Genomic DNA, 46,316 nt, shown 5'->3' on the forward strand with positions numbered 1-46,316 from the left:
GCCTTCGAGGTTGGCACGCACCGTTTCGGCCTGCTCATTATGCGGCTGACCATTTTATTGGTACTGTTCGTGTTGCTGGTTAATGCCTTCATGCACAAACCGTGGCTGGATTCCTTCCTGTTTGCGGTGGCACTGGCGGTCGGGCTAACACCGGAACTGCTGCCGATGGTGGTGTCGGTCACTTTGTCACGGGGTGCTTTGCACATGGCCAAGAAACGGGTGATCGTCAAGCGCTTGGCTTCCATCCAAAACCTGGGTTCGATGGATGTGTTATGCACGGACAAAACTGGCACGCTGACTGAAGCCAAAATTCGGCTGGAACAGCATGTCGACCCACAAGGCAAACCGAGCGAACGGGTGCTGGAACTGGCTTATCTCAACAGTTTTTTTGAGACTGGCCTTAAAAGCCCGCTCGACGATGCGATCCTCGCGCATGAACATATCGATGTCAGCGCCTGGAAGAAAATCGACGAAGTGCCATTTGATTTTGAGCGGCGGCGGGTGTCGGTGTTGCTGGATAAGGGCAATGGCCGGATACTGGTGGTAAAAGGCGCATCCGAGGAGATTATTGGTCTGTGTACTCACTATGAAGAACAGGGCAATGCAGCCCAGCTTACACTCGACAAAGCCAGTCGGGATCGGATACACAACGAACACATTGCGCTGGAAAAAGAAGGTTTTCGGGTATTGGGCATTGCCTGGCGCACTGTGCCACAAGACCACTCCGATGCCGTTATCGGCGACGAAACAGATTTGGTGTTTGCAGGGTTTGCAGGTTTCCTCGATCCACCCAAAGCCAGTGCGGGTACGGCGCTTGCCGCGCTCAAAGACTGGGGCGTAACGGTTAAGATTGTCACCGGCGATAGCGAGCTGGTCACCCAGCATGTCTGCGCCGAATTGAATATTCCGGTCACCGGCATACTGACTGGCAAGGACATTGCCCAGATGGATGATTACGCATTACGCGCCAGAGTGGAAAAAACTAACCTGTTTTGCCGTGTCAACCCGTCCCAGAAAGACCGTGTGATCCTGGCGCTCAAAGTACGTGGCCATGTGGTCGGCTATATGGGCGATGGCATCAACGATGCGCCGTCCCTGCATTCGGCGGATGTCGGTATCTCGGTGGATTCAGCGGTCGATGTCGCCAAGGAAGCCGCCGATATGATCCTTTTAGATCAGGATTTGAACGTGCTGCTGGATGGTGTTTTGGAAGGCCGCCGCACCTTCGGCAATATCATGAAGTACATCATGATGGGCACCAGCTCCAATTTCGGCAATATGTTCAGCATGGCGGGTGCGGCGCTATTTTTGCCCTTTTTGCCGATGCTGCCCACGCAAATATTGCTCAACAATATTTTGTATGACCTCTCCGAAGTACCGATTCCACTGGATGAAGTAGACCCAGAAGAGCTGCGTAAGCCACGCGTGCTGGACATGAACTTTATCCGCAATTTTATGCTGGTGATCGGCCCCATCAGTTCGCTGTTTGATTTTATGACTTTCTACGTCATGCTGGTGGTACTCAAAGCCAACGAAACACTGTTCCAAACCGGCTGGTTTGTCGAGTCCCTGTCCACGCAAGTGCTGGTGATTTTCATCATCCGCACCCGTGGCAACCCGTTTAAAAGCCGTGCCCATCCGGTGTTGGTGGCAACCTCGTTGTCGGTAATGCTGATTGGTGCAACACTGCCCTTTACGCCTGTAGGTACGTACTTTGGCTTTGTGCCGCCACCCACTGAGTTTTATGCCATCTTGGCAGGCATGGTTGTGGTTTATCTGTTGATCGTCGAGGCGGCAAAAAGGGGCTTTTATCATTGGCATAACGGAAAAGGCGCGTCGTTAAAAGCCAGATGAAGAAATCGACTTAAATAATCAGCGACGGTATTGATACAGGGGCTTGTAGCCCGATAGTAGCGTGTTATAAAATGAACATAAAAATATCTAACACGCGGTAAAAAAATAGGTTCAGCATGATTTTTGAGTCAACCCGTATTGCCCAAGCCCTGATTTTGATCTGTGTTGCCAATGGCTCGCCTATCATCAGCCGTAAATTGTTTGGAGAACGTTACGCACAGCCGGTGGATGCTGGTTTATTATTATTCGACCAGCGGCCTGTGTTTGGGGCATCGAAAACCTGGCGCGGTTTGTTGGCAGCGATCATTTGCACGGCGGCAGTTGCGCCCATGATAGGCTTATCTGCCTTGTTAGGAGCTAAGTTTGGTGCATTGTCAATCAGCGCTGATCTGCTGGCCAGCTTCACCAAACGGCGGCTAGGCTTTGCACCCAGCAGTCGCGCCCGTTTGCTGGATGTCTTCCCCGAAGCGTTGTTGCCAACGCTGGTGTTGCAGTCTGCGCTCGGCCTGGATAAATGGGATGTCGTACTGACGGGGTTAGTTTTTTTCGTGTTCGAAACCTCGGTGTCGCCGTTGTTATTCCGCTGGCATATCCGTAACCGCCCTTATTAATGCTGAGGATGCCCAATGCCTGAAAACCAGTTGACCATCCTTACTTATAATATCCATAAGGGCTTTAGCGCAGGAAACCGGCGTTTTGTCTTACACCAAATCCGTACTGCGTTGCTGGCGACCGAAGCCGATGTGCTGTTTTTACAAGAAATACAAGGCGAACACTACCGCCACCAACAGCATATCAGCGGTTGGCCCGATTGCGCACAGATTGAATTTTTAAGCAAAGGGGCATGGCCGCATCGCGCTTATGGCCAAAACGCCACCTACAGCAATGGCCACCACGGTAATGCTATCTTGAGTAAATTTCCTGTCATAAGCTGGGAAAACATTAATGTGTCATTGTTCCGCCGCGCCAGTCGCAGCCTATTGCACGGGGTTTTGAAGATCCCTGGCAGAGATAGCCCCGTACACATCATCTGCATTCATTTCGGTTTGTTTGCGGTAGAACGCCAAAGACAGATTGCAGCATTGTGTAAACGTATCGACAGCCACGTACCGCACGATGCCGCGTTAATTGTCGCAGGTGACTTTAATGATTGGCGGGATGTCGCGGAGCGGCATTTTTCCCAGCATTTGGCCTTGCAAGAGGCTTTCCACAGCGTGCATGGCCGCAGGGCGCTGACATTCCCGTCCTGGCTGCCTTTATTGCCGGTGGACCGCATTTATTACCGTGGTGTACAGCCGGTATCCTGTGAACGTTTGCTGCATGCGCCCTGGCCGCATTTATCCGACCATGTGCCATTGATCGCCAGGTTTCAACTATGAAAATCCCCCACGAATTAATGACGCTAGCCAATGGGCTGACGGCGTTTCGGCTGCTGTGTTCACCTGTGTTGTTAGTCTTGGCCTGGCAAGGCTATGCGATAGCGTTTTTGTTGTTACTGGCGGCAGCATTTTTTTCGGATGCCGTAGATGGCCTGGTTGCGCGGTTATGTGGCCAAGTGAGTGAATTCGGTGCCAAACTCGACAGTTGCGCCGATGTCACCTTGTTTGTGACCATTACTCTTGGGGCTTGGTGGCTATGGCCAGACATTATCCGCCACGAAGCGCTGTATGTCGGCGTGGTGATGGCGTGTTATCTGTTACCGGCGATAATTGGCTATGTTAAATTTAGTGCGGTCACCAGTTATCACACCTGGCTTGTGAAAGTGGCTTTGGCAGCTATCGGGTTATCGCTGTACCCGCTCTTTCTTGATTTTTCAGTGTGGCCCTTCAGGTTGGCTACCGTACTTTGTGTACTGGCTGCTGCCGAAGAAATAGCCATTACGGTCGTTTCAGGTGAATTGCACAGTAATGTCCGTTCGCTTTGGAATGTGTTGCGGCATGAGGCTAGAAAAAAATAAAACTCGATAATCAATAAAAGTGAATGTTCGCCGTTATACAGAACAATGGGCTGTATTTTAATTCTTTAATGCTACAGCGTTTTCACAGCTCAATAGTTACAGCGTAACCGTTCGCACTGAGCTTGTCGAAGTGTGCCGTTCATGCTTCGACAAGCTCAGCACGAACGGTGGCTGTAACTGTCCTAAGTTGAAAACGCTGTATATTGGTGACAATAGCCAGCACCCTGCTAAATATTACCCCGTCAGCAGTAGGAGGTGTAAATACAGTCTATTTTATAAATTAACCCGCATACGCTTAGTCAGCGATAGCTCTAATGGCGGCAATGCGCCAATTGCTTCACGGAGCTTATTTTCCCAGCTTCGGCGTAGTTGTAGCATATAATCGTTATCGTCGTCGAAGCAATAATAATCGGCCAGACTGAAGCTGTTGGTCCGGTAAATCAGCATTTCTACCGGCGGCCCCACGCTGGCATTACTGCGGATGGTGGAGTCCATTGACACCAGGCAACAACGTGCGGCTTCGTCAATGGACGTTTCCAACTTAAGGAACCGATCCAGGATAGGCTTACCGTATTTGTTTTCACCGATTTGCAAAAACGTCGTGTTGGCTGAGGTAGTGATATAGTTACCTTCGGCATACACCATATAGGCAGCGTGTGGTTCATTGCCGATTTGGCCCGCCAAGATAAAGGTAGCGGACGCATTAAAGGCAGACTGCCCCTCGGTATTTTTATGCTGGTTTTGCTTGTCAACACTGATATGACCCAAATACTCCGCCGCTTCCGACAAGCATTCCACCGTATTAAAGTTAATGCCTGCACCTTTTATTTTATCGCGGTGCAATTGTTCTAAAACGGCCTGGGTGGTGGCAAGATTACCCGCACAGAGCAAAACAATCTTGCGGTCATTGTGCGTATCAAACGCGTGCATTTTTCCATGCGTACTGACATTATCAATGCCCGCATTGGTTCTGGAGTCAGAAACCAGAATAAGACCTTCGTCTATAGAAGCTGCAATACAATAAGTCATAAATTTAACAGGGTTTGAGTTTGGCAAGAAACGTGTGTCATTTTATCCCACTTGATTTTTCTTATCCATAAATACACTGATTTTTTTCAAAAAAAATCTTTTCTAAACAGTATTTTCAAGTGCATTTACAGAGTGTCCGTCAGTAAGTTAACCTGGACATCCATAGTGTTCAGTATACAGCCAGATCCAAATTGATGAAATATAGAAACATCCGCTGCATCGCGCCCAAAAGCAATAATGACCCGCCCGCCCCGTAAATCGCTCTGGGTAGGATCGAAAGTATACCAGCGGCGACCGATGTAGGCTTCAAACCAGGCGTGCATATCCATGGGTTCAAGCTGGTACAAATAACCCACCACCAACCGCGCCGGTATACTGATACTGCGGCATAATGTGATGCCTAATTGGGCAAGATCCCTGCATACACCATAGCCACGCTGATGCACTTCAACCGCCGATAACGGTGCGTCGCTGGAACCTGGGATGTACTTTATTGAATGGCGCACCCAGTCAGTAATTTTGCTGACCTGGTCATAACCTGGCAGCGCATCGGCGACTATCTTCCTGGCAAGGTCGCCAAACCGATCCGATTCACAATAACGGCTGGGTAACAGGAACGGTAGAATTGGGTTGGGGAGATTCTGGATTTCAACAAAATTAGCACCTGGTGCGCTATCAATAGCTTCGGTCGTAATGACCTCGGCACAGGTACGTACACTAAACTTTCCAACAGGTGCAACCAGGCGTTGACGGAAATTGCCATAGCTGTCTTTGCTCTCGGTTATTTTTACATCCGGCTCAACAAGGTAACTGGATTGGGTAATCCTTTGCTGTGCGCCGCTTAAAGGCCGCAGCATTAAAATCAACGCCGTTGCCGTATCTACCTGAAAATGAAGATCACACTGCACGCGTAGTTTCATGGGGATGTGCCGGTGATGAGTGCTATAAACTTTGTGTTCGAAGGCATCAAAGACCCACCATTTGAATCTGGCTATACGCGTGTTTTAGCCATATTTTGACGCGTTGCCGCTCCAGCAATCCCAAGCTGTTGGGGCTGTCAGCGTCTTTGTTTTTGGCCGCCCAAAAACTGGCGCTGTTGCCATCAATTTTGGTCATGGTGGCAGGATGCAGACGTTTTAAGGTTATCACTTTGGCCTTCAATGCCAAAGCCCGCTCTTTAACGCCGGACGATTCCAGCAGCGTAAAACTGTCATCACGCAGCTGATTTTGTACCAGTATATAATTCAGGCGCGAGCCATATTGCTCGAGCAGCTTGTCTAACAAATTAACGCAATCCTGGCCAGAATCCATCACATTCCAGTAGCTTAGATGAATGTTCAGTTCATCAGCCAATTCCAGTACGCCAGATTCTTCAAGCCACTTTGCTAACGGCTGATGGCTTTGCGCCGCCAAATCCACCAGAATGCGCTGTTCAGGGTTCGCCAAAGCCGTCTCAACGATGGCATCCAGACTTTGGTAATTGTCAATCAGGCTGGGTGAGGCGTAATCGGCATAAAAACGCAGTAACGAACCATGCGAACGGTCGGTATCAAAACCCATGAACGGTATTTTATGATCTATCATAAATTGCGCCAGCACACGGGCAAGCACAGATTTCCCTACCCCGCCTTTTTCGCCGCCGATAAGATGAATATGACTCATTGTTTCTCCTTAAATGTCTAGTGTTATGGAAACCTCTAATTATGCACTTCGACAAGCTCAGTGCGAACGGTTTTATCGTTAAATCAGTTAGTTATCCGTTCGTACTGAGCCTGTCGAAGCATGATCGGATAATTTTTAGAAGTCCCCTTATGTCTCAACGGGGACGCAAGCGCCGCTCATAAACAAACGGTAAGCGCAACACATCAACCGATACCGACAGTGTATGCTGGCCGCCGCCAAAGGCGATGCCTTTTAATGGGGTCACATCCGAATAATCTCGCCCCCAGGCCAGGGTAATATGTTGCTCATGCGGCAAGGTATTGTTGGTGGGATCAAACTCCAGCCAACCCATATCAGGGATATAAACGGCAAACCAGGCATGTGAGGCATCCGCGCCGACCAACCGCTGTTGGCCAGGTTCAGTGATGGTTTCGATATAACCACTGATGTAACGCGCGGCAATGCCATAGCTGCGTAAACAGGCGATGGCCAAATGGGCAAAATCCTGACACACCCCGCGCTTGTGTGACAGAACCGCCGACAACGGCGTGGCAATAGTGGTAAAGCTTGGATCATAGGTGAAATCGGTGAAAATACGCTGCATCAAATCCTGGACAACATCAACCAAGGGGCGATTAGGCAAAAAAGAGCTTTGGGCGTAGTGTCTTAATTCAGCGCTAGTGACCACCATCGGTGAATCCAGCACATATTGCTGTGCGTCCAGCAATTCAAGGGTTTTATCTGGATTGATTGATTGCTGCTGAATTTGACCTTGCTGGCTTTGCATCTGTGCTTGCAGGGGGATATGGCGCAACAGTGCCTGTACACTTTCCCACGAGCACAGGTTAATACCCAGGTGGGTTTGCTTGGGAAAGACAATAACCTCGCTCATGCAGGTGACCGTCAGTTCGGTATGCGCCTGTTGAACCGCGAAATAGGTGACGTGATTGCCAAAAAAATCCACCCGTTCGATAAAATCGCTAGGTCTGGGGTTGATGTCAAAGTGGCTGGACTGGCATTCTTGCCGCCAAAAATCACGCGGATGCAAACGGGCCTCGTTTTGGCATAAGCCTACCGGCTGGCTATAATGGTAATGGGTGGTGTGCGTTATCCGATATCTCACAGTTCCTCTTCCTGGCTATTCAGCAGCAATAATTGTGACGACTGGGAGTGGCTAAAATAGGTTTGTGCGATGTTATCGGCAATTTTCCACAGTAAACGGGCGGTATCCGATAACAGCTGTTCCAACTCAGTATAAACGTAGGCAGTGGCATCGATTTGCGTCAGTTCCAGTGCTTTGCTAAGGCGTATACCCGTGTAAGCTTGCAGGATTAAACGCTCGCAATCACTTAACTGGCTTTTGGCACAGTCCTTGGGTAATGCCTGGAAATGCTGGGTTAATTGTTGCAGCTGGTAAGCCAGCGAACGTGGATGCGTTTCATCAAACAACAACAATTCCAATACCATCGCTAGCGCAATAGATGCACGGTAGCGGCGCTGGTAAAGACTTAAGCTGTCCGTTGTCAGCAATACCACCTCCAGCACCTGGTTTTGCAACGCATCAGGATGTTTTTGCACTACTGTCGCCCGCAGCAAAGCAACAAGAGCGAGGGCGCGTTCCAGCCTACGTCCGCTATCCAGCATTAACCAGGCGGCCTCACGGGTCATATTCTCGCTGGTTAAGCCGGTAAACGCCACAATCCCGGTAATCAGCTCATCCAGGTGGGTTTGTAATTGCTCAATCGTGCAGTCAGCATTCACAACCTTTGCGTACCAGCGTCGGCGGATATTATCAATACTGCGCCAGGTTTCTTGTGACCACAAATCACGGATACTGTTGGCAGATTGCACCAGGGCATGGATATTGGCGGACAGCGTACCGGTTTGATTGTCTTTGGCCAGCGCCAGCAATTCGGCTTGTGGCACTTTAAGCGCCTGTAAATCCGCTTTGATAAACCCTGGGTAAGTGCCGGTAACTTGCGTTAACGCACGTAATAATATCGCCAGACAATCGGCATCAATGGCGGCTTTATAATCGGGTGTTTCCAGCAGTTTAATGAGCGTGGTACGCAGTAAACGGGTTGAAGCCTCGGTGCGTTCAAGATGTCGACCCACCCAGAACATGTTATCAGCGGCGCGGCTGGTTAATGGCTCAGTGACTGCCAAGAGCTGTATTGAACGGGTTGGTTGTGTCCATACGCTATCAGGTTTGTCCGGTTCTGACGATAAAACCCAGGTATCTTTGCTAATACCGCCAGCCTGATTTGAAACGCTGAATGCGTCTTTTTGACGGGCAACCCGTGTCAGTCCCCCCGGCATGACGGCATAATTCCCGCCATTAGCCACAACAAAGGTGCGCAATACCGCATGTCGCGGCTCGACATGATGGTCAATAAACGCGGGCAAGGTGGAAAAACTGACCTGTTCCTGGCCGATATAATAATGAGGCTTGGCAGTAATGCGGGCGCGTAAGTCTTCTTTTTCCTGTTGGCTTAACAAACCGCCAAAGACAGCATAATCGCCATGACTACGGTTGATAGGTTTAATAACCAAGCGGTCGATATTTTGCAAGACAAAATCGCGTTCGCGGTGTTGGCCGCACCACCAAGTGGCTACCGAAGACAGCTTCAATTCCTGGTTTAGAAAATGGCGGCATAAGCGCGGTAAAAAAGCCAGCAAAGCCGGATTTTCCAAAACACTGCTGCCCAAAGGATTGGCAATCGCCACATTGCCACGGCGGACCGCTTCCAGCAAACCCGCAACCCCCAGCCGTGAACTACTGTTTAATTCCAGCGGATCGCAAAAAGAATCATCTACACGTCGTAAAATAACATCCACCACTTGCAAACCCTCAAGGGATTTAAGCCAGACAGTGCCATCGCGTACCGTTAAATCATCGCCTTGCACCAAGGTAAAACCATGGTGTGCCGCTAAATAAGCGTGTTCAAAATAAGTTTCGTTGAGCGGGCCGGGAGTTAAGATGACGATGCGTGGTGCTTCTTTATTATGTGGCGCAATGTCTGCCAGCTCTTTCCGTAGGGCTTTAAAAAATCCCGACAGCCGCTGTACGTGGGTTTCGCGAAAAATATCGGGCAACACCCGCCGCATCACCCTGCGATTTTCCAAGGTGTAACCAGCACCCGATGGCGCTTGGGTACGGTCATCTAAAACCCATACCCGCCCGTTAGCGCCTCTGGCAAGATTGGCTGAATACAGTGTTAAATGCCGCTGTTGCTGAGCCAACGCACCAACGCAAGGCCTTAAAAACCCCGTATGCCCATAAATCAGCTCACTGGGAAGTAAGCCTTTTTTCAGTAGCGTTTGTTTACCGTACAGATCTTTTAAAATCAGATCCAGAAGGTCGGCGCGTTGTTTAAGTCCTGCTTCAATGGTTAACCATTCCTCACTGCCAATCAGTGATGGAATCGGGTCTAGCCGCCAGGGTTGGGTAAGCTTTTGGGCATCACCATAAACATTATAAGTAACGCCATTTTTGCGTAACAGCCGCTGCGCTTCGCGGCGAACCTGCTCCAGCTCGCTTTCGCGCAGGGTGTCCAGCGTATCCATAAAACGTTCCGAATACGGTAACGCCTTGGTTTCTGTGCCAGGTATTTCACCATAAACACCTAGCTGCGTCGCGTAATATTGCCCCTCATTCATGGGCTGCGCCTTTCACTTTACGCAAAATTATTCCTTCACTCGCATTGAAAAATACATGTCATTCAAGACCGTTGATCAACATCCTGATAACGTCGCAGCGTTTCACCCACATAAATTTGGCGTGGACGGGTAATGGTGACTTGTTTGGCGTGCAACATTTCCCGCCAATGTGCCAGCCAACCAGGCATACGGCCAATGGCAAACAGCACCGTGAACATATTGGTCGGTATACCCGCCGCCCGCAGGATTAAACCGGAATAAAAATCCACATTGGGGTAGAGTTTACGCGAGATGAAATAATCATCTTTTAATGCAATTTCTTCCAGTCGCCGAGCAATATCAAATAATGGATCAGTCATGCCGGACTTATTCAACAGCTTATCGCATTGTTGTTTTAAGACCTGGGCACGCGGGTCAAAATTTTTATAGACCCGATGGCCAAAGCCCATCAGTCGGCTGGTAGAATTTTTGTCTTTGGCCTGGTTGATAAATTCCGTGCCATCGCCGCCATCGGCATGGATTTGCTCCAGCATTTGAATCACTTGCTGATTAGCCCCGCCATGCCGTGGCCCCCACAACGCACAAATACCGGCTGAAGCCACCGCGTACACATTGGCCATGCTGGAGCCAGCGGTACGCACCGATGAGGTACTACAGTTTTGTTCATGATCAGCATGCAGGATAAAAAACATATCAATCGCCCGCACAATATCTTCATCCAGCTCGTAATCGCGCACGGGGGAGGCGAACATCATGTTGAGAAAATTGCGGGTATATTTCAGCTTGTAAGACGGATAAATCAACGGCTCGCCGATGGATTTTTTATAGGAAAACGCGGCAATGGTGCGTACCTGCGACACCAAATTGGCGACAATCTGAATTTCGGTGGCGCTGTCCAGCTCATCAGGAATAGGATAAAACGTGGACAACGAGGCCACCATCGTTGCCAGTATGCCCATCGGATGAGAGCCACGCGGGAAACCATTAAAAAAATGGTGCATGTCTTCGTGAATAATGGATGACTCATTCAAACGGGTTGAGAATTGCAGCAATTGCTCGGCTTTCGGTAACTCACCGTGCAGTAGCAGGTAAGCAACCTCCACGAAACGTGATTTTTCGGCCAATTCCTCAATCGCATAACCACGGTAGCGCAAAATACCTTTGTCGCCGTCGATGTAAGTGATGGCGCTTTCACACGCGCCGGTATTGCCGTAACCTTCATCCAGTGTGATGTAGCCGGTTTCAGCACGTAACTTGGAAATATCAATGGCTTTTTCGCCTTCAACCCCCACCGATGTTGGCAGGGTGTAAGTTTTATTCTCCAGGGTTAAAGTAGCAGGAGACAGTGTGTGCAATTTATCAGTCATTTAAAATATCTCTCTAGTTTAATCATTCCGTTACCCTAAAAACCGAATCATTATCAGCGATTTTTATGGCGTAAATCCAACGTAAATGGATATTCGTTGCTTAATTCTTCAACCGGTGGTGCCATCGGTCTTTGGCTGGCCGTGTTAACTTTGAACGAGGTTTCTGTGCCTTTGGGCTTGGCGACAAAAGGCGGTGGAGCGACAGCGCCTGGCGTATGGCCATAATCCCAAAAACGGGTGATACGACGGGTTTCGGCAGCAAAATCATTGACTGGGAAGTCGTCATAACTGCGCCCCCCCGGATGCGCCACATTGTACGTACAGCCACCTACCGAATGGCCATTCCAGGTATCAATCACATCGAACACCAACGGCATGTGCGGCGCTATGGTAGGGTGTAAAGCAGACGGCGGTTGCCAGGCACGATAACGCACCCCCGCCACGTATTCACCCTTACGACCGGTCGTGCGCATCGGTAAACGTCGGCCATTACTGGTAATCACGTAGCGACCTTCGGTCATTCCCGTCACCTTGACCTGAATACGCTCAACAGAGGAATCGACATAACGCGCCGTGCCGGTACTGCTAACTTCTTCACCCAGTACATGCCAGGGTTCAATGGCAAAACGCAATTCCATATCAATGCCATCCACCAGCGTATTACCGTAACGGGGAAAACGGAACTCAAAGAACGGCTCCAGCCAGTCCAATTCAAAATTGAAACCGGCGCGTTGCAAATCTTTGCACACCTGTTGCAGATCTTCGCGGACATAATGAGGTAGCATGAAACGGTCATGCAATTCAGTCCCCCAGCGCACCAGGTCGTGTTGATAGGGTTCACGCCAGAACCAGGCAATCAGGGTGCGCAGCAACAGGTTTTGTACCAGCGACATCCGTGCATGGGGCGGCATTTCAAACGAGCGCAGTTCCAGAATACCCAAACGTCCGGTCGAGCTGTCCGGTGAGTACAACTTATCGATACAAAATTCCGAACGGTGCGTGTTGCCAGTGATGTCGGTTAACAAATGCCGTAGCAAGCGATCAACCAACCACGGTTCAGGCACTTCGCCGGTAGGTATTTGCTGAAAGGCAATTTCCAGTTCATACAATTTTTCATCGCGGCCTTCATCAACACGCGGTGCCTGACTGGTAGGGCCAATAAACATACCGGAGAATAAATATGATAAGCCCGGATGATGTTGCCAGTAAGTAATCAAGCTGCGCAGTAAATCGGGGCGGCGCAATATCGGACTGTCCGACGGTGTTTCTGCCCCCAGTGTGATGTGGTTGCCACCACCGGTACCCGTATGTCGGCCATCCTGCATAAATTTTTCTGTGCCCAATCGGGATTGTCGGGCTTCTTCATACAGTAGCGTGGTTTTATCAACCAGCTCTTGCCAGCTTTTGGAAGGGTGAATGTTCACTTCAATAACACCAGGATCAGGCGTAACCATCAAACGTTCTATGCGATAGTCGCGCGGTGGCTCGTAGCCTTCCAGCACAACGGGAATCTTTAAATTGTCGGCAGTGGCCTCGATAGCGGCGACCAGTTCCAAATAATGTTCCAGATACGTGAGCGGTGGCATAAAGACGTAAAGCCGACCTTCACGCACTTCGACACACATTGCCGTATGAGGTACATCGACAGTTGCTGTGGGTTCGTCGCCGATGGCCTGTGTATTTTCCTCTAAAGGCGTCTTGGCGTTTTTTTGAAAAGTACTGTAACGCCTGGCGACTTCACCGTAATAATCCCCCAGTTCCGGCAGGTCGTCAAACAGGCTTTGTGGCTCCTGGGTATCGCGTTTATCGGGTGCAACCCAGGGTAAGCTGGACAGCGGTAAACGCAAGCCCATCGGCGAATTGCCTGGCACCAGGAACATGGCGTCGCGACGAAACGTCCACGGGCCGCTTTTCCAGCTCTGTGCCGCCCAGTTCCATTGCACAGGCAAGACAAAACCGACCGGTTCGCCTAAATCGCCATCGAGTAAATGGGTCAGGGTTTTGCGTTCAATGCTGTCTTTTAAATTGTAGGTTAACGGATCAACGTTGTCCGGCAGCGTACCTTCTTGCCAGCAATAATAGAAGCTGTCTTCAAAGGCATTGACGATATATTTAGGCTTCAGTCCTAAACGCAAAGCGATTTGAGTAACAAATTCCTGCGCCTGCTCCACCACCACGCCGTAATTGCGGTTGATGTCGGCCAGTAACGCGGGATTACGCCACACCGGTTCGTTATCTTTGCGCCAAAAAATACCGTATTGCCAGCGAGGTACGGGTTCCCCTGGATACCATTTACCCTGGCCGTAATGCAGCATGGCACCGATGGCAAAGCGATCACGCAACCGCAAGGTCAAAGCCTGTGCGCGTTCACGCTTATGAGCGCCATCGGCATGGGTATTCCATTCGTCGCCCGCCATATCATCCACAGACACAAAGGTGGGTTCGCCGCCGATGGTGAGGCGGACATCATTGTCCTGTAAATTTTGGTCGACAGCGTGTCCCAAGGCATCAATACGTGCCCACTGGTCATCAGTATAAGGCTTGGTAACCCGTGGGTCTTCGTGTAAGCGGGTGACGCTGTTGCTAAACTCAAACGTCACTTCACATTTATCGGTCGCACCGGAAACCGGTGCAGCACTGGCGGGATCTGGAGTACACGCCAAAGGAATATGGCCTTCTCCTGTCAGTAACCCAGAAGTCGGGTCTAAACCTATCCAGCCTGCACCAGGGATATAGACTTCAGTCCAGGCATGTAAATCGGTAAAATCCTGTTCGGGGCCAGAGGGGCCATCCAGGGATTTGAGGTCGGCGGTGAGCTGTACCAGATAGCCGGAAACAAAGCGGGCAGCAAGCCCCAGTTTGCGTAGTATCTGCACCAGTAGCCAAGCTGAATCGCGGCACGAGCCACTGAGTTTTTCTAAAGTCTCTTCGCAGCTTTGGATGCCGACTTCCATGCGAATGTTGTAGCTTAGGCCGGTAAAGACCTTGCGATTGACATCAACGATAAAATCATTAATCGAGCGTTCGGCAATATCAAACTCATTGATCCACTGATTAAGCAACACACCATTTTCGGTTTGCTCTAAATACGGTTGCAGCTCCTTCTCGGTCAGTGAATCATAATTAAACGGATAATTTTGCGCATAGTCTTCCACAAAAAAATCAAACGGATTGATGGTAGTTAAATCGGCAATAATTTCGACTTCCACGCTTAATTTTTGGCAGCTTTCAGGGAAGACCACCCGTGCCAGGATATTACCAAAGGGGTCTTGTTGCCAATTAATAAAATGATTTTTAGGTTCAATGCGCAGAGTATAGGCTTTAATCGGTGTCCGGCAATGTACCGCCGGACGCAGGCGAAATATATGCGGCGATAAGGTGACCATTCGGTCAAATTGATACACGGTTTTGTGGCTGATAGCGACTCGAACAGTCATATTATTTTTTTCCTGTTTTTGCGATTACGGGCTGGATTAATAGCCCAAAATGCATCCTATGGGTAATGAATTTCCAAAATGTAGGTGGTTCTGATTATTGCCCGCTTTTTACGAGACAGAAACACGGGATGATGTTGCCCATAACGCTACAATCATCCTAAAAAATAAAAAAGCACAAGTTGTTTTCATTATCGATTCTCAATTAGTTACGATTACTTAAAAATAAAGCAATAAATGCGCCATTATTAATTTCTTGTAAATACATTGAAAATCAGTTGATCGGTAACATATCGCAATATTTAACATGATCATTTTAGGTGCGCTCTCGCGCCTTTATGGTGCAATCGGTTCAGGTAAAAATTAAAATCGGTTTTGCACAATAACGGTCATAGACTAATGAAATTTGAATTAAATTGGTGCAATTTATAGGGTTTTAATGTTAAGTAAATATTCCATTTTTAAAATAAGACCTTGTTTAAAAACTATTTAATATCATTATTACAGAGTTGGCATAAAAATAGCTTAGTAAATTATGTTATCGACGTAACTTACCTCTCCTGGTAACCCCCTGCTTGCTAGCCTAAAGCACCCACGCATTACCTTAACTCGACGGGGTAATGCGTTTTTTTTATCTTGCTTCTACAGCATCCAAAACACACAATGCCGTCATATTGACAATGCGCCGCACAGTGGCCGATTGGGTAAGAATATGCACGGGTTTCGCACAACCCAGCAATACGGGGCCGATAGCAATGCCATTGCCAGCGGCAACTTTGAGCAGATTATAAGCGATATTAGCCGCATCAATCGTTGGTAATACCAAAAGATTAGCACTGCCTTGCAGGGGTGAATTCGGCATCAGTTGTTTCAATATATCAAAATCCAGTGCCGTATCGCCGTGCATTTCACCGTCAACTTCCAGATTTGGTGCTTGCGTTTGCAGAAGGGCAAGTGTGTCGCGCATTTTTTGCGCTGATTCGGTGCTACCTGAGCCAAAGTTAGAATGCGATAGCAACGCAACACGCGGTATTAAACCAAATCGCCGCATTTGTTCCGCCGCCAGCAGCGTTATTTCGGCGAGTTGTTCCGCAGTAGGATTTTCATTGATGTGGGTATCCACCAGAGCAATCTGCCGTTCGGGCAAAATCAACACGTTCATCGCAGCATAAACATTAACACCCGGCCGTTTGCCCAGCACATGGTTAATATAATGCAGGTGCAGGCCGGTCGCGCCAAACGTGCCACAGATCATCCCGTCAGCATCGCCTTTATGCACCATCATGGCACCGATCAGCGTATGTCGGCGGCGCATTTCCAGTTTGGCATATTGCTCGGTGACACCTTTACGAATGGTCATCTGCAAATAGGTTTGCCAATAATCACGATAGCGCTCATCGTGCTCTGGGTTCACGATTTGAAAATCAATACCGGGTTTAAGCCGTAAGCCGAATTTTTTAATACGCCGTTCCAAAATAGCGGGACGGCCTATTAAAATCGGGTTGGCAATTTTCTCATCGACAATGATTTGCAAGGCTCGCAGAATGTTTTCTTCTTCGCCCTCTGCAAAAACAATGCGCTTTTTAGCGGCTTCGACGTGCTTGGTAAGTTGAAAAATAGGCCGCATAAACGTACCGCTATGATAGGCGAATTGCTGTAGATGCTCGATATAGGCTTGCATGTCCACAATAGGCCGTGTTGCCACGCCAGAATCTTGCGCGGCTTTGGCAATGGCGGGCGCAATTTTGGTCATTAAGCGGGGATCAAACGGCATCGGAATCAGATAATCAGCCCCGAAAGACAGATTGCTGACCCCATAAGTTTTTGCCACAACGTCAGATTGTTCGGCTTGCGCCAAATCGGCAATCGCCTGCACCGCCGCCATTTTCATCGCCAGATTAACGGTGGTCGCCCCGCAATCCAGTGCGCCCCTGAAGATATAGGGAAAACATAAAACATTATTCACCTGGTTGGGATAATCAGAACGGCCTGTCGCGATAACGGCATCATCGCGTACCGCCTTAATTTCTTCCGGCAGAATTTCAGGGGTAGGATTAGCCAAGGCGAAAATTAACGGCCTATCTGCCATACGTTTAACCATGTCCTGCTTTAACACGCCACCTGCGGATAAACCCAGAAAAATATCGGCGTTCTTTATGACCTCCGCTAGACTACGTGCGTCGGTTGCCTGGGCAAAACGGGCTTTATCAGGATCCATTAATTCAATACGCCCTTGATACACCACGCCGGCCAAATCGGTCACAAAAATATTATCGATTGGAAATCCCAGCTCAACCAGTAGATTTAAACACGCCAGCGCAGCCGCGCCCGCACCAGACACCACCAATTTACAGTGTTTAAGGTCTTTGCCAACCACTTTTAAGCCATTTAACAGTGCCGCCGCCACGATGATAGCGGTACCGTGCTGATCGTCATGAAACACCGGAATCTTCATGCGTTCGCTGAGTTTGCGTTCGATATAAAAGCATTCCGGAGCCTTAATGTCTTCCAGATTAATGCCGCCAAAAGTGGGTTCTAAAGCGGCGATGATGTCGCACAACCGATCAGGATCGGGTTCATTAATTTCCAGATCAAACACATCAATCCCTGCAAATTTTTTAAACAATACCGCCTTGCCTTCCATAACCGGCTTCGATGCTAACGGGCCAATATTACCCAAACCCAATACTGCTGTGCCATTGGTGACTACGCCAACCAGATTGCCTCGTGCGGTGTACTTAAAGACATTGGCAGGGTCGATAACAATTTCATCGCATGCCGCCGCCACGCCAGGCGAATAGGCTAATGCCAGATCACGTTGATTGGTTAAATGCTTGGTGGGGGTAACGCTGATTTTTCCGGGAGTGGGAAACTGGTGATATTCAAGAGCGGCTTCGCGTAATGACAAGTGCTGGTTTTCTTTGGGATCAGGGGATGATGTCATGCGTCGAGCATTCCTTGTGGCTGGCTTAAAAGGACGCTGATTTTAACAGAAACTACTTCCATTCAGTGGGTACTGAAAAAATTAAGAACCGAAGGTGACGACTACTGCAAGGGGCACTTTTTTAGTGCGAAAAATTAAAAACTCACGCCATCTTGGTGCAAATGTCAGGCTATCTTTCATGACATTTAATTCGTACTGCGCGGTATGACTTAGGCACTCCCCACTTTAGGTTAGTTAACTTATTGGCTCGATTATTGCTTTTATTCAATAACACTTACTATCAAAAAGGGGAATAACATGACTGGAAATACTGCACGGGCTGTTCAAAACATCACTAAAGGTGCGCTGTATTATGTCCATGTGTTTTATCCGTTAACCAATGCCACCGCAGATAAAGCACGATAGTTTTATCTCCGTGCAGCGTGACGGTTCGGTTATCTCTGAATTTAACGGCAAGGTATTGGTGCAAGGCGAACCGGACGGCTTTTCCTTCCCCAATGATGGCATACGCTCTATCTTTGGAGCATGTAGCTATGCTGCATGAGATGTCATCAGCCCTGCGTATATCATGACTATCGACAACGGTATTCCTACGGTTTTTGTCTCCTGGACAGGCGAAGCGCTGGATAAAAAAACACCGTTGCTGCGTGCCAATGCCGCCTATCGCTTTTTACGTCGTCTTTTTTTAACCTACAAATCTATAGAAATTTTGTTATGAGTGATTTACAACTTATTTGGGTAGCCATGTGTGTTGTACTGGTGTTTTTTATGCAGGCGGGATTCGCCTTTTTGGAGGCAGGTGCGGCGCGTGCAAAGAATTCGGTTAATGTACTGATGAAAAACTATATGGATATGTGTGTGGGGGGCTTGATTTTCTGGGCAGTGGGCTTTGGCTTGATGTTTGGTGACAATACCACGGGCTGGATGGGGATCGATCATTTTTTTCCACAACGCTTTACCACTGTTGAAGCCGTTAAGTTGGCTTACCAAACCATGTTTGCAGCAACGGCTGCCACCATAGTCAGTGGTGCGGTGGCTGAACGCATGCACTTTAACGCCTATTTTATTTTTAGTGCCTTGGTAACCGGCATTATTTACCCCGTGTTTGGTAGCTGGGCCTGGAATGAAAAGGGGTGGTTAACAAAATTAGGCTTCATCGATTTTGCCGGTTCAACGGTTGTACATTCAATTGGTGCGTGGTGTGCTTTGGCGGGTGTGATGGCTTTAGGGCCGCGTTTAGGACGCTATTCAAGACAGGGAGAAACCCGCGCAATCCCAGGACACAACCTGCCTTTGGTCGCCTTGGGCGGATTTATTTTATGGATGGGCTGGTTTGGTTTTAATGGTGGCAGTATCAGCACTCTGGAAAAAAATAACTTGGGGCTGGTGCTGCTAAATACTCATTTAGGTGGTTGTGCAGGTGGCGTGGGCGCATTATTTTTTATGGCGGTCAGAAAGCAGCCGGTATTAATGTCCGCTACGGTAAATGGGAGTATTGCCGGCTTGGTTAGCATCACGGCGGGGGCGGCTTATTTTTCGCCGTTTTCATCTATTCTGGTGGGTTTTGCTGGCGGTATTTTTTATCTGTTAGGGGTCAATCTGTTAGATCGTTTGCAACTGGATGATGTGGTCGGTGCTATTGCTGTACATGGCTTTGGCGGTGTCTGGGGAACGCTGGCAGTGGCCTTGTTTCCGCAGGGTGCATTTTCTTATTCGACGTTATTCGTGCAGCTGACCGGTGTCATCGTCGCGTTTGTTTGGGCCTTTCCTATGGCATTCCTGTTCTTTAAGCTGTTGGATGCCTGGTTAGGGGTGAGGGCATCCACACTGCATGAGCAACGGGGGCTGGATTATTCCGAACATTTTGAAATCGGCTATCCTGAATTTCAAAAACGCCTGGATTCAAATGATAATTGAGCACGCCCGATGACGGATATAAAAAAGCGCAGAAGGCAAGTCAGCTGGCTTTGTTTTCAGCCGTATTTATCTGAAGAGCAACGTGTTGAGGCGATCCAGATATTAGACCGGGACTATCAAACTGAGGGTATGAGCAGTTTGATCGCTTACGTGACCCGAATCTGTTCCGAGTTTGGTATTGATATGTCAAACAGAATAGCTTTGTATGGCCAGTTTCGTGAACTGATGAAAGAGGAAACAGTGCTATCGATAGACCCTTTGTCATTTGGTGTTGAAAGAGACCATGATGAATTGCGGCAAAAACAGGCTGAACCGAAGCTATCACCGTTTAAAACAGACCCCGCAGATTCGACAGTAGCACCGAAACTAACGGCGCATACCGTGATATTTATTTATTTTATGAAACAAGTCTACACACATCTAGCAGAAAAATCGGCGCTATTTCAGGTTCTTAAAGAGTTGTCCCTGGATAAAAGACAGGGCAAGAAAGACATGGCTGACAACGTTAATCGGTGGGCTGGCAATCCTAATAATTTTGCCTGGGCTGTCGGGCTGGATGAAAAAACGCTGGCTAGCCTGGTGCATTTGGTTTACACGGGTTTGTGTGAAATTCTGGGCCCTATTCATGCCGATGAGTGTTTTCATAAGGCCATCGCCCAGTGTGAAAAACTGCCGGAAGCCAAAGCTTTTTCACCGTCCCGTTTTCTATGATTGCCGCTTGGCTTATCTACAACATAATCATTCAGTTCCCCTCTTTGAAAAAGAGGGGTTAGGGGAGATTTTTTAAATAAATCCCCTTCAATCCCCCTTTTCAAAGGGGGAAGTGAATACATACTCCAAAACGACTGAGGAAGCCGGCATCCACCATAATATCTCTAAAATTCGTCGTGACTATAACGCCTGGGTTGCCAACGAAACCATGGAAGATTACGCCTTGCGCTTTGCACCGAGGACGTTTCGTAAATGGTCTGAATTTCAGGTGGCAAACACGGCTTTTGGTTCGACTTCGTTTCTGGTATTGGAAGCGATTGGGGGTTTTTTATCGATCAACTATGGTTTTACCAATGCGGTGTGGGCCATTTTAGCGGTGGGTTTAATCATTTTTATTACCAGCTTCCCGATCAGTTATTATGCCGCCCGCTATAACATTGATATTGATCTATTAACCCGTAGCGCAGGTTTTGGTTATATTGGCTCGACCGTGACTTCGCTGATTTACGCGTCTTTTACTTTCACCCTGTTCGCGCTCGAAGCTTCTATCATGTCGCTGGCCATCGAGCTGTATTTTCACATGCCTGTTTTCATTGCGCACATTATCAGTGCAGTTACGGTTATCCCCCTGGTCACCTTCGGGATTACCACCATTAGCCGCTTGCAACTGTGGACGCAACCGCTGTGGTTATTGTTGCTGATAACCCCGTATGTCGCGGTGTTTATGCGTGAACCTGAAGCTGTCATGACCTTACAAACCTACTTCTGGATTGCGGGTAGCGGCCAGGGTTTTAACTGGTTGCTGTTTGGCAGTGCCACAACCATTGCTTTTTCCATGGTGGCGCAAATTGGCGAGCAGGTGGATTTTTTGCGTTTTATGCCAGAACTCACGGCCAAAAACCGGACGCGCTGGTGGCTGGCGACAATAACCGCAGGCCCTGGCTGGATACTATTCGGCATGTTACGTCAGCTCGGCGGTGCGTTACTCGCCCATCTTGCCATACGCCACGGCATTACATCTGCCCATGCCCATGAGCCGACCCAAATGTATTTGGTCGCTTACAAGGAATTGTTTGATAGTACTACCGGCTTGGCGGTGACAACGTTATTTGTGGTTATTTCCCAACTTAAAATTAACGTCACCAATGCTTATGCAGGGTCATTGGCCTGGTCAAATTTTTTCTCACGCTTAACGCACAGCCATCCGGGTCGGGTGACCTGGCTATTTTTCAATGTTGCCATCGCACTGTTGCTGATGGAATTCGGTGTCTTTAGCGCACTGGAAAAAGTCCTGGGCTTGTTTTCCAATGTCTCAATCGCCTGGATCAGTGCGGTTGCCGCTGATTTACTCATCAATAAACCCTTGGGGCTTAGTCCCAAAAGAGTTGAATTTAAACGGGCTTATTTACCTGATCTTAATCCCGTGGGTACGCTTTCCACGCTGTTGGCATCGATTATTTCTATCCTGGCTTATCTGGGTTTATTCGGCCAATATGCACAGGCATTTTCTGCCTTTATCGCTTTAGGTTTGGCCTTCATATTAGTGCCTTGCATTGCCAAACTGTATGGCCGCAAACGCTATCTTACCCGCCCGCGTTTTCACGGCAAACACGGTAGCCACAGTGAATGCAGCATTTGCGCCAACGCTTTCGAACACGAAGACATGGCGTATTGCCCGTTTTATGAAGGTAGTATTTGCTCGCTGTGCTGTACTTTGGATTCGCGCTGTCTGGATGCCTGTAAGCCAGGTTTTAGGATGGATGATTACCTGGGAAAACTCGCCGTCACCTGCTTACCCAAACAGCTGACGATGACGGCACGCTTAAGGTTAATACGTTTCAGTCTCTTGTTTATATTTCTGACGATATTGACCAGCGTGTTTGTCGGCATTATTTACTATCAGGACTTATTGAATACCGCCCTATTTCAACCTTCATTTGATCTGTTGCTGGCAAACTTTGTGAAGGTTTATTCCTCGTTACTGGTCTTTATTGGTTTATGTACCTGGTGGTTGATCCTAAATGACGAAAGTCGACGGGTAGCCCATGAAGAAATTGCCTTGCAAACGCAACGCTTATTGACGGAGATTGCAGAACACACCAAGACTGATGCCAAATTGCAGGAAGCCACCAAGGCGGCGGACAAGGCCAATATAGCGAAAAGCCGCTTCCTCAGTACCATGAGCCATGAAATACGCACGCCGTTAAACAGTATTCTTGGCTATGCCTATATCCTGCAACAAGACCCGACGATACCCGCGCATCGTCGGCAAGCGGTCGATATTTTAAAACGCAGCGGCGACCATTTATCTTCGTTGATTGAAGACATCCTGGACATTGCCCGCATTGAAGCATGTAAGTTTGAATTCTCCAAGGAGTCCATCGATTTTCCCTTTTTTATTGAACATTTACTGAGTATTTTTAGGCCACAGGCAGAAAGCAAGGGCTTGACTTTTCATTGCCAGATTATGAACACCTTGCCGCAACGGGTGAGGGGTGATGAAAAACGAGTCGGACAAATACTAATCAATTTATTAGGTAATGCGATCAAATTTACCACAACTGGTGAGGTTATATTTCGCATTGGCTACAGTTGCGGTGTGACTACATTTCAGGTCATCGATACCGGCCCTGGCATACAGCCAGATCAGCTGGAAAATATTTTCCAGCCCTTTACCCAGATAGCACAGGACAATTTAGTGGCCGGTAGCGGCCTGGGCTTAACCATTAGCAAGGTGTTAACAGAATTGATGGGCGGTGAACTGGCGGTCAGCAGCTCTCCTGGCCAGGGTTCATCGTTTAGCGTGCGCCTTTTTCTGGCTAATCTGGGCGGCGAACAAGAAAAAATACCACAACAACCCATCGTGGGGTATCAGGGTAGGCGACAGGCTGTCCTTGTTGTGGATGACCAACCCGAACATCGCCAACTCATAAGCGATATTTTAGAACCCTTGGGATTTTATCTGCATGAAGCAATTTCAGGCCCTGATTGTCTGGACAAAATTAAGGCGAATCAACCGGATTTGATTTTACTCGACCTGTCCATGCCGGACATGGATGGACTCGAAACCGCCCACTGTTTACGCCAAAACAGCTATGTATTTCCCATTGTGATGTTAACTGCCAACGCGTATGCTTCTGACCGGGTCAGTGCCATCAATGCCGGTTGCAACGACTTTTTGGCAAAGCCCCTACAAGTCACAAAATTAATGAATAAACTCAAATTACAACTGGGCCTGACCTGGATTTATCAAGATGACGATTTGAAGATCCCCAATAAAATGATGCAGAACAAGTCCAATCTGCTCCTGCCATCTGGCCTATTGGAAGAGATGTTTGCCTTTGTACGGATTGGCGATCTTATGGGGCTAAACGCGTATCTGGACAAATTAATGCACAACAGCCCTGAATACCGGGATTTTGCACAAGCTATCCTCTTGCTCAGTAGCGAGTTTCGCCTGAGCGACATCAAAAAAATTCTGACCACCACCGCCGAGAAAACCAACCGTTATGACCAGTGAATCCCCCTCTGCTAACAGTATTGTCATGATTATTGATGATACGCCTGAAAACCTGGCTTTATTATCCGATACCCTCTCAGAATCGGGTTACCGCGTACTGGTGGCAACCGATGGCCTGTCAGCCTTGGAGCAAATTGGCTATCTAAAACCGGATATTATTTTGCTGGATGTGCTTATGCCCGGTATCGATGGTTTTGAAACCTGCCGCCGACTAAAGTCCGATCCTAAAACGGCGGCTATCCCGGTATTGTTCATGACGGCATTAAGCGAGCTGGATGATTTACTGCACGGCTTTGATGAGGGTGCTGTCGATTATCTGGTTAAGCCCATACGTCCACCGGAAGTGCTGGCCAGGGTCGAGGCGCAATTGAATCAAGTACGCAATACCCGACGTGCGGAAAGTGCTTTAAACAATAGTCCTTATGCGGCGCTGGCTGTAACGAATTTCGGCGATATCACCTGGTTACCAGAGGCGGGTTTACGGTGGTTAGGCGAATTTTTGCAGCAACCGGCCTTATCTGAAAATATCAAGCTTGGCTCCGTGTTGCCCGCTACACTGCTGGCATGGTTCACCGTGCAACAGCGTTTAGCACAAAGCGCGGAACCCACCAGTTTCGAAAGGGTTCGAGACGGGGTACATTTTTCTGTAAAACTGCTGCCTCGCCTCCATAACGATGAGTATCTTTTGTTGATGGAAAAACGCTCCGCACAGTGGAATATCGATTCCGTTAAAAACTCTTTGGGGCTGACTTTTCGGGAAGCGGAAATACTCATGTGGGTTTCCAGGGGCAAAACCAACAAAGAAGTGGGCATGATTTTGGATAGTAGCCCGCGTACAGTCAATAAACACCTGGAACATGTTTTTGAAAAGCTGGGTGTGGTCACGCGCGCGGCGGCGGTGTCTATTGTTATGCAACGGACAGCCAATTTATCCTCAATGCCAGACAGTTCAACCAGCCAGGACCTATCACTTATCGAAACCACCCCTTTATTTTAGCGGCGATGATGGCCTAATTCCAAAGTCACCGGCGAACCCTGGTTATAAATAATAATCTGTTTGCCATGTTCGTTTTCATTAGGCGAGCTGGTTTGCACCTCAAGCCCTTTGTCATCCACCTTTTTTACAGGCGCTGTTTTATCGATAGGAACGCTGGATTGGTCTTTGCTTTCTATACGTATTTCTGGCATCCAGCTCGGCGATATGACAGTTTTTTCGGCGGTGTTTTTTGACATCGGCAACGGCCACTTGAGTTGGTTTAATAAATTGAAACACACCGTACTGATATGGTCTGCCAGTTTATCGGTACTCAAAAATAGCTTGCTGGTCTGGTCAGCGGAAAAGCCCATCTTAAGTTCTGCACTTTGTTCTGGATGATCGATAGTCGTTAGTCGGCAGTCGATCGGCAGCACATCAGTTTTTTGAAAATCTAGCGCACGTGGGTCTGAATTGCCCGACGAAAAAGAAAATCCAGTCGGTGTGCTGCCATGCTCCACAGGTTTTACCGTTGCTATCAGGGTATGGCTAAATACCGTGTTTTCTTGCATTCCGATTGGGTAATGCCAGCCAAGCAAATTCTGACTGACCTGCCGCATAAGGTTTTCGGGTAATACACTCCGATCAGCAGCAGTAATCTGTAACTCAATGCGTCCCGCCTTGCTGAAATCAAACGCCTGCTGTTTTTTGACCGTTGCTGGCGCACAGGCCAGCAAGCCATAAACGGCAATGACAATGAGGTATCGTGTTGTTCTGCTAAATAGCATGATGATAAGTCTCATAAGGTTTTGCGAATTGTTCGATCATAAATGACATGGGATTTTCTGGCTATACGTCATTTAACTGATGAGTTAAATGACGCATTGTGCAAATTTCCTTTAAGCAAAATAATCCCCTTCAAGCCGTAAGTGTGGCTGCATTTGGATAAACCAAGTGCTTTACCCAATCAAGCTGACAATCAAGGGGTTTGACATGAAGGAAACAAAACAGATAAGGCAGACATTGAACAGAACGCCACTGCTTCCGGCAATAGCTTTGTTAATTTTGGCAGCAAGCCATGCAAAACCTGCCGAGGCGGGTGCTACATTTAAAATTGATGATACCAAATGGGTCAGTATTGGCGCTGGCCTGCGGACCAGTTTTCAGGCGGCGGAAGGCAAGGCCGGTGTTAATGGCAGTGACTGGAACAATGATTTTAACCTGGACAATATCCGTTTATACATGAATGCCCAGCTGCATAAATACATCAAGCTGGAATTCAACACCGATTGCCAAACCTGTGGCAACGGCGGCGAAATGCGCATTCTGGATGCTATCGGCAAATTTGAGTATAACCCGTATATTAATGTCTGGGGTGGACGGCTTTTGGTACCTGCAGAACGCCGTGAGATGAACGGGCCTTTTTACAGCGCCATTTACAATATCTTCAGTTCCGGTACCCCGTTTGAATCGGCTGATTATAATCTAACGATTAAGAACGATGGTACATCAGCCGGTTCGTTTGGCCGTGATGATGGTGCAGTAATCTGGGGAGCGGCGCTAAGTGGTCGATTGCAATATGCTTTCGGCTTTTTCCGAGGGCTAAGGGGCGGGGCCAATATTGACGACAATATCCTATATTCCCAACGTGTGGCCTACAACTTTTGGGAAGTGGAAAAAAACCCTGGCTATTATACCTCCGGTACTTACTACGGTAAGGGTGGAGACGTACTGACCGTTGCAGTTGCCAACCAGTACCAGGAAGACGGCGCAGGGACTGCACTGGATCCGGGTAATTTCCGTGGTACGTCCGTTGATATTTTGCTGGAAAAAGTTCTGGCCAACCAAGGTGTTATTACTTTTAACGGCGAGTACAAAAACTACGGTATTTCCAGTGGTTATAGTCAGGCCTCGCGTGATGCTGGCGGTGGATTTTCCATGTTTGAAGGCAATGCCTACGACTTTAGTGGCATGTACCTGTTCCCGCAAAAAATTGGTATTGGCCAGGTACAGCCCTATTTACGCTATGTGAATGTGTTACCTAGCGGCAGCACTAACCGCAACTCTTACGAAGGTGGGGTGAATTACATCATCGACGGCCATAATGCAAAAGTATCCCTCAGCTATGAATACGGCGATCTGATGTCCAAAGGCCTAAATTACAGCTCGACGGCCGCTGGTGACAGTGGCAGTGCCATCAAGCTGGGCTTCCAACTGCAAATTTAATCTGTGCAACTCAACCAGGATTATTGATATGAATAAATTATCCCAAACGTTACAAAATACCGTGGCAGCCGCTACGTTCGCTACGCTGTTGTTAATAACGGGCAATGCCAGAGCCGAAGATACCATCAAAGTGGGGGTATTACACTCCCTCTCCGGCACGATGGCGATCAGTGAAACTACCCTGAAAGACACTATGTTAATGCTTATCGATGAGCAAAACAAGAAAGGCGGACTCCTGGGCAAGAAGCTGGAAGCAGTGGTGGTAGACCCTGCTTCTAACTGGCCGTTGTTTGCCGAAAAAGCCCGCGAATTACTGACCAAAGACAAAGTGGCCGCTATTTTTGGCTGCTGGACTTCCGTGTCACGTAAATCGGTGCTGCCGGTGATTGAAGAATTGAATGGCGTGCTGTTTTATCCAGTGCAGTACGAAGGCGAGGAATCCTCTAAAAATGTTTTTTATACGGGTGCCTCCCCTAATCAACAAGCCATTCCGGCCGTTGATTATTTGATGAACGATTTGAAAGTCAAACGCTGGGTGTTGGCGGGCACCGATTATGTGTATCCACGCACCACCAATAAGATCCTTGAGGCTTATCTTAGATCCAAAGGCGTAGCCAAAAAAGACATCATGATCAATTACACGCCGTTCGGCCATTCAGATTGGCAGAGCATTGTTGCCGACATCAAGAAGTTTGGTTCAGGCAACAAGAAAACAGCGGTGGTTTCAACCATCAATGGTGATGCTAACGTGCCTTTCTACAAGGAACTGGGCAACCAGGGTGTGTCCGCTGAAAAAATCCCGGTGGTAGCGTTTTCGGTGGGTGAGGAGGAATTATCTGGCATAGACACCAAGCCACTGGTCGGTCATCTGGCCGCCTGGAATTACTTTATGAGTATCGACAGCACCAAAAATGCAGCGTTCATCAAGCAATGGCAAGATTACACCAAAAATCCTAAACGGGTGTCCAATGATCCAATGGAAGCCCACTATATCGGTTTCAATATGTGGGTGAAAGCGGTCGAGAAAGCCGGCAGTACAGACCCTGCCAAGGTGCAAGAGGCGATTATTGGCGTTGAATACCCTAACCTGACCGGTGGCACCGCCAAAATGTTGCCGAACCATCACATTAGCAAACCGGTGTTAATAGGTGAAATTCAGGACAATGGACAATTCTTAACTGTCTGGCAAACCAATACCTTGGTGGACGGTGATGCATGGTCAGACTTCTTGCCAGAAAGCAAACCGATTATTGCCGACTGGACAGCACCGATCAGCTGCGGTAATTACAATACCAAGACCAAGAAGTGTTCAGGGCAGAACTACAAGTAGCAGGGCTGGTTGTGTAGAGACGCAAAATCTTGGTAAAGTTTACTTCCCCCTTTGGAAAAGGGGGATTGAGGGGAATTTATTTAAAAAATCTCCCCTAACCCCTCTTTTTCAAAGAGGGGAACTGTGAACAATGACATGGCAATCTTGCGCCTCTACTCTACGGATTTTTCACGCAGAGAAAGAGAACATGAAACCGAACTTTACCAGGTGCTGTTGTTGCTTGATGGCAATACTCATGCTGCTGTTACCAAGCTTAACACTCAGTGAAGACAGTGCAAATGAGGCCGTCTACACGGCAGCGCTGGCAAGGCTAAATGCTACGTCCATGACTGAACGCAGTGCAGCGATAGATCAGCTGGCGGCGGTGAAAGCCCCGCGCGCGATTGTGATTTTGCAGGCCTTGTTGGACGGACACTTATTTAATCTTATCCTTGAGAATAAGCTGGTGATCGGTACGGAAATTGATGCCGGTTATAAGCTGATTGATGCTAAAAGTGGGCAAGATTTAGGGATTGCGGCGCGGGAGGCTACGCAAAAAATTAACCTCAATAATAGCCTCAGAGTTTCTTTACGTAAAACCCTGGGTCGTTTGCAGCTTAATGCGAACGAAGCCAAGGCAAGAATGAATGCCGTGCAAGCCATTGCCAAAGACATAGATTCAGAAAGTCTGGCATTGCTACGTGAACGGCTGGTTGTCGAAAAAGATGTCGGCGTACAGGATGAAATCAGATTGGTGCTAGGATTGGAACAGTTAAACAGTACCGACAAAACCGAGCGTTTAGGGGCGATAGATTTATTAAAAGATCAGGCTAATCAGGAGGTAGTTAACCGTTTGAATGCGCTACAGGATCAAGACACTGAGGGCCAGTTTGCAGAAACGGATGTGGATGTCCGCAACTATGCCAAGGCGGCTTTGGTGAAAATCAATGCGCGGTTAAAAGTGTATGCGGCCATAGAAACCCTGTTTTTTGGTTTAAGCCTGGGTGCGGTGCTGGTATTGGCGGCGATTGGTCTGGCGATTACTTTTGGTGTGATGGGCATCATTAATATGGCGCATGGCGAATTGATGATGCTGGGTGCGTATACCACGTATGTCATGCAACAGCTTATGCCGGATCACTTGGGCTGGGCATTGATACTGTCTATTCCGGCGGCGTTTGTAATCTCAGCGTTGGTGGGCATTGCCATTGAGCGCGGTATTATCCGTTTTCTTTATGGACGGCCTCTGGAAACCTTGCTGGCAACCTTTGGAGTCAGCCTGTTTTTACAGCAAACGGTACGCTCTATTTTTTCACCGTTAAACCGCAGCGTTGCCAGTCCTGAATGGATGAGCGGCACCTGGCAGATCAACGATTTCCTTTCCTTAACCTGGAATCGCTTTTATATCCTGGTGTTTTGTTTTCTGGTATTTGCGTTACTGCTGCAAATTCTCAAGCGTACTCGCTTGGGTCTGGAAGTGCGGGCTGTTGCGCAAAATCGCACCATGGCCAAAGCGATGGGGATACCCACAGCGCGTGTTGATGCGCTAACGTTTGGCCTAGGCTCCGGTATTGCAGGGATTGCCGGTGTAGCCCTCAGTCAGATTACCAATGTCGGCCCAAACTTGGGACAGGCCTATATTGTCGATTCCTTTATGGTGGTGGTGTTTGGTGGTGTGGGTAATCTTTGGGGTACGCTGTTGGCAGGGTTTTCTTTAGGGATTGCCAATAAATTACTGGAACCGGTTGCAGGTGCAGTGTTGGCCAAAATACTGGTCTTGATATTTATCATTTTGTTCATACAAAAACGCCCACGTGGTTTGTTCCCACAAAAAGGCCGAGCAGCGGAGAGCTAAAACATGTTAGCAACATTGTATAAACAAGATAAATTAGCAATCGGGTTATTAGGTTGCATCGCCTTGATTTCGGTATTGGTGCCGGTTTGCAATCTCCTTTTTCCCGTTGACTCGGTAATGCATTTTTCCGCCTACACCGTGTCGATCATGGGTAAGTATCTTACCTTTGCCTTGTTGGGCTTATCACTGGATTTGATCTGGGGTTATTGCGGCATTCTGGCGTTGGGGCAAGGGGCATTTTTTGCCTTGGGTGGTTATGCGATGGGTATGTATTTAATGCGCCAGATCGGTAACCGGAGCGTCTACGGCAATCCACTGCTACCGGATTTTATGGTCTTTCTCAATTGGACAGAGCTGCCCTGGTATTGGCTCGGTTTTGATCACTTTGGATTTGCAGCCCTCATGGTGCTAGTGGTTCCAGGCTTGCTGGCTTTTGTATTTGGTTGGCTGGCTTTTCGCTCGCGCGTGACGGGGGTGTATTTGTCTATTATAACCCAGGCATTAACGTATGCTTTACTGTTGGCCTTTTTCCGTAATGAAATGGGCTTTGGCGGTAATAACGGCTTAACCGATTTTAAAGACATTCTCGGCTTTAACATACAATCTGAAGCCGTACGCGGCAGCTTGTTAATGGTTTCTGGACTGGTGCTCATTGGGGCTTTTATGGCCAGTCGCTGGGTGATGCTCAGCAAATTAGGCAGGGTAGTCACGGCTGTGCGTGATCAGGAAAGCAGGGTGCGTTTTCTGGGTTACCGGGTAGAACACTTTAAACTGTGGGTTTTTGTGCTATCAGCCATGCTGGCAGGTATTGCGGGGGCTTTGTATGTGCCACAGGTCGGCATTATCAACCCCAGCGAATTTTCACCGCTAAACTCACTAGAAATCGTGATTTGGGTGGCGATTGGCGGGCGCGGCACTTTGTACGGTGCAATTGTCGGGGCAGTATTGGTCAATTATGCCAAGACCTTGCTGACCGGATGGGCACCGGAAATCTGGTTATTTTTCCTTGGAGCCACATTTATTCTGGTAACTATATTTTTGCCTGATGGTTTGGTGGGATTTTGGCAACGTCATAAACATGAGCAAAAACAATGAATGTGTTAGGCCTTGAAGCAAGGCAAGTCGATAACAGCCCTGGCCAGAAACCTATTTTATACCTGGAAGGTGTCAGTGTCAGTTTTGATGGTTTTAAGGCGTTAAATAATTTGTCGCTGTACATTGATACGGGGGAATTGCGCTGTTTGATAGGCCCTAATGGTGCCGGTAAAACCACGCTGATGGATGTAATCACCGGAAAAACCAAGCCTGACAGTGGTTCAGTCTATTTTGGCCAAACGCTTGACCTGTTAAAAATGGACGAACCGGCCATTGCCGAGGCGGGCATTTGCCGCAAATTCCAAAAGCCTAGTGTTTTTGAAATGCTCAGCGTATTTGAAAATCTGGAACTGGCTTTAGCGACTCATAAAGGTGTTTGGGCCACCCTGTTTGCCAAATTAAATAACCATCAACGCGAGCGTATTGAACAGGTACTGGAAACCATAGGGCTTACTGAACACCGATCACAACTGGCGGGTATCTTGTCACATGGTCAGAAACAATGGCTGGAAATTGGCATGTTGCTGATGCAGGAGCCTAAAGTGATGCTGGTGGATGAGCCGGTAGCGGGTATGACGCAACAGGAAGTCGAGCGCACTGCACAACTGTTATTATCGTTACAGGGTGAGCGTTCTATTATCGTGGTCGAACATGACATGGAGTTCGTGCGTTCTATTGCACAGCACCGTGTTACCGTACTGCATGAAGGCTCGGTGTTAACCGAAGGCACAATGGAAGAAGTGCAGAACGATCCACGCGTTAAACAGGTTTATTTGGGGGACTGATGCTTAATATTAGCGCATTAAATCAATTTTACGGTGGCAGCCATACCTTATGGGATATGAATTTTGAAGTACCTGCTGGTTCTTGCGTGTGTTTGATGGGACGCAATGGGGTGGGTAAAACCACTTTGTTAAAATGTATTATGGGGCTGATTGCAGCGCGTGATGGCACTATCAATTACAACGGCGCTGTGCTTAATAATGCCAAACCAGAACAGCGTGCTGAACTGGGTATTGGCTATGTACCGCAGGGTCGGGAGATTTTTCCTTTATTGACCGTGGAAGAAAATTTGCAAATTGGCCTGAGGGCGGTACGCAAACAAGGCATTAAAAAAGTCCCTGACCATATTTATGAGATTTTTCCGGTATTGAAGCAGATGCTCAAGCGGCGGGGCGGGGATTTGTCGGGTGGACAGCAACAGCAACTGGCTATTGGCAGGGCGTTGGTGCTAAATCCAAAATTACTCATATTGGATGAACCCACCGAAGGCATTCAACCTAATATCGTCACTGAAATTGGTGATGTCATCATCCGTTTAAACCGCGCCAAAGGCATACCGACGCCCTTACTTAAAACAGGGGATGCAGCAAAAGATGATGTCCGTGAAGGTATTATCAAAATCAAAAACGAATTGGGTGTGACCATATTGTTGGTAGAACAAAAACTGCCCTTCGCCCGTAAGGTGGCGGATAGATTTTATATTATGGATCGGGGGCGCGGGGTAGCAGTGGGGAGTATGTCAGAATTAAATGAGGGTATGGTTAAACAATATTTGACCGTATAAACAGCGTGTGAAAGGGTAGAGAGTGAAAGCTTAAAGGAGATGTTTATGACGCGTAACGAAGTCACCGAAATGATAGTCACGCATAAGCTGCGTAAAAAACTGACTTGGCTGCAATTAGCCAAGGCCATTGGTCAGAGTAAGGAATGGACAACCGCTGCATTACTGGGGCAGATGACATTGAGTGCCGAACAGGCCAAGGAGATTGGTGAATTGCTGGAATTACCCACTGAAGCGATAGAACAGTTACAAGTGGTGCCTTATAAGGGATCTTTGCCAAGTTCAGTGCCCACTGACCCCTTAATTTACCGTTTTTATGAGTTGGTCAACGTTTATGGCACGACGTTTAAGGCACTGATTCATGAAGAATTTGGCGATGGTATTATGAGCGCTATCGATTTTTCGATGGATCTTCAACGTGAACCTGACCCCAAAGGCGATCGGGTCAAGATAGTGATGAGTGGCAAGTTTTTGCCTTATAAACGTTATTAAACGTCTTCACTGAGAATTTAGCATAAACAGCGAGAATGACATGAGCAAACAATTAGTGTTAACCAGTCTATTATTGGGAATAAGCCAATCTGCATTGGCACATACCGGCATGGGCACAACGCATGGCTTTATGGCTGGATTTGTCCATCCCTGGCAGGGTGTTGACCATCTGTTAGTAATGTTCGTAATTGGTTTGTGGGGCTGTGTATTGGGTGGTAGGGCTTTGTGGATTTTACCACTAAGCTTTTTGATGCTTATGGCAGCAGGCGCAGGATTAAGCTTTGTAGGGATTAGCCTCCCTTTTGCGGAATTGTGGGTAGCATCTTCAGTTGTGGTATTTGGCCTAATAATAGGGTTTAACACACGACTATCAGAACATTGGGCAACAGGCTTAGTCATGGTGTTTGCCTTGTTTCATGGCTATGTCCATGCTGAGGAAATCACCAGCGGAACTGCACATTTACCCTATGTCCTAGGCTTTTTGGTGGCGACGGCTTTGTTACATTTACTGGGTATTGGCGCAGGTTTATTCAGTACCAAGCCTGTTCGTATCTTAATGATAAGTTTTGGCTGGGCTTGCGCGACGGTGGGTTGCTTTTTGCTAGCTGGGTATTGAGCTTGAACAATCAAGCCGCCGTTAAAAGTGAAGTGCTGGGTTGGCAAGCATCATTAAACTTAAGCTTTGCCGCCACTAGTGAAAAAACTTTATTGGTAAAGCGCCAGCATGTGGGTCCGCTTACCGTACAACGACCCTTTTACCCTGAGGGTGACGGCGTATGCCATGTGTATATCCTACATCCCCCTGGTGGCATAGTTGGCGGTGATTGTTTGGCTATTAGCGTTGATGCAAAAGCACACAGCCATGCATTGATTACTACGCCGGCTGCCGGAAAGTTTTACCGCAGTTCTGGCGAGCAGGCCATGCAGATCGTTGAGATCAATGTTGCAGAAAACGCTGCTGTAGAATGGCTACCCCAGGAAACTATTATTTACCAGGGCGCACGGTTAAAATCTGTGGTGAAGGTTAATCTGGCGGCGACGGCGCGTTTTATCGGCTGGGAGATTTTATCCTTGGGACGGCCAGCCAGTAACGAAGGCTTTGATTATGGTTTGGCCGATTTGCACTGGCAAATTTATTATCAGAATAAGCCGATATTTTTAGAACGCTTACAGCTGGATGCCAAAGCCTTTGCTGCCCGTTGGGGGTTGCAGGGATTTTCAGCTTGTGGCACCTTGTTTGCCACACCGGCTAGCAGCGAAAGTTTAGTGGCGGTGCAGTCATTGATTGGCGATACTAAAGGACGCGGGGTGACCCGTATTGATAATGTATTGGTGTGCAGAGGCTTGGATAATAGAACGGATACGTTACGGCATTTTTTTGAACAGGTCTGGGCGATTGTTCGCCCCGACATGCTGCAACGTAATGCCTGTGCGCCACGCATTTGGGCTACTTAACTGGAAGAAAAACGATGCAATTAACACCGCGTGAAAAAGACAAGCTGTTGCTGTTTACCGCAGGTTTGCTGGCCGAACGTCGTAAAGCCAGAGGTCTTAAACTGAATTATCCGGAAGCGGTTGCTTTTATCAGTGCCGCAATAATGGAGGGCGCACGCGATGGGCGTACGGTAGCCGAACTCATGGAATTTGGCCGTACCTTGTTATACCGCGAGGATGTTATGGATGGCATTGCAGAAATGCTGCCGGATGTGCAGGTGGAAGCCACCTTTCCTGATGGCACCAAACTGGTGACTGTTCACAACCCGATTGAATAGGAGTAACGCATGATTCCAGGTGAAATTATTACCGTTGAAGGCGATTTGGAACTGAATGTTGGCCGCCCAGTAATCAGCGTTTTAGTCGCCAATAGCGGTGACAGACCGATACAGGTCGGTTCGCATTACCATTTTTTTGAAACCAATCCGGCCTTGCATTTTGATCGCCCACTAACACGGGGCTATCGGCTGGATATTCCGGCAGGGACAGCAGTGCGATTTGAGCCAGGACAGCAACGTGAAGTTAGTATGGTCGCTTTGGCCGGATTGCGGCGTATTTACGGTTTTCGTCAGGATGTGATGGGTGCTTTGGAGAATAACGTATGAGCCGAATTAGCAGACGCGCTTATGCCGATATGTTTGGGCCTACCACCGGTGACAGGGTACGTCTAGGCGATAGCGGCCTGTTTTTGGAAGTAGAGGCAGACCGTACCGTATATGGCGATGAAGTCAAATTCGGTGGCGGTAAAGTCATACGTGACGGCATGGGTCAAAGCCAGGTAGCTGGAGTTTTGGCGATGGATTTGGTTATCACCAATGCGCTTATCGTCGATCACTGGGGTATTATTAAAGCCGATGTCGGTATCAAAAACGGTCGTATTGCCGGTATCGGTAAAGCGGGTAATCCAGATACCCAGCACGGTATCGATATCATCATAGGCCCAGGTACCGAGATTATTGCCGGTGAAGGTCAGATTCTGACCGCTGGGGGGATTGATGCCCATATTCATTTCATCTGCCCACAGCAAATTGACGAAGCTTTGATGTCAGGAGTAACGACCATGATTGGCGGCGGTACGGGCCCTGCAACAGGGACAAATGCCACAACCTGTACACCAGGGCCGTGGAATTTACACACCATGTTCCAGGCACTGGATGGCTTCCCCATGAATTTTGGTTTGCTCGGCAAAGGTAATGCCAGCTTGCCCGATGCCTTGGAAGAGCAAGTCCACGCCGGTGCAATGGGTTTAAAGCTCCATGAAGACTGGGGCACGACACCGGCGGCCATAGATTGCTGTCTGGGGGTCGCTGAGCAGTTTGATGTACAGGTTGCCATCCATACCGATACGCTGAATGAATCCGGATTTGTGGAAGACACTTTTGCCGCGTTCAAAGGCCGTACCATCCACACCTATCATACCGAAGGGGCTGGTGGCGGCCATGCGCCCGATATTATCAAAGCTTGCGGCGAAGCCAATGTATTGCCATCATCAACCAATCCAACGCGGCCTTATACCATCAATACAGTAGACGAACATCTGGATATGCTGATGGTTTGCCATCACCTTGATCCTGGCATTGCTGAGGATGTGGCTTTTGCTGAATCACGTATCCGCCGCGAAACTATCGCCGCCGAAGATATACTACATGACCTAGGTGCATTCTCGATGATTTCATCCGATTCACAAGCGATGGGGCGCGTTGGGGAAGTCATTATCCGCACTTGGCAGACCGCTCATAAAATGAAAGCACAGCGTGGCCAGCTCAAAGAAGATGCTGCACATCATGACAATTTCCGCATCAAACGCTATATCGCCAAATACACTATTAATCCAGCGATCAGCCACGGTATCTCCCATGAAGTGGGTTCCATCGAAGTGGGTAAACTCGCGGATTTGGTATTATGGCATCCGGCTTTTTTTGCCACCAAGCCTAGCCTGATTCTTAAAGGCGGCTTTATTGCCGCAGCCCCAATGGGCGATCCTAATGCCTCAATTCCAACCCCGCAACCGGTGCATTATCGACCGATGTTTGGCGCGTTTGGCCTCACGGCAGCGGCAACGTCGATGTTCTTTTTACCACAAGTGGCTGTTGATGCTAACCTTGCAGCTACTTTAAGGCTAAACAAGCAAGTGGGCGCGGTGAAGGGGACACGCAACATTGGCAAAAAAGATTTGATTCATAACCATTACCAGCCACACATAGACGTGGATGCACAAACTTACGCCGTGCGTGCTGATGGCCAGTTATTAACCTGCGAACCGGCGGATATACTGCCTTTTGCCCAACGTTATTTTTTATTTTGATGATGCTGAAACTCACTGAATTCGCCCCACAGGAAAGTCCCTCTGACGATGTGGTGACACTGCCTTATGATGCGCGGCAGAAAAGTCGCTTGTTAAGCAAAACCGATAGCGGCATCAAAATCGGTATGTCTTTGCCGCGAGGTCAAGTATTACGACAGGGCTTTGTGTTAACCGGCTCCGATCATTTTCGGGTACGCATTAATGCCGCCCCCGAAGCGTTATCGATAGTCCGTACCGAGGATGCTTTACAATTCGCCCGTGCCTGTTATCACCTGGGTAACCGCCATGTGGCTTTGCAGATTTTACCCGGCGAGTTGCGTTTTCTGACCGATCATGTCTTAGATCAGATGCTGGTGGGTTTGGGTTTGACAGTAACGCATGACGTATTGCCGTTTGAACCAGAACACGGTGCTTATCATGGCCATGGGCACTGATCTGGCGCTATTGCGCTTGCTGCAACTGGTGAGCCCTGGTCTGCCAATTGGCATGTACAGCTATTCCCAAGGGTTGGAACGTGCGGTCGATGATGGTTGGGTAAGCAATGCCACCGAAGCGGGTGAATGGATTGGCGGCTTGATAGATAGCTGTATGGCATGTATTGATTTACCTATACTGGCACGCTTGTATGATGGCTGGGAACACAATGCGGAAGAAAGGATTATTTATTGGAGCCAAATCTTGATCGCTTGCCGCGAAACGGCCGAACTTCGGGCAGAAGATCGACAAACAGGTCAGGCTCTGGCGCGTTTACTCGACGCATTGGCGTTAACGAAAATGCAGCCTTGGATACGTCACCCTGAAGCCACGCTGGCAACGGTATTTAGTTTTGCGGCTGTTAACTGGGGAATTACCCAACGCGAAACCTTGATTGGTTATTTATGGAGCTGGTTGGAAAACCAGGTGCTATGCGCGGTGAAATTAGTGCCATTAGGGCAAGTGGCGGGGCAACGATTATTAATGGATTTAGCAGGCAAGATACCGGTTTTAGTCGATGAGGCTTTAAGCCGTGCCGATGCCGACATCGGTGGCAGTGCGTTTGGACTGGCGTTAGCCAGCAGTCGGCATGAGATGCAGTATTCCAGATTATTCCGTTCTTGAGGGAAAGTATGAATAACAAACAAATATTACGCGTTGGTATTGGGGGGCCTGTGGGTTCAGGCAAAACGGCATTGGTGGATGCCTTGTGCAAACACATGCGCGATGAGTTTGAAATCGCTGTAGTCACCAATGATATTTACACCCGTGAGGATCAGCAGTTTTTAATCCGCAACCAGGCGCTGCCGGAAGAGCGTATTTTAGGTGTCGAAACCGGCGGTTGTCCGCACACGGCTATTCGTGAAGATGCGTCGATGAATCTGGCCGCTGTCGATGAATTAAGCCAGCGTTTTGATAATCTGGATTTTATCATGGTCGAAAGTGGTGGCGATAACCTCAGTGCCACCTTCAGTCCAGAGTTGGCCGATTTGACCATTTACGTGATAGACGTATCGGCTGGTGACAAGATACCGCGCAAAGGCGGCCCCGGCATTACCCGTTCGGATTTGTTGGTCATCAATAAAATCGATTTAGCGCCTTATGTCGGTGCATCGTTGGAAATCATGGATCGGGATGCTAAAAAAATGCGCGGCGAGCGGCCTTTTGTGTTCAGTAATTTAAAAACCGGTATTGGGCTTAATGATATTAGGGATTTTATTGTTGAGCAGGGGATGTTGGGCGCTGGCTGAGCCTTGCCATCTATTGCATATTCTACTTATCCGATATGTCGTTTATCAAATAGCGGCTATTATTTAACGGCATGACACAGATACTGTCATGCCGTTCTTATCTGAAAATCCAAGTTATAATCTGGCTAAAAGTTCCGCTTTTTTGGTACTGTATTCAGCATCGGTCAAAATACCTTTTTCTTTTAAATTGGCCAATTTCTCAATAGCGCCGAAAATATCCGCGTCTTGATTTACACTGGTCGTATCAATAGAATTAGGCTGGCAGGGAGGTTCTGGCTGAGATTGAATCGGGGTTTGCACAGGCACATTATCAACAGAAATAATGGGTAGGGACTTAACATCCACCAGCCCATATTGACTGGTAAAGGTAATAGACCCCCCGACCGACTGTTGTTGGGAAAAGCCACCAATTTGGTGATCCAACGTATCGTACAGCGTTACCTGACCATTAACCTCAATAGCCAGCCGCCGAATGGTAGCAAAGTAAGCATAACGCACGTTATTTTGTGCGCCAGTGCTATTAGGAAATTGCAGACCTGCTGGCCACCAATTCCCAGAACTACACGCAGGTGGTGGCACAAACAAACTCACCGCCGCCGTAGAACCAGTGCTGTTTTGTTGTTGATTGTTGCTGTAATTACTCTGCTGTTGCGTGCCCTGGTTTTGAGACTGAAAGCTGCCAGTTTGAATAAGCCCTGGTTGATTGGCGATCAAGTTGGACAGTTCTTGACATAGGCCACCGACACTGTTTTTTAAGCCATTATTGAACATATCACCCAGCATAATCATGCCACCGCGCATCCATTGGCCAGAACCACCAAACTCAGGATGATTAAACTGTGCCATAGAACCGTTGCCGTTGATGACTGACTGCAACAGGCTGAACACAGCATCCGCGCTAAAACCATAACGCTGTGCGAGGTTATTGATGATTTGCTGGCCTTCAGGTGTAAGTTGTTTCATTAAAGTTTCTGCTAAGTTTAAGAAAGGGATACCGAAGGATACATCAGGAACGATCGGGGGAACACACAATTTCCTGATTTGACGGCATAGTAAGGTGATTGTAATTAAAGGATTGTCCTGTTTTTATTGACCCGGACAGCCCAATATTTGATAGCTAAAACGCTAACAACAAAACTTAAGCAGCATGAAACAGCAATGACTAATTCCGCAAGGTCTGTCGAAAAAATGAATACAAAGCCCTGTTCCTTAATCAGAGATGAAAAGCTGGATACACAAAAAGGCATTAAAAATAGCCTGACGGTTTGCCAAGTATCGGACTTATTGCTGGGCGTAGCTACGCTGAGCAGCAATCCACAGCCGATTACGGCACTAATGCCCAGTGCATTAATCCATATCTTTGGGGATGGGTCAAAATGGTGCAGCACAGTCACTGAATACCAAATCAGATAACACCACAGCACTATTTTTCCAGGTTTTATCAATACAAAGTATCTAATTATTGAATTCATTTATAAACGGAGCGCTAGTTTTTAACACCTTCCTCTTGCCCTGCGGCATAAGTTAATTGTGCCACGTTGTCGCGGGTAAAAAAGCCCTGGAAGTCACCGAAACGCTGTACATATTCAATAATCAGCGAGGAAAAATCAGAAGCCGATGAAAAAATCTGTTTCATGCCTTCTTCGCGTGAACCGACCGTATCCAACAAAAAGCCCTTGCCCTGGCTGACGATGGCATCAACTACTATATCAATATTTTCGCGGCCATAGCTTTGGCCATCTTTAACCGCCACTGCCATGTGATGCAAGCGCGGCCCATAATTACGCACAAAGTTCTCGGTAGGGCTAGGTAACTTATCTAAATGGTTAACACAATACGGATAATTATTGGCCGTGAATACCTTGGCAGGGCTATTGGATTCTGGCATCTGGCGGATGTTTTTGGTGACGTTGGTCGAAGAATTTTGGTCTTTAATATCGTAACTTCCCCAATAGTAATAACTCGACAACGCCAGATATTCCAGTAATGCCGCCTCACGGTTCTGGCTGTAAACCCGCGTCGCCAGATGGTCAATAGGCAGGATAAGTTGTTTGATGCCGAGGCGTTCCTGAATTTCCTTGCTGCGATCATTGGCGGCCTGTGCCGCCGACAGAACCATACATTCACCGTGTTGATAAACGCGTATGCCATTGAGCGGGCGTTCCATATAGCCCACTACATTCTGTGTGTAAGGTGACGGCTTGGAGATGCTGACATTGAGCGGTAAATCTAGCTCCGCTAGTTGCCCTACGGAAAAGAAGCGGAACTCGCGTTGCTGTTGCAAGGCGACGACTTCGTGACGGTTGGTAGCGAGCAAAATTTCGCCCAAATACCGGCTGTGCGGTTTTTGTACGCCGACCGGATAAAGATCGTTTAAACCACTGAAGATATCGTCGTAGCTGGAATTTTTAATTTCACGCAACAAAATATCAGGAGAATTCATATCGATACGCAAGACATGGGTTAAATGCTTGTCGCTATCCAGTGTTACCAGGTATTGATAGGGGGTCATCAACGCCAGTTCGGCAATATATTCTATCGAATTGCCGGGCTCAACACTGATCATCAGCGCTTCAATGCCGCCAATCATCTCCGTTAGGCCACTACGATCACGTTCTGCCAGCAGACGTTGTAAATAATCTTCAAAGAAATCCGAATTTTGTTTGTCGCCCAAACGTGGCATGTTGGTTGAGTAAAGCATGGTTGATTAATTCCTTAGGTGAGTGAGATCGAGGCTACAAAGTAAAGCAGTGAATGTCATTAAAAATGACCGGTTTTTAGTCATCAAAATAATGGATTGCGCCAAGGAGCGGTGTGCGTGGGTTCAATGACAATTTAACCGAAATGTTGTCGAGCAAAGCTAGAAAGCGACCCTTCGCTTTAAAGGCGCGTATAAAATTGCCATCTTGCATCGCGGGTAATATTTTTGCGCCGATGCCGCCGCCAATAAAAACCCCGCCGGTGGCCAGTGATTTCAACGCCAAGTTGCCGGTTTCAGCACCATAAAGCGCAACAAAAAGTCTGACTACCGCTACACATACGGCATCTTCACCTTCAACACCCAGCTTAGAAATAACAGCATTCCTATCAAGGCCACTGTTAATATCCAGCAGGCTTGAGCATGTCGGCGCTAACCCCTGGTCACAGAAAAAATCATATAAGTGGCTAAAACCAATGCCCGACAAGATACGTTCGTAACTGACATGCTCAGGGTAAATTTTTCGAAGATAAGTTAACAGTAGATCCTGCGTGGCATTTTGAGCGGCAAAATCGCTGTGGCCACCCTCGGTTGCCATAGGATGGTGTTTCTTACCATCCCAATACAGAATGGCTTCACCTAAACCGGTGCCCGCCGCTATGACGGCTATATTGCCAGTCTGCGGCTGTGCCTTAGGATTTAATTCAATAAGCTCCTGTTCGGGTAACTGCAACATGCCCAGTGCCATTGCTTCCAGGTCATTGAGTAGTTTTACTCTGGATGCCACCAGTGTTATTTTCAGTGCCTCTGTATCCAACACCCACGGCAAATTGGTAGTTTGGCAACGTTGACTGACGACGGGGCCTGCAACACCAAAACAAGCCGATGTAACGGTAACGTCGGCAGGTAAAAAGTCCGCCAGAATATCGTCAAATTTTAAAAAACTTTGGCTCGGATAGGTTGCTTCTTTAATGATTGTTAATGAACCACTGGACTCTCTGGCTAAAAGCGCTAATACCGTTTTTGTTCCGCCTATATCACCCGCCAGTATCACGATGAACTCCTGTCATTATTGTTAAGTAAATGTATTAAGGCATCAAGGATACCATTGGCAATTTGGTGCGGCGGTGCGTGGTAAAAATCCTGCCACGCCAATAATGTAGAGTCGTCGATATTGTCTTTATGTTCAGGGTTAGATTGCAGCCAGTTGATTCTTACCGCATGGTCAATCAAGGTATCTGTCACCAAAGTATCATCAATGTGCAGTGCCGGATTTTCACGAAAAATAAACGCGATGGCTTTCAGTGTTTCTACTGTTAATTGGCGATACACCGGAGCCTGGATTTTGTTGAGCAAATGGCTGACATGCAACTGGAAACTTTGTTCACCGGCTGTCGATTGCGATAGCGTGGTTTCGCTGTCCAGACGGTTTTTAGCGTTGAATTTTTCGCCTATCGTTAAGCCTTGGCAGTGATGCAGAATATCCCAGACGCTGGCAAAAAAAACGCTGTTTTCTCTGCCAACACTGCCTTGTTGCTCGCGCCACGCATACCAGCCATCAACATCACCACGATCATTAGCATCCATGTTTTTTGAGAAACGCGCACGGGTTAATTCTCGGCAATCGCCTTCATAATGCAGCGCTTCAGAGAGTTCCAACTGGTCTTCGGTATTGCTATAATCTTCCAGTGTTTCGGTTACCTTTCTAAACAACTGATACGGCGGCAAGGAAAGAATCTCGTTAAATGTCAGATCCGGTGCGCCGCAATCTGATTCGCGTTGCTGCCTGGCAATAATCAACTGCAAAATATGCCCTACCCTCACCGTGTGCATATCGGTGAACAGTTCTGGGTCAGACTTGATCAACATGCCCAAATAAAGGATCAATTCCTGAATAATGACGTGTTCGCTAGCATCGTTATTATTGTAGGTACGGATCGTGTGCAAAATTTCTGAAGAATCAGCCGGACGCGTTAAAGTGGCCTTGCTTCTGTAGGCGCGACCCACGGTCAGCGCATGTTGGCGCACCAGTATGTCGGTGGCCGCCTGTTCCAGGTTGATGTCATACTTACCCAACAAACCCGCACAGCGCCTGACAATCATCCAAACGTGCTGATCACCGGCGCGTTCATAAATTTCTTCCAGTAGATCACGCACACGAGCCGTTGTGCCGGTCGTCGCTATTAATCCGGTGTCGTAATCCAGGCCATGACGAAGACTGAGCAAACTTAATGCTTCCAGTTGTGCGTACAGATTAGCGCTAGTTTTTAACTGCTCGATAAGTACTTCGTCAGTACTGTTGTCCAATGTTGCCAATGTGTCTGTAGACAAAGCCACGGGCGATTCGGTATTGAGCGGCAATACCTGACAGAAAGGCCGTGCTGTTTCTTCCCAGGATGCTTTAGAAAACTGAAAATCATGTAAGTAATTGATTTTTTCCTGGCTTGCAGATTCTGCAAAATCCGACAGTGTACCCAGTTGCAAAGCAATGCCTTGGGTAACACCTTGTTGCAGTTCTTTGATAAAATCAATAAGAACATCACGTTGCTGGCTGCCCAGCATATTTTGTTTGATGACCATGACAAACACAGGGTTTCCTGGTCTATCCCAGTGCTTATAAATATAGGCAAATTCCACGCGCAACCGCTTGATGAGCAAGCGGTTGTCCATGGCCAGATAAAAGCCTTTTTGGTTAAGGCATTGCGGTAAAAATAACAGCCGTTCACCTGCCAAAATATACAGTTTTGAAGTTGCCAATGTACGTAACTGTCGCAGTGGGCGACCGCTCAAGCCTATGCGGTCATTTCTGCCGACATGGGTGTAAGCTTGTGCCAGTTCAGTGGCCTCCCTGATTTGAATCGGCGCAATTTCTGCGAGGGTTTGTGTATGAATACCGAAAGCCATTAAGTGGCTTTGCACTGTTTCATCCTGTGCCAGCAACTGGACTTGCAGTGTGCAATTCTGGGATTGTTGCGTTACTTTATGGCGGCCTATCGGGTCGATGTCATCAAGGTTAAGCAAATCGTCTTGAATAAGACACCCTAAAATAAACAGACTTTGCGCCCAAACCAAAGGGATGTTTTCATTCGGAACCCGATCCTGACTGTGTGGCTTGGCTTTTTCAGCGGCGATGGCATCCAAAGGCACGGCATACAGTTCCGGTAATAATTGCTGCCCCTTTTGTTCTACCAACAGGCTTTCCAGTTGCGTGCGATAACGCAAAGCAGCCTCCGATTCACCCTTAAATAAATGATTAAGCAGAAGATAGGTAAAAAACAACGGCCATTCACATTCAATCGCTATAAATTGCTTTAATTCATGGGGATCATAATATTGGCGGTGGCTGTCTTCTATAACGGTTTGGTGACCGTCCAATAAGAAGCGTTTACAACCGTAACGACCTTCCAGTTTTTCGCATATAACGGCTTCTGTTTTTGCCCGTATAGTCTGATTATCAACTGCAAAAGCCGGAAATCCGGTGATGCTAAGAATGGCGGCATCGGTTTCTTTGGAAATCGATTCTCTGGGTAACAAGGCTTCCAGCGCAATGCGTGTGCGGGCAATATCATCACTGATGACATGCACGACAGAGGCTTGTCCACCGTCTTTACCAAATAAATTAAAACCTGATAAGGCTTCCAAAGCGGCTTTCGCCATGCCGGTGGAGCTGGCATTCAATTCGGCAATACCATGATTAATTTTGTGGCCACGTTCCCAAATGCCGTAGTCGGGTGTGCGGTACGCACGGCTAATGTAATGCACCAGATTTTGCACAAAGTTGACTTCATCGATGGTAAAGACAATGCGTAAACCGGAAGCTGTCATTTGCGCTAGCATTAACAGAAATAAAGACGTGGCATCCAGTTGCAAATGTCCCCATTCATGATCGCCAACGACACAGCCACCCGATTTAGTGTCGTATTTGGCGTGCAGTGCATCCATTGGGTTCTGTGACTGCTTAAATTTTTCAACTTTTTGCGCCTGGCGCATCATGGCTGTTAACAGACCGCGCATCAATTTGACTACGCTTTGTTCGAGGATGTAGGTTCGTCCCTGTTTTTCTTCACTACGCCGATAAGCCAGAGCCAGTCCCCAGGCGGCGAGAATACTGTAAACATTGTCTCTTACCCAGGCATCGGTATAGTTGCCGTGCACGTTAACAGCCGTACTGGCGGGCAGCAATCCGCTGACCCAATCTTGCCGGTTAAGAATGATGTCTTGTACTTGCTGGTAGTAAGCATCAAGTTTATGGTGTGCTTGGTTCAGTTCCATGTTGTGCAATGCGCCGATTTCCAATGAAAACGTTGTATCCATAGAAAATTATAAGCAGATGTTATGCCAACAAAACTGTTAGTCGTAGCCAGGCGATGATATACACGGATTTAGTAAGGGCATCAGCTACAGTTGATATGACAAATCTTCTTGCCATTCAAATGAAAGCTAATCACTATTATTGTTGTCGATGGCTAGTACTTAGTCACTCTTTAAGTGTCGGATAAAGCTTTTTCAATTTTATCCGAGCATCC

At 47.9% G+C, this 46,316-nt stretch carries 37 protein-coding genes and 1 pseudogene; 25 read left to right on the forward strand and 13 right to left on the reverse strand.

Features of this window, described 5'->3' with window-relative positions:
• From mgtA to CRENPOLYSF2_RS17900, 4 genes are all read left to right on the forward strand, one after another.
• Positions 1 to 1,854 (forward strand): magnesium-translocating P-type ATPase (gene mgtA / locus CRENPOLYSF2_RS17885; protein ID WP_087145315.1); only part of this gene is annotated, 1,854 nt, incomplete at its 5' end.
• A gap of 116 nt (positions 1,855 to 1,970) precedes the next feature.
• A complete protein-coding gene (locus tag CRENPOLYSF2_RS17890) occupies positions 1,971 to 2,465 on the forward strand; it encodes a cytidylyltransferase family protein (protein WP_087145316.1) in 495 nt (164 codons plus the stop codon).
• A gap of 15 nt (positions 2,466 to 2,480) precedes the next feature.
• Entirely contained in the window at positions 2,481 to 3,233 is a 753-nt protein-coding gene (locus CRENPOLYSF2_RS17895; RefSeq protein ID WP_087145317.1) for an endonuclease/exonuclease/phosphatase family protein, read from the forward strand.
• A complete protein-coding gene (locus CRENPOLYSF2_RS17900) occupies positions 3,230 to 3,811 on the forward strand; it encodes a CDP-alcohol phosphatidyltransferase family protein (RefSeq protein ID WP_087145318.1) in 582 nt (193 codons plus the stop codon). The genes CRENPOLYSF2_RS17895 and CRENPOLYSF2_RS17900 overlap by 4 nt, the downstream gene beginning before the upstream one ends.
• Before the next feature lie 273 nt (positions 3,812 to 4,084).
• Here CRENPOLYSF2_RS17900 and CRENPOLYSF2_RS17905 read toward each other — a convergent pair whose 3' ends face one another.
• The 8 genes from CRENPOLYSF2_RS17905 to CRENPOLYSF2_RS17940 all read right to left on the reverse strand — a co-directional run bounded on the left by CRENPOLYSF2_RS17905 (position 4,085) and on the right by CRENPOLYSF2_RS17940 (position 17,907).
• Positions 4,085 to 4,840 (reverse strand): proteasome-type protease, encoded by a 756-nt coding sequence (locus CRENPOLYSF2_RS17905; protein ID WP_087145319.1) that lies wholly within the window; start codon positions 4,838 to 4,840, stop codon positions 4,085 to 4,087.
• Positions 4,841 to 4,965: 125 nt separating this feature from the next.
• Positions 4,966 to 5,760 (reverse strand): transglutaminase domain-containing protein, encoded by a 795-nt coding sequence (locus CRENPOLYSF2_RS17910; protein ID WP_087145320.1) that lies wholly within the window; start codon positions 5,758 to 5,760, stop codon positions 4,966 to 4,968.
• 46 nt (positions 5,761 to 5,806) lie between these two features.
• Positions 5,807 to 6,502 carry a P-loop NTPase family protein gene (locus CRENPOLYSF2_RS17915; RefSeq protein ID WP_087145321.1) on the reverse strand — a complete coding sequence of 232 codons (696 nt, stop codon included), beginning with the start codon at positions 6,500 to 6,502 and terminating at the stop codon, positions 5,807 to 5,809.
• Positions 6,503 to 6,656: 154 nt separating this feature from the next.
• Entirely contained in the window at positions 6,657 to 7,625 is a 969-nt protein-coding gene (locus CRENPOLYSF2_RS17920; protein WP_087145322.1) for a transglutaminase family protein, read from the reverse strand.
• On the reverse strand, positions 7,622 to 10,162 hold the full coding sequence (locus tag CRENPOLYSF2_RS17925; protein ID WP_087145323.1) for a circularly permuted type 2 ATP-grasp protein: 2,541 nt from the start codon (positions 10,160 to 10,162) through the stop codon (positions 7,622 to 7,624). The genes CRENPOLYSF2_RS17920 and CRENPOLYSF2_RS17925 overlap by 4 nt, the downstream gene beginning before the upstream one ends.
• A 62-nt stretch (positions 10,163 to 10,224) precedes the next feature.
• Positions 10,225 to 11,529 carry a citrate synthase gene (locus tag CRENPOLYSF2_RS17930; protein ID WP_087145324.1) on the reverse strand — a complete coding sequence of 435 codons (1,305 nt, stop codon included), beginning with the start codon at positions 11,527 to 11,529 and terminating at the stop codon, positions 10,225 to 10,227.
• A gap of 53 nt (positions 11,530 to 11,582) precedes the next feature.
• Positions 11,583 to 14,966 (reverse strand): transglutaminase family protein, encoded by a 3,384-nt coding sequence (locus CRENPOLYSF2_RS17935; RefSeq protein WP_087145325.1) that lies wholly within the window; start codon positions 14,964 to 14,966, stop codon positions 11,583 to 11,585.
• A gap of 628 nt (positions 14,967 to 15,594) precedes the next feature.
• Positions 15,595 to 17,907, reverse strand: a complete 2,313-nt coding sequence (locus CRENPOLYSF2_RS17940) for an NADP-dependent malic enzyme (RefSeq protein WP_087145326.1) — start codon at positions 17,905 to 17,907, stop codon at positions 15,595 to 15,597.
• 379 nt (positions 17,908 to 18,286) lie between these two features.
• Between CRENPOLYSF2_RS17940 and CRENPOLYSF2_RS17945 the strand changes: the two are divergent.
• From CRENPOLYSF2_RS17945 to CRENPOLYSF2_RS17965, 5 genes and pseudogenes are all read left to right on the forward strand, one after another.
• A pseudogene (locus tag CRENPOLYSF2_RS17945) lies at positions 18,287 to 18,625 on the forward strand (glutamine synthetase III domain-containing protein).
• Positions 18,622 to 19,824 (forward strand): ammonium transporter, encoded by a 1,203-nt coding sequence (locus tag CRENPOLYSF2_RS17950; protein ID WP_087145327.1) that lies wholly within the window; start codon positions 18,622 to 18,624, stop codon positions 19,822 to 19,824. The pseudogene CRENPOLYSF2_RS17945 and the gene CRENPOLYSF2_RS17950 overlap by 4 nt, the downstream one beginning before the upstream one ends.
• A gap of 9 nt (positions 19,825 to 19,833) precedes the next feature.
• On the forward strand, positions 19,834 to 20,535 hold the full coding sequence (locus tag CRENPOLYSF2_RS17955) for a hypothetical protein (RefSeq protein ID WP_087145328.1): 702 nt from the start codon (positions 19,834 to 19,836) through the stop codon (positions 20,533 to 20,535).
• A gap of 112 nt (positions 20,536 to 20,647) precedes the next feature.
• Positions 20,648 to 24,055 (forward strand): response regulator, encoded by a 3,408-nt coding sequence (locus tag CRENPOLYSF2_RS17960; protein WP_245808056.1) that lies wholly within the window; start codon positions 20,648 to 20,650, stop codon positions 24,053 to 24,055.
• Positions 24,045 to 25,052, forward strand: coding sequence for a response regulator transcription factor (locus CRENPOLYSF2_RS17965; protein WP_087145329.1), 1,008 nt, complete (start codon positions 24,045 to 24,047; stop codon positions 25,050 to 25,052). The genes CRENPOLYSF2_RS17960 and CRENPOLYSF2_RS17965 overlap by 11 nt, the downstream gene beginning before the upstream one ends.
• On the opposite strand, the gene CRENPOLYSF2_RS17970 is transcribed toward CRENPOLYSF2_RS17965, so the two are convergent.
• Positions 25,049 to 25,816: a hypothetical protein gene (locus tag CRENPOLYSF2_RS17970; protein WP_140396898.1), complete on the reverse strand. Its 768-nt coding sequence runs from the start codon at positions 25,814 to 25,816 to the stop codon at positions 25,049 to 25,051. The genes CRENPOLYSF2_RS17965 and CRENPOLYSF2_RS17970 overlap by 4 nt on opposite strands.
• A gap of 205 nt (positions 25,817 to 26,021) precedes the next feature.
• Here CRENPOLYSF2_RS17970 and CRENPOLYSF2_RS17975 point away from each other — a divergent pair, with 205 nt between their 5' ends.
• From CRENPOLYSF2_RS17975 to ureG, 15 genes are all read left to right on the forward strand, one after another.
• On the forward strand, positions 26,022 to 27,254 hold the full coding sequence (locus CRENPOLYSF2_RS17975; protein ID WP_087145331.1) for a hypothetical protein: 1,233 nt from the start codon (positions 26,022 to 26,024) through the stop codon (positions 27,252 to 27,254).
• 28 nt (positions 27,255 to 27,282) lie between these two features.
• Positions 27,283 to 28,584 (forward strand): urea ABC transporter substrate-binding protein, encoded by a 1,302-nt coding sequence (urtA, locus tag CRENPOLYSF2_RS17980; RefSeq protein ID WP_140396899.1) that lies wholly within the window; start codon positions 27,283 to 27,285, stop codon positions 28,582 to 28,584.
• A 235-nt stretch (positions 28,585 to 28,819) separates the two neighbouring features.
• Positions 28,820 to 30,418: an urea ABC transporter permease subunit UrtB gene (gene urtB, locus CRENPOLYSF2_RS17985; RefSeq protein ID WP_245808057.1), complete on the forward strand. Its 1,599-nt coding sequence runs from the start codon at positions 28,820 to 28,822 to the stop codon at positions 30,416 to 30,418.
• A 3-nt stretch (positions 30,419 to 30,421) separates the two neighbouring features.
• A complete protein-coding gene (gene urtC / locus CRENPOLYSF2_RS17990; protein WP_087145333.1) occupies positions 30,422 to 31,513 on the forward strand; it encodes an urea ABC transporter permease subunit UrtC in 1,092 nt (363 codons plus the stop codon).
• On the forward strand, positions 31,510 to 32,298 hold the full coding sequence (gene urtD, locus CRENPOLYSF2_RS17995; protein WP_087145334.1) for an urea ABC transporter ATP-binding protein UrtD: 789 nt from the start codon (positions 31,510 to 31,512) through the stop codon (positions 32,296 to 32,298). The genes urtC and urtD overlap by 4 nt, the downstream gene beginning before the upstream one ends.
• A complete protein-coding gene (locus tag CRENPOLYSF2_RS18000; RefSeq protein ID WP_087145335.1) occupies positions 32,298 to 33,080 on the forward strand; it encodes an ABC transporter ATP-binding protein in 783 nt (260 codons plus the stop codon). Before urtD ends, CRENPOLYSF2_RS18000 begins: the two co-directional genes overlap by 1 nt.
• Positions 33,081 to 33,125: 45 nt before the next feature.
• Positions 33,126 to 33,569 carry a cyanase gene (gene cynS / locus CRENPOLYSF2_RS18005; protein ID WP_087145336.1) on the forward strand — a complete coding sequence of 148 codons (444 nt, stop codon included), beginning with the start codon at positions 33,126 to 33,128 and terminating at the stop codon, positions 33,567 to 33,569.
• A gap of 40 nt (positions 33,570 to 33,609) precedes the next feature.
• Positions 33,610 to 34,185 carry a HupE/UreJ family protein gene (locus CRENPOLYSF2_RS18010; protein WP_087145337.1) on the forward strand — a complete coding sequence of 192 codons (576 nt, stop codon included), beginning with the start codon at positions 33,610 to 33,612 and terminating at the stop codon, positions 34,183 to 34,185.
• Between the two features lie 2 nt (positions 34,186 to 34,187).
• Positions 34,188 to 35,024 (forward strand): urease accessory protein UreD, encoded by an 837-nt coding sequence (locus tag CRENPOLYSF2_RS18015; protein WP_245808058.1) that lies wholly within the window; start codon positions 34,188 to 34,190, stop codon positions 35,022 to 35,024.
• A 14-nt stretch (positions 35,025 to 35,038) separates the two neighbouring features.
• On the forward strand, positions 35,039 to 35,341 hold the full coding sequence (gene ureA / locus CRENPOLYSF2_RS18020) for an urease subunit gamma (protein WP_087145339.1): 303 nt from the start codon (positions 35,039 to 35,041) through the stop codon (positions 35,339 to 35,341).
• 9 nt (positions 35,342 to 35,350) lie between these two features.
• Positions 35,351 to 35,668, forward strand: a complete 318-nt coding sequence (locus CRENPOLYSF2_RS18025) for an urease subunit beta (protein WP_087145340.1) — start codon at positions 35,351 to 35,353, stop codon at positions 35,666 to 35,668.
• On the forward strand, positions 35,665 to 37,368 hold the full coding sequence (gene ureC / locus CRENPOLYSF2_RS18030; RefSeq protein WP_087145341.1) for an urease subunit alpha: 1,704 nt from the start codon (positions 35,665 to 35,667) through the stop codon (positions 37,366 to 37,368). Before CRENPOLYSF2_RS18025 ends, ureC begins: the two co-directional genes overlap by 4 nt.
• Positions 37,368 to 37,802 carry an urease accessory protein UreE gene (gene ureE, locus CRENPOLYSF2_RS18035; RefSeq protein ID WP_336469740.1) on the forward strand — a complete coding sequence of 145 codons (435 nt, stop codon included), beginning with the start codon at positions 37,368 to 37,370 and terminating at the stop codon, positions 37,800 to 37,802. The genes ureC and ureE overlap by 1 nt, the downstream gene beginning before the upstream one ends.
• Positions 37,792 to 38,466, forward strand: coding sequence for an urease accessory protein UreF (locus CRENPOLYSF2_RS18040; protein ID WP_087145350.1), 675 nt, complete (start codon positions 37,792 to 37,794; stop codon positions 38,464 to 38,466). The genes ureE and CRENPOLYSF2_RS18040 overlap by 11 nt, the downstream gene beginning before the upstream one ends.
• Before the next feature lie 8 nt (positions 38,467 to 38,474).
• Positions 38,475 to 39,092, forward strand: a complete 618-nt coding sequence (ureG, locus tag CRENPOLYSF2_RS18045) for an urease accessory protein UreG (RefSeq protein ID WP_087145342.1) — start codon at positions 38,475 to 38,477, stop codon at positions 39,090 to 39,092.
• 114 nt (positions 39,093 to 39,206) lie between these two features.
• Here ureG and CRENPOLYSF2_RS18050 read toward each other — a convergent pair whose 3' ends face one another.
• On the reverse strand, positions 39,207 to 40,055 hold the full coding sequence (locus CRENPOLYSF2_RS18050; protein ID WP_087145343.1) for an SHOCT domain-containing protein: 849 nt from the start codon (positions 40,053 to 40,055) through the stop codon (positions 39,207 to 39,209).
• Positions 40,056 to 40,280: 225 nt separating this feature from the next.
• On the opposite strand from CRENPOLYSF2_RS18050, the gene CRENPOLYSF2_RS18935 reads away from it, so the two are divergent.
• Positions 40,281 to 40,505, forward strand: coding sequence for a hypothetical protein (locus CRENPOLYSF2_RS18935; RefSeq protein ID WP_176371167.1), 225 nt, complete (start codon positions 40,281 to 40,283; stop codon positions 40,503 to 40,505).
• Between the two features lie 73 nt (positions 40,506 to 40,578).
• Here the strand turns inward: CRENPOLYSF2_RS18935 and CRENPOLYSF2_RS18060 are convergent, their stop codons facing one another.
• The 3 genes from CRENPOLYSF2_RS18060 to CRENPOLYSF2_RS18070 form a co-directional block, all read right to left on the reverse strand.
• Entirely contained in the window at positions 40,579 to 41,793 is a 1,215-nt protein-coding gene (locus CRENPOLYSF2_RS18060; RefSeq protein ID WP_087145345.1) for a VOC family protein, read from the reverse strand.
• Positions 41,794 to 41,869: 76 nt separating this feature from the next.
• Entirely contained in the window at positions 41,870 to 42,844 is a 975-nt protein-coding gene (gene glk / locus CRENPOLYSF2_RS18065; RefSeq protein ID WP_087145346.1) for a glucokinase, read from the reverse strand.
• Positions 42,841 to 46,062: a glycoside hydrolase family 15 protein gene (locus CRENPOLYSF2_RS18070; protein WP_087145351.1), complete on the reverse strand. Its 3,222-nt coding sequence runs from the start codon at positions 46,060 to 46,062 to the stop codon at positions 42,841 to 42,843. Before CRENPOLYSF2_RS18070 ends, glk begins: the two co-directional genes overlap by 4 nt.
• Positions 46,063 to 46,316: the final 254 nt, after the last annotated feature.

It is taken from the genome of Crenothrix polyspora (assembly GCF_900163755.1).
Taxonomy (GTDB): domain Bacteria; phylum Pseudomonadota; class Gammaproteobacteria; order Methylococcales; family Methylomonadaceae; genus Crenothrix; species Crenothrix polyspora.

Coding starts and splice junctions, on each gene's coding strand:
- CRENPOLYSF2_RS17910 (WP_087145320.1), bottom strand. CDS start 5,760: ATGAAACTACGCGTGCAGTGTGATCTTCATTTTCAGGTAGATACGGCA.
- urtD (WP_087145334.1), top strand. CDS start 31,510: ATGAATGTGTTAGGCCTTGAAGCAAGGCAAGTCGATAACAGCCCTGGC.
- urtA (WP_140396899.1), top strand. CDS start 27,283: ATGAATAAATTATCCCAAACGTTACAAAATACCGTGGCAGCCGCTACG.
- CRENPOLYSF2_RS17975 (WP_087145331.1), top strand. CDS start 26,022: ATGAAGGAAACAAAACAGATAAGGCAGACATTGAACAGAACGCCACTG.
- CRENPOLYSF2_RS18000 (WP_087145335.1), top strand. CDS start 32,298: ATGCTTAATATTAGCGCATTAAATCAATTTTACGGTGGCAGCCATACC.
- CRENPOLYSF2_RS17890 (WP_087145316.1), top strand. CDS start 1,971: ATGATTTTTGAGTCAACCCGTATTGCCCAAGCCCTGATTTTGATCTGT.
- CRENPOLYSF2_RS18060 (WP_087145345.1), bottom strand. CDS start 41,793: ATGCTTTACTCAACCAACATGCCACGTTTGGGCGACAAACAAAATTCG.
- ureC (WP_087145341.1), top strand. CDS start 35,665: ATGAGCCGAATTAGCAGACGCGCTTATGCCGATATGTTTGGGCCTACC.
- CRENPOLYSF2_RS18040 (WP_087145350.1), top strand. CDS start 37,792: ATGGGCACTGATCTGGCGCTATTGCGCTTGCTGCAACTGGTGAGCCCT.
- CRENPOLYSF2_RS18070 (WP_087145351.1), bottom strand. CDS start 46,062: ATGGAACTGAACCAAGCACACCATAAACTTGATGCTTACTACCAGCAA.
- CRENPOLYSF2_RS18935 (WP_176371167.1), top strand. CDS start 40,281: ATGAATACAAAGCCCTGTTCCTTAATCAGAGATGAAAAGCTGGATACA.
- ureG (WP_087145342.1), top strand. CDS start 38,475: ATGAATAACAAACAAATATTACGCGTTGGTATTGGGGGGCCTGTGGGT.
- CRENPOLYSF2_RS17970 (WP_140396898.1), bottom strand. CDS start 25,816: ATGCTATTTAGCAGAACAACACGATACCTCATTGTCATTGCCGTTTAT.
- ureA (WP_087145339.1), top strand. CDS start 35,039: ATGCAATTAACACCGCGTGAAAAAGACAAGCTGTTGCTGTTTACCGCA.
- CRENPOLYSF2_RS17925 (WP_087145323.1), bottom strand. CDS start 10,162: ATGAATGAGGGGCAATATTACGCGACGCAGCTAGGTGTTTATGGTGAA.
- CRENPOLYSF2_RS17955 (WP_087145328.1), top strand. CDS start 19,834: ATGACGGATATAAAAAAGCGCAGAAGGCAAGTCAGCTGGCTTTGTTTT.
- ureE (WP_336469740.1), top strand. CDS start 37,368: ATGATGCTGAAACTCACTGAATTCGCCCCACAGGAAAGTCCCTCTGAC.
- CRENPOLYSF2_RS18050 (WP_087145343.1), bottom strand. CDS start 40,055: ATGAAACAACTTACACCTGAAGGCCAGCAAATCATCAATAACCTCGCA.
- CRENPOLYSF2_RS17950 (WP_087145327.1), top strand. CDS start 18,622: ATGAGTGATTTACAACTTATTTGGGTAGCCATGTGTGTTGTACTGGTG.
- CRENPOLYSF2_RS17900 (WP_087145318.1), top strand. CDS start 3,230: ATGAAAATCCCCCACGAATTAATGACGCTAGCCAATGGGCTGACGGCG.
- CRENPOLYSF2_RS17935 (WP_087145325.1), bottom strand. CDS start 14,966: ATGACTGTTCGAGTCGCTATCAGCCACAAAACCGTGTATCAATTTGAC.
- cynS (WP_087145336.1), top strand. CDS start 33,126: ATGACGCGTAACGAAGTCACCGAAATGATAGTCACGCATAAGCTGCGT.
- CRENPOLYSF2_RS17940 (WP_087145326.1), bottom strand. CDS start 17,907: ATGACATCATCCCCTGATCCCAAAGAAAACCAGCACTTGTCATTACGC.
- CRENPOLYSF2_RS17930 (WP_087145324.1), bottom strand. CDS start 11,529: ATGACTGATAAATTGCACACACTGTCTCCTGCTACTTTAACCCTGGAG.
- urtB (WP_245808057.1), top strand. CDS start 28,820: ATGCTGCTGTTACCAAGCTTAACACTCAGTGAAGACAGTGCAAATGAG.
- CRENPOLYSF2_RS18010 (WP_087145337.1), top strand. CDS start 33,610: ATGAGCAAACAATTAGTGTTAACCAGTCTATTATTGGGAATAAGCCAA.
- urtC (WP_087145333.1), top strand. CDS start 30,422: ATGTTAGCAACATTGTATAAACAAGATAAATTAGCAATCGGGTTATTA.
- CRENPOLYSF2_RS17915 (WP_087145321.1), bottom strand. CDS start 6,502: ATGAGTCATATTCATCTTATCGGCGGCGAAAAAGGCGGGGTAGGGAAA.
- CRENPOLYSF2_RS17895 (WP_087145317.1), top strand. CDS start 2,481: ATGCCTGAAAACCAGTTGACCATCCTTACTTATAATATCCATAAGGGC.
- CRENPOLYSF2_RS18025 (WP_087145340.1), top strand. CDS start 35,351: ATGATTCCAGGTGAAATTATTACCGTTGAAGGCGATTTGGAACTGAAT.
- CRENPOLYSF2_RS17965 (WP_087145329.1), top strand. CDS start 24,045: ATGACCAGTGAATCCCCCTCTGCTAACAGTATTGTCATGATTATTGAT.
- CRENPOLYSF2_RS17905 (WP_087145319.1), bottom strand. CDS start 4,840: ATGACTTATTGTATTGCAGCTTCTATAGACGAAGGTCTTATTCTGGTT.